Source organism: Campylobacter sp. LMG 7929 (assembly GCF_024723595.1).
Taxonomy (GTDB): domain Bacteria; phylum Campylobacterota; class Campylobacteria; order Campylobacterales; family Campylobacteraceae; genus Campylobacter_D.
Genome location: NZ_JANQCY010000011.1, coordinates 1 through 57,671, shown reverse-complemented (window position 1 = coordinate 57,671; position 57,671 = coordinate 1). Strand labels below are relative to the sequence as shown.

The following is a 57,671-nucleotide window of genomic DNA, read 5'->3' as shown; positions in this document are numbered from 1 at the left end:
TCTTGGCAAGCTTTACATTTATAATTTGTGTTAGTTGTTTGTATTTTTTGATGAATTTCATAAGGAACTTTATGAATTTTATCTGTGCAAGAACAAATGTATTCATAAAATTCTTGCAATTCACCTAGGTTTGTATTTTTGTTTTTTTTGCTAAGTTGGGCTTGGTGCCATTTTTCTATTTTCATATCTTCTCTTAAAATATGCTCTAAAAGCCATTTGGATGCAATTATATTAAGTTTTTCTTTTAAATCATTAGTACTTTTTAAATTTTGGATCAAATCTATCATGGATTGTATGATACTTTTATGAATTTTTTGATGATTAGCAAGTTCAGGATAGCCTATTTTTGCCATATATTTTTCTTCTTCGGCAAAATGTTCTTTCATGTAATTGAAAAAATCCGCAAGTAAAAATTTAATCTGTCCTTTGTGAATAGGTTTATCCGAAATCATCTCAACATTGGCAGCAAGCTCAAAAAGTTTTTGGTGCTGCTTGTCGATTTCTTCATTGTGAATACTATATTTGTCGCACCATTTTGGTAACATACTAAAACCCCTTGTTTGGTTTGTGGGAGAGTTCTTGATGTATTATAATTTACAATATTTTAAATTATGATTAATTTTTATTAAATTTCGGTTTTTTCTTTACATAAAATTAAATTAGTAGAGCATTTTTTACATTTAAATTGTACTTTAGAATATTGTATTTTTAAAAGAATTTCATAAGGAACTTTATGAATTCTACCTTCGCATTGGCATTGATATAAGAAATTTTTTATTTTTGGTTTTTCTTCTTCAAAGCTATCTGAAGAATTTTTTATTTGCGTACTTTGTTTCCAATACTATATCATCATATCATGCTAAATGATATGTTCTATAAGCCATGAATTAACCATTATGTATAATTTTTATTTTAGGTCATTGGTGCTTTTTATGTTTTGTATGAGTTTTATTATAGATTTTGTGATTTGTTTATACATGAGTTTATGTTGGTTTAAGTAAGGATAATTAATCTCAGCCATGTAGTTTTCTTCATCTTGAAAATGAATTTTAATATAGTGAAAAAAATCAGCAACTATTTTTTAAGTTCGACTTGATAAATTGGTCTATCTGAAATTTCTTCAACTCTAGCAGCAAGTTCAAAAAGTTTTTTATGTTGTTCATCAATTTTTTCATTATTAATGCTGTATTTTTGATCCCATTCAGGTAATATAAGAGCCTTAAATATAAAATACTAGATTATATAAATATCAGACTTGAATTCTGCTAAATTCACACTCAATTTACACAAAAAAAATATAATGTTTTAAGTAAAGTATAATAAAAAGGTTTAAAAATGGCTACACAAATTCTTTTGTTAGAAGATGATATTAATTTAGGAGAAATTGTTAGTGAATTTTTAGAAGAAGAAGGTTTTGTAGTTACTTTAGTGGATAATGCTCAAGATGCACAAGATAAAGCTTATGAGAAAAATTTCGATTTATGGATTTTAGATGTAAAAGTTCCACAAGGTGATGGTTTTAGTGTGCTTAAAAATTTAAGAGAAGCTGGCAAATATACTCCAGCTATTTTTATGACTTCATTAAATACTACTATGGATTTACAAAAAGGTTTTGAAAGCGGTTGTGATGATTATATTAAAAAGCCTTTTGAATTGCAGGAGTTAAAAATAAGAATTAATGCTATTTTAAAGCGTTCTTTTGCTCATAAAAATGAAGATTATGAAGACTTGGGAAATGGTTTTAAGTTTGCTTTTGTTTCGCAAACTTTATATCAAGACGATAAACCTTTAACTCTGCCTTTAAAAGAATTAAAGCTTTTATCTTTGCTTTTAAAAAATAAAGGTAAATTTATAGATACTGCTTGTATTTTTGAAGAAATTTGGGAGTATGATCAGGAGCCAAGTGAACTTAGCTTAAGAGCTTATGTAAAAAATTTACGAAAAATTTTAGGTAAAGATAGTATTGTCAACCAAAGAGGAAGAGGGTATTGTTATGTATGAAGCCAAGCGCGTTGCATGGCAAATTCTTTCTTTGTATTTAGTGAGTATAGGAAGTGTTCTTATAGTACTTTTTGGCGTATGGTATGCAAAGTTAATAGAAGAATTAATAGCCGAACATAGCATAAAATTAAGACAAGAACATCGTTTTGTAATTTTACAAATGGAAAAGTTACGTTTTGAGCCTATAGAAAAAGGTGCTAGAAAAATTGCTCAAATTTCTAATATAAAATTTGCAATATTTGATAGAACAAAAGTTTATTTTTCTAATCTTGACTTGCCTGCTCAAACAACATTTTTTAAACTTAATAACGCAAATATTTATAATAATAACACTCTAATTTATGTAGCTGATGTGAATTTAAATAATTTATTGCTTGCAAATACTCAAGGACAAGATGCTTTGGAGGTCTTAGGTGATGTTAATCGTTTGAGGGTTTTAGTACAAGGTGATGATATCTCCAAAGAACTTGGATTTATAAGATTTAAAGTAGCTTTGGCTATGGTTTTTTCTTTGATTTTTGTAAGTATAATGGCTTATTTTATACTAAAATTTGCACTCAAGCCTTTAGAAATGAGAATAAGATTTTTAAATAATTTTATAAAAGATACCACTCATGAGATTAATACTCCAATTAGTGCGATATTAATGAGTGTAGAAGGTTTAGAAAGAAAAAAGAATTTTGAAGAAGTTAAAGCTTTAAAGCGTGTAAAAATAGCTGCTTTGACTTTGAGTCATTTGTATTCAGATTTAACTTTTTTAAATTTTTCTCAAGCTTATGAAGCAAAAAAAGATTGGATATTTTTAAAAGATTTGATTAAAGAAAGAATGGAATATTTTAAGATATTTTTGGAGCAAAAAAATATCAACTTAGAACTTAGCTTGAAAGATGATGGAAAAATTTATGCCAATAAAGAGCAGTTTTTTAAAATGTTTGATAACCTTATTAATAATGCTATAAAATATAATGTAAAAAATGGACATATCAAAATAATGCTTTTGGAGCAAAGACTTATAATAGAAGATAGTGGCTGTGGTATAGCAAAGGAAAATTTGGCCAACATTTTTGAGCGTTATTCGAGATTTAATGAAAATCAAGGTGGTTTTGGTATAGGGCTTTCTTTAGTGGATAAAATTTGTAAAGATCATAACATTAACATAAAAGTAGAAAGTGAGCTAAATAAAGGAACAAAATTTATTTTAACTTGGAAAAATTAAAATTATTTATTGCTCATTTTAGCCTTTTCTTTGGCATTTATAAGTGTTGTGATAAATTCATTTAAATTTTTAGTATCGTTTTGATTTAGAGTTTGTGAGGTATGATTTAGCATTTGAGTGATTAAAACTTCGCTGCTTAAGTCATTATCACCAAATTCTCTAGCCTTTTGTAAAATTTTTAAAGTAAGCAAATTTTTTACTTCATACATTTTAATCCTTTAAATAAATCACGCTAACAATGCGCTTTGGAGTTTGGTTTTTTCTATAAGAAAAAAATCTCTTATCATCAAAGGTGCAAAGATTGATATCAAAAATATCACTAACACCTAATTCTTTTGCTTGAAATTTAACTAATGCTTTTAAATCAAGCTTATTTTCATGTAAAAAAGGTGCAAATTTTTCTTTGCTGTAGTTTAAAACCTCGCCATTAATTTCATAATTTTTAGCACAAATTCCTGCTGAAATAATGAGTTTTAAATTCTTGGTTTGAGTGTTAAAGCTTTTTTGCATTTTTAAAACAGCTTCTTTTAAGATGTTTTCAAAGCAACCTTTTCTACCCGAATGTAAAGCTGCTACGGCTTTATTTTCATCATCATATAAAAGTAAAGGTAAGCAATCAGCACTTAAAATACACAAAGCTATATTTTTTTCATTGCTAATTATTCCATCAGCATTTAAGTGAAAATCTTTATTATAATGAGTGATGATGTTAGAATGAATTTGATTTAAAAATATACACTTTTTTATTGAATTTTCCCAAGGAAAAATATTATCATAAATTTTTGCTCTAAAAATATTATAATCTTGATCAAAGGCTACAAAAGCTTTTGCAAAATCATTTTCTAATAAAGTGATGTAATCTTGTCTATTTGTTGCCATGAAATTTCTTTTTTATAATTTAATTGTCTGTGTATATATCTTGCTAAAAGATCACTTTCTATATTCACGCGTCTTCCTATGGTATGGTTTTTAAACAAGGTTTCATTAAAGGTTATAGGAATGATAGTTAAACGAATACCATCTTTTAAAACTTCATTGATAGTCAAGCTCACTCCATCTATGGCTACACTTGCTTTATTTGCCATATAAATTTGTATATCATCAGGACATTTAATATAAAAATCAACTCCGTTTTCTTTTTTAGAAATATTAGTAATTTCACCTATACCATCAATATGTCCTTGCATTAAATGTCCATCTATTCTATCGCCATAAGCTAGTGCAGGTTCAATATGTACATAATCTTTTAAATTTTCAATAGCTATGTGAGTTCTTGTTTCATAAGAAAGTTCAAGGTTAAAACCATCATCAAAAAGTTTTGTTACGCTCAAACACGCACCATTGACAGCAATACTATCGCCTAGTTTTGGTTTGTAGTTTGCTTTTAATCTTAAAGTGTTGTTTTGATATGATTTGACAAAGGCTAATTCGCGGATTAATCCATTAAACATTCAATACCTTTAATTTTTTACGAGATTTTATCTAAAACTTTTAAATTTTAAAAAGTATTTTTAGTGTTTTATTTTAAAAAATATTATATAATTTTTGCCTTTTTTATAAAAATGAGGTCAAAATATGTATGATATAATCGTAATAGGTGGTGGGCATGCTGGAGTTGAAGCTAGTGCTGCTGCTGCTAGAATAGGTAAAAAAACTTTACTTTTAACTACTTTAATCGAGCAAATTGGTGCTGCAAGTTGTAATCCTGCTATAGGTGGTTTAGCAAAAGGACATTTGGTAAAAGAGCTTGATGCTATGGGTGGACTTATGGGGCAAATTACCGATGAGGCTGGAATTCAATTTAGAATCTTAAATGAAAGCAAAGGTGTTGCAGTGCGCGGAAGTAGAGCGCAAATTGATATGGATGCTTATAGAATTTGTGCTAGAAATATGCTTTTAAAACTTGAAAATTTAGAAATCTCTCAAGAGCAAGCTTTGTCTTTGCTTATAGAAAATGATGAAGTTAAGGGCGTTAAAACTAATTTAGAAAATACATATTTTGCCAAAAAAATCATACTGACAACAGGAACTTTTTTAAATGGACTTATCCATATAGGTGAAACCAAGCTTCAAGCAGGTAGGGTAGGCGAGCTTGCATCTGTAAATTTGGGAGATTACTTAAAACAAAGTGGTTTAAAAGTAGGAAGATTAAAAACAGGAACTTGCCCAAGGGTTGATGCTAAAAGTATTGATTTTAGTGTTTTAGAAATTCAACCTGGAGATGAAAATCCTAAAGCTTTTAGCTTTAAAACAAAAAATTTCAAGCCCAATCAACTTCCATGTTATATAGCAAGAACAAATTTAAAAACACATGAGATTATAAAAAGTAATTTTTACCGTGCTCCGCTTTTTACAGGGCAAATTGAAGGTATAGGACCAAGATATTGTCCTTCTATAGAAGATAAGATTAATCGTTTTGGTGATAAAGAAAGTCATCATTTATTTATAGAACCACAAACTAAAGATGCGACTGAATATTATATCAACGGCTTTTCTACCTCGCTTCCTTATGAAGTGCAAATTGCAATGCTAAGAAGTATAAAAGGTTTTGAAAATGCTAAAATCACGCGTTTTGGCTATGCTATAGAGTATGATTATATAGACCCAACAGAACTAAAACATACTTTAGAAACCAAAAAGATTAAAAATTTATATTGTGCTGGGCAAATTAATGGAACCACTGGTTATGAGGAAGCTGCTGCGCAAGGTTTTATGGCAGGAGTGAATGCGGTTTTAGCAATTGATGAAAAAGATCCTTTTGTATTAAGGCGTGATGAGGCTTATATAGGGGTGTTGATTGATGATTTAGTGATGAAAGGCACTAAAGAGCCTTATAGAATGTTTACTTCAAGAGCTGAGTATAGACTGCTCTTAAGAGAAGAAAATGCCATTTTAAGACTTGGAGAATATGGATATAATTTTAAACTTTTAAGTCAAGAAGATTATACATATATTGATAATATAAAACAAAATGTTGATAAAGGACTTGAGTTTTTACTTCAAACTACATGGACACCAAGTAAGCAAAATAATGAATTTTTACAAAGCATTGAAGAGGAAAAGATTACTTCAATAGTGAGTTTGCAAAAAATTGTTGCAAGAGCTAGTTTTAATATAGAAAAATTAAAAGCTTTGGATGAAATGTTTAAAAATATGGATGAGTATTCTTTAAATGAAATTTTAAATGAAGCAAAATATTATCATTATATTGCAATGCAAAAAGCACAAATTGAAAAAATGAAAAATTTAAATGATTTGAAAATCCCTGAAAATTTTGACTTTAAAAGTGTGAGTGGATTGAGTAATGAAGTAGTAGAAAAACTGCAAAAATTTAATCCACCGACTATTTTTGCTGCTTCGCAAATTAGCGGTATTACTCCTGCTGCTTTGGATATTTTACATATTTATATCAAAATGAAAAAACAATAGATAATAATAAATTTATCTATTGTTATGATTTAAAACAAACATTTATTTTTGTTTTTAAATAAATATCCATATATCTTAAATTAAGCTTTTTATACCAAAGAAAAAATTTATCATTTTTTAGATAAACTGCTAAGTTTTACAAAAAAATCAAAACAAAGGAAGTAAAATGGCTACATCTGAAAGTAGACGAAGCTTTATGGGCTTTGCCTTTGGAACGGTAGCTGCTGTGGGTGGTGCTTTTTCATTAGTTGCAATGAAAAAAACATGGGATCCACTCCCAAGTGTAAAAGCAGCAGGTATTACTACTGTAGATCTTTCTGGCATGAAAGAGGGCGAGCTTAGAACAATTGAATGGCGTAAGAAGCCTATATTTATCTTAAAAAAAGATGCAGATATGGCAAAAGATAGCAATAGAGATGTTGTTGTAGGTGATGTTGCTTATACTGTAGTTATTGGTCTTTGTACGCATTTAGGCTGTATTCCAGCTTACGCTCCAAGCGAAAAATTATTTAAGTGTGCTTGCCATGGTGGTGAATTTGACACCAGTGGTAAAAATGTATTTGGTCCTCCTCCAAGACCTTTGGATATTCCTCCTTTTAGAATTGATGGAACAAAATTAGTATTAGGCGAAGAAGGTCCAGAATATAAAAAAATGATCGCGGAGGCTTAATATGGCACAGATAAAAAAAGCAAATGGTATTGTAGATTGGCTTGATCAAAGATTAGCGGTAAATAAGCTTTTTAATGTTTTAATGGCTCAATATTGGATACCAAAACAAATTAACTTCTTATGGGCAATGGGTGTTATTTTAACTACTCTTTTTGCTATTTTATTTATTTCAGGTTTATTTTTAGTAATGTATTACAAGCCAGATGTAGCTTTGGCTTTTGATAGCGTAAATAAAACTATCATGCAAGAAGTGGAGTATGGGTGGCTTTGGCGTCATATGCACGGTGTGGCTGCTTCGGTTGTATTTTTAATCATATATATCCATATGTTAACAGGAATTTATTATGGCTCTTATAAAAGAGGCCGTGAAATGATTTGGATTAGTGGTATGCTTTTATTTGTTGTATTTTCAGCAGAAGCATTTAGTGGATATATGTTGCCTTGGGGGCAAATGAGTTTTTGGGCTGCTCAAGTTATTACTCAACTTTTTGGTGGAATTCCTTTTATAGGTGATGCGTTGGTTATTTGGATAAGAGGAGATTTTGCAGTTTCAGATCCAACTTTAACTAGATTTTTTATGTTGCATGTATGTTTATTGCCTATCGTGATTTTAGCAATTATTGCATTTCACTTTTATTCTTTAAGAATTCCTCATGTAAATAATGAAATTTCAGAAGAAATTGATTTTGATTTAGAAGCTGAAAAATATTTAGCAGGTGATACAAAAGGTTCTAAAGTTATTCCTTTTTGGCCAGGATTTTTAGCTAAAGATTTTATGTATATTGCGCTATTTATGATTTTCTTCTTTTACTTGGTATGTTTTAAATTCAATTTTGCAATGGATCCAATCAACTTTGACCCAGCAAATTCTTTAAAAACACCTCCTCATATTTATCCTGAATGGTATTTCTTATGGAGTTATGAAGTTTTAAGAGGATTTTTCTTTGATGTTGGAAGCATTAAAGCTTTTGATATAGGGCTTGCAGCATTTGGTATAGCACAAATTATTTTCTTCTTATTACCTTGGCTTGATAGAAGTGATGTTGTAAAACCAGCACATGAAAGACCGATGTTTTTTGTATGGTTTTGGGTATTATTGATAGATTTAATTGTACTAACAGTTTATGGAAAACTTCCTCCAACAGGAATTAATGCTTGGATAGGATTTTACGCTTCTATGGTATTTTTACTATTATTGTTAGTAGTCTTGCCAATTATTACTATCATGGAAAGAAAAAGGGGCTAATAATGAGAGAATTAAAAATATTTTTTGTAGTTGTCTTTTTCACAGGTTTAGTTTATTGGGGGGTTGAGCCTTACGCGCATTCAGTGATGAATCCTCCTTCAACTCCAGTTAATTTTGACTTTGCAAAAGCTGATGCAGAATTTACCAAAGGTGAAGTTGCTTTAAAAGAAAAAGCAGCAGTGGATGCTAATGCTTCAGGAAGTGAAAAAGCTATAGCTAATGCTCAAAAAGCATTAGAGCTTGCAAAAAGTCAAGAAGAAGCCACTAAGCAATTATGGGAAAAAATCGCAAAAATTGATTTTAGTAAAGGTAATGCACAAAAAGGAAAAGAGCTTTTTGAAGGAAATTGTATTGCATGCCATGGTGTGAAAGCTGTCGGAATTCCTGCTACTATTACAGATTCTTCTTTGGGTGTAACGCCTCCTGATTTGAGTGATGCAGGTGCTATCTATGATGAGAAATTTTTAGCAGCATTGATTGTTGATCCAGTTAAAGCTTTACAAATTTCACATAAATTTAATGATGAAAATCCATTCTTAATGCCTGCTTATCCTTTAAGTGGCGATGAAACACAAGATAATCAAGATTTAGCAGATTTAATTGCATTCTTTAAAAATACAGCTAGTGAATATGAAAAAGAATTTGATGCAAAATTAAAAGCTGATTTAGAGGAAAAATATGCTAAAAATCAAGAGCTTTCAGAGCAAGCAAAAACAGCTTTAATTGCAAAAGAGTTTGATTTTGCTAAAAACAAACATACATTTGAAAATGCTTGTGGAAGATGCCATGATGTAAAATATGATGGCTTTGTTTCAAGCTCAAATATGAGTGATTTAAAAAATTATCTTGGTATGACACCTCCAGATTTATCTATGATGATTCGTTCTAAAGGTGCACATTATCTTGAAATCTTCATCAATGAACCTCAAAAGAAAATTCATGGAACTGCTATGCCAAGAGTTGGTTTGAATGAAAAAGCACAAACTCAAGTTATTAATTATCTTGAAAAAGTTGGTGATAGTAAAAAAGAAGAAAGAGAGCAAACAGGAATTTATATCATGATATTCTTTGCTATCTTAAGTATTTTTGCTATAGGCTGGAAAAGATCAGTTTGGTCTAAACTACACTAATTTACCCAAAGAACGCCTTGTGGCGTTCTTTTTCTTCAATAATAAGCTAAATATAAAATAAAATTTGATATAATATTCTTTCATTTCACACGCATTAATTTCCTTATTAGGTTGCTTATGGGTTAAAGAATGCGGAGGAATAAACCTAATTATTTTATTTCAAGGAGAATTTCATGGTAAGCATGAGAGATTTATTAGAGTGTGGTGTACACTTTGGACACCAAACAAGAAGATGGAATCCAAAAATGAAAAAATTTATTTTTGGAGAAAGAAAAGGTATCTATGTAATTGATTTACAAAAAACACTTAGATATTTTAGATACACATATAATATCGTTCGCGATGCTGCTGCAGAAGGTAAAACAATTTTATTTGTTGGTACTAAAAAACAAGCTGGTGGAGCGATTAAAGAATATGCTGAAAAATGCGGTATGCCTTATGTAAATCACAGATGGCTTGGTGGTATGATGACTAATTTTGGAACTATCCGCCAATCGATTAGAAAATTAGAAGTTATAGAAAAAATGGAAGAAGATGGAAGCATTAAGCTTTTAACCAAAAAAGAAGCTTTAATGCTTACTAGAAAAAAAGAAAAGTTATTAGCATATCTTGGTGGTATTAGATATATGAAAACTCAACCTGATATGATTTTTGTTATCGATACTGTTAAAGAAAAAATTGCAGTACAAGAAGCTAATAGATTAAAAATCCCTGTGGTTGCTCCACTAGATACAAACTGCGATCCTGACTTAGTAGATTTCCCAATTCCAGGAAATGATGATGCGATTCGTTCAGTTCAACTTTTCTGCCAAGAAATGGCTGAAGCAATCAATGAAGGTAAAGCTTTAAGAGAGCAAGATGGCGAAGTAAATGAAGAACAACCAATCTCTGAAGAAGAAAAAAAAGAAGTTTTAGAAGAAGCTATGAGTGAAGAAGATTTTGAAGGAGATAAAGAATAATGGCTGAAATCACTGCACAAATGGTAAAAGAACTGCGCGAAAGTACTGGCGCAGGTATGATGGATTGTAAAAATGCTTTAAAAGACACAGATGGTGATTTTGAAAAAGCAGTGCAACTTTTAAGAGAAAAAGGACTTGGAAAAGCTGATAAAAAAGCCGATCGTTTAGCTGCTGAAGGTTTGGTAAGTGTAAAAGTAAGCGATGATTTAAAATGCGCAACTGTAAGTGAAATCAATTCAGAAACTGATTTTGTTGCTAAAAATGAACAATTTATTGCTTTAACAAAAGATACAACAGCACATATTCAAGCTAAAAGCCTTCAAAATGTTGAGCAGTTGCATTCAAGTGAGATTAATGGTGTTAAATTTGAAGAATATTTAAAAAATCAAATTGCAACTATAGGTGAAAATTTAGTTGTAAGAAGATTTGCTACTGTAAAAGCTGGAGCTAGTGGAGCGGTAAATGGTTATGTTCATTCTAATGGACGCGTGGGTGTTATTATTGCTGCAGCTTGTGATAGTGAAGCTACGGCTAATAAATGTGGAGAATTTTTAAAACACCTTTGTATGCATATTGCTGCAATGAAACCAAGTTATCTATCTTATGAAGAGCTTGATATGGATTTTGTAGAAAATGAATATAAAGCTTTAGTTGCAGAGTTGGAAAAAGAAAACGAAGAAAGAAGAAGATTGAAAGATCCTAATAAGCCAGAGCTTAAAATTCCAAAATTTGCAAGTAGAAAGCAATTAACTCAAGAGATAATCCAAGAAGCTGAAGAAGCTATTAAAGCTGAACTTCAAGCACAAGGAAAACCAGAAAAAATTTGGCCTAACATCATCCCAGGTAAACTAAATAGCTTTATAGCGGATAATTCTCAGCTTGATGGTAGACTTACCCTAATGGGACAGTTTTATGCGATGGATGATAAAAAAACTGTCGAGCAAGTAATTGCAGAAAAAGAAAAAGAATTTGGTGGAACTATTAAAATAGTAGAATTTATTCGTTTTGAAGTGGGCGAAGGTTTAGAAAAGAAAACTGAAGATTTTGCTGCTGAAGTTGCTGCGCAAATTGGTTAAAAATGGAACTTTTAAAAGCGGAAAATTTAAGCCATAGTTTTGATATTCCGCTTTTTGAAAATCTAAATTTTACTTTAAATGCAAAAGATTGTATTGCAATATGTGGAAGTAGTGGGTGTGGCAAATCTACTCTTTTGCATATTTTATCTACCTTGTTAAAACCTCAATCAGGAAAAGTTTTTTATAATAATCAGGATTTGTATTCCTTAAACGATGAAGCTTTATTAGAAATTCGTAGAAAAGATTTTGGGATTATTTTTCAAATGCATTATTTATTTAAAGGTTTTTTAGCTTTTGAAAATATAGAGCTTGCAAGTATTTTGAGTAGGCAAAATATCGATTATGAGTTATTAAAAAAACTTGATATTGTTGATTTAATGAATCAAAAGATCACAAAATTAAGTGGTGGACAGCAGCAACGAGTAAGTATAGCTAGAGTTTTAAGTAAAAGACCAAAAATCATTTTTGCTGATGAGGCTACTGGTAATTTAGATTTTAAAAATGCTTTAAATGTGTTAGATATTTTGATTGGTTATGTCAAAGAAAATAATGCAGCTTTAGTTTTTGTAACTCACGATCAAGAACTTGCTAAAAAATGTGATAGGATTTATCATTTAAGTAATTATGGAATTTGTTAAATATTTAGGCGATGAAAATGTTGTAATTTTCATGCTTTTATTTGCCAGAATGAGTGGATTAATAGTATTTTTCCCTTTTTTTTCTCACAATAGTATACCTTTGGTAGTAAAAACAACTTTAGCTTTATTTTTAACAATGTTTTTATATCCTTTGGCAAAACTTGAAAATAATACACCTGATTCTTTTTTTATTTTGTATCTTTTAAGTGAAGTGCTTTTTGGGATGGTTGCAGGTTTAATTTTACAAATGATTTTTGCCATTTTACAAATGGCAGGTGAGCAAATTTCTTTTACCATGGGTTTTTCTATGGCTAGTATTTTAGATCCAGCTACAGGTGCTAATACTCCAGTAATTTCTCAAGTTTTAAATTTGCTTGCATTGTTGGTTTTTTTAGCATTTGATGGTCATCATTTGGTATTGCTTTTTATATCTAGTTCGTTAGATTATATTAGTTTGGGTGGATTTTATCCGCATGAGAATTTAATGCTTTATTTGAATAAAGCTATGGTAAATATTTTTGTGCTCGGTTTTTCTATGGCTTTTCCTATTTTAGCAATATCTTTATTATCAGATGTTATTTTTGGTATGCTTATGAAAACTATGCCACAATTTAATCTTTTAGTGGTGGGTTATCCTATCAAGATATTTTTATCTTTTGCAGTGCTTATTGCTATTTTACTCATCATGATGCAGTATTTTAAAAATTTAATGTTAAAAAGTTTTGAGCATATGGAGTTATTGTTTTTCAATATATAAGCAATAAATAATTAAAAATGTTTTAAAATAATACATTTCTTTAACTTGGGAGATGACAGATGAAGGTTGTGCTGATAAATTCTAATGTAGCTGTTTCAAAATTAATTAGCTTGGGGGTTCAAAAACTAGGTTATGAATTTGAAGAGCTTGCAAGTACCGAAGAGCTTGAAGAATTTTATGATATTATCATCATAGATCATGATATTGAAGCTAATTTAGATGAATTGAAAAGTAAATGCAATAGATTGATTTATTTATTGCCTAGAAACCAAGAGCAAGTAGAAGGCGTAGAGTGTTTATATAAGCCTTTTTTACCGACTGATTTTATAGAACTTTTGGGTAATGAAAAAACTTTAAGTGAAAGTAAGGATAGTACTTTAGAAGAAGATGAATTGAGTTTTGATGAGGATGTTTTAATTGATAAAGATATGCCTTTAGATGGAAATGAACTTTTGGCTGGTATTGATTTGTCTGAGCATGAAGAAAGTTTAAGTGAAGATGATTTAAATCTGCAAGAAGATTTTTTTGAAGAAAATTTAGATAATTCATTAGAAGCTGAAGATAAATCTAAATTATCAAATGAAGCTGATATTGACAAGGAATTAGATGATAAGTTAACATTAGTAGATGAACAACATGAAGAAAATATAGAAGAAAATATAGAAGAAAATATAGAAGAAAATATAGAAGAAAATATAGAAGAAAATATAGAAGAAAATATAGAAGAAAATATAGAAGAAAATATAGAAGAAAACCCCGCCGAATTTGATTCTCTTGATGATTTACCTATGGTTGAAGAAATGAGCGAAAAAGAGATGAGTTTTGATGATTTACCTGAAGATGCTCAATTTATTGGTGAAGCAAAAGATGATGATAGTGTTGCAGAAGAAAATGAACCTTTAGTAGAAGAGGTTTTTGAAGATGAAAGTATAGATGATTTTCAACCAGAAGAGGAGTTAAGCACTCAAGATAAAATAAAAGAAGAATTAGCTGCTATTGATGAACTAGATGAAGAATTTGGTGATATTGATGAGAATTTAATGAGTGATTTTGATATGCAGGATTTAAGTGAGGGTGAAGATTTACAAATGAAATCACAAGCCGATGTGAATGAGGAAAATATAGAGGAAGATATGAGTGAAGTTTTAGATGAAACGCAAGATGAATTTGCAAATTTAAACGAAAATGATATTATGTTAGCTTTAGGAGAAGAACTTGCTCCAGCTATTGTAGAAAAGGAAGAAATAAGCAAGGTAAACACTGAAGAAAAAGCAGAGAATTTACAAGAAGATGAAATGGTAAATGAGCTTAGTAAAAGCATAGCTCAAACTATCACTTCGAGTATTACTGATGATACTTTAAAAGCAGCCTTAAAAGGCATGAAAATGAATATAAACATTAACATAAGCTTTGATGAGGATAAACATTGAGTGGCCAAATTTTAATCATCTCAGGGCCAAGTGGAGCAGGGAAGAGTACCTTGCTTCAAAGGCTTTTTAGAGAAAAAGATAATATTTATTTTTCTATTTCAAGCACAACAAGAGTTCCTAGAGAAAATGAAAAAAATGGAGTAGATTATTTTTTTATTAGCGAAGAAGAATTTAAACAAGGTATAGAAAAAGGTGATTTTTTAGAATGGGCTTTGGTGCATAAAAATTATTATGGCACTTCGTTAATCCCTGTGAAAAAAGCATTACAAGAGGGTAAAAGTGTCATTTTTGATATCGATGTGCAAGGTTTTTGTATAGCTAAAGAAAAAATGCCTGAATATATTACTTCTGTTTTTATTACAACTAAAAATAAAAAAGAACTTGAAAAAAGATTGCTTAAGCGAAATACTGATAAAATAGAAGATATTAGCAAAAGATTGGAAAATGCTAGTGATGAAATGGCTTATTTAGATCGATATGATTTTTTAATCATAAATGATGATCTTGAAAAAAGCTATAGGGAGTTAGAAGCGGTTTTTGAAGCTTCAAAATTAAAAAGTACAAAACATGATTTAAAACAAATTCAAATTCAATGGAATAAAGGAGAATAAAATGCATATGCCAAGCGGAACTCAATGGTTGATTATATTACTTATAGTAGTGTTACTTTTTGGTGCAAAAAAAATTCCAGAGCTTGCTAAAGGCTTAGGAAAAGGTATTAAAACTTTTAAAGATGAAATGAACACAGAAGATGATAAAAAAATCGTTCAAGAAGACGCGCAAAAAATTGAAAAAATCAATGAAAAAGATGTTCTTGTAAAAGAAAATAACGAAGAAGTAAAAAAAGCTTAAGGCAATACATTGAAAACTTTAGTTTATAAAGAAATTAAAGAAAAACTAGGAAGAGATTTTATCTTAGAAAATCCCAAGAATAAAAATCTAGCTCATTTTGCCACGCCTTTGGCTTTTTCTTTGGCTAAAGAATTAAAGCAAAATCCTATGATAATTGCCAATGATATTGTTGCTAAGTTAAAAAATTGTGATTGTTTTGAAAGTGTAGAGGCTTTAAATGGTTATGTAAATTTTAAACTTTCAAAAACTTTTTTAAATTCTTTGGCTACGCAAGCTTTGGGCGATAGTGAAAATTTTGCAAAAGATGATAAAAAAGAGCAGAGTTTTTTACTTGAATATGTGAGTGCAAATCCGACAGGACCTTTACACATAGGACATGCTAGAGGGGCTATTTTTGGCGATACTTTAACTAGGGTTGCTAGGCATTTAGGGTATAAATTTGATACAGAATATTATGTCAATGATGCGGGTAATCAAATTTATCTTTTAGGTCTTTCTATATTACTTGCAGTAAAAGAGCATTGTTTAAAAGAGCAAGTTCAATATCCTGATGAGTATTATAAAGGCGAATATATCGTAGATGTAGCAAAAGAAGCTTTTGTTGATTTTGAAAAAGATTTCTTTGTAGAAGAAAACATTCCGCAATTAGCACTTTGGGCTAAGGATAAAATGCTTAAAATTATCAAGCAAAATTTGGCCGATGCTAAGATATTTATTGATACTTATGTGAGCGAAACGAGTTATTATAATGAATTAGAAAATACCTTAAAAGCTTTAAAAGAGCATGGTGGTACTTATGAACAAGATGGTAAAATCTGGCTTGCATCAAGTGCTAAAGGCGATGAAAAAGATCGTGTGATTATTAAAGATGATGGAAAAGGAACTTATCTAGCTGCTGATATAGTTTATCATAAAGATAAAATGAGCCGCGGTTATGATAAGTGTATTAATATATGGGGAGCTGATCATCATGGTTATATAGCTAGAATGAAAGCTGCTATGGAATTTTTAGGTCATGATAGTCAAAATCTTGAAATTATCTTAGCGCAAATGGTTTCATTATTAAAAAATGGTGAGCCTTATAAAATGAGCAAAAGAGCAGGAAATTTCATCTTAATGGGTGATGTTTTAGAAGAGCTTGGTAGTGATGTGTTAAGATATATTTTTATTAGTAAAAAATGTGATACACATTTAGAGTTTGATGTAGACGAGTTTAAAAAAGAAGATAGTTCTAATCCCGTGTATTATATTAATTATGCTCATGCAAGAATTCATCAAGTATTTGCTAAAGCCGGTAAGAGTGTAGATGATGTTATGCATGCTAAATTTGAGAGTTTGAATGAAGATGGCATGAATCTTTTATTTGAAAGTTTAAATTTAAAAGCAGTGCTTAATGACGCATTTGAGTCAAGAGCCTTGCAAAAAATTCCTGATTATTTAAAAAATTTAGCTTCTTTATTTCATAAATTTTATAATGAAAATAAAGTAGTTGGTTCAGATAACGAAGATGAACTTTTAAAACTTTTTGCCGTATGTGCTTTAAGTATTAAAACAGCTTTTGCGCTTATGGGGATAGAAGCAAAAAATAAAATGAATCACGATTAATTTTGATCGTGATTTTTACTTTTTTTAATACTTCTTGTCATCATAAAGCTTTGCTCAAAAAATAAAAGCAAAGTCACACTTACTCCTACTGCTAAGGCTAGTGTTACTGAAAGTGTTGTAAAAAAATGATCAAAAAATTGAATCAAGAAATTAGTCTTTTCGCTAATATCTTCTGAGCGTATAAAAGAAATTAAATACAATATGGCCTTATATGCATAAATTCCAGGTATCATAGGAATGAGAGCGGGAAAAGCTATGATTTCAGCAGGTGTTTTAAAAATCTTAGCTAAAAATAAACCAAGACAGCCTATACTAAAAGAAGCTATAAAGGTTGCAATAGCCAAGGTTTGAAAGCCAAAATATCCCATCAAGGTAAAGCGCATACCATGAGCTATAGCGGCTAATATGGCTGAGAGTATGAGTGTTTTAAAGGGTGGATTACACACATAAGCAAAACCAAAACCTGTTAAAGCTGCAAAAAACATATCCCAAAGTATAGAAGAATAATCAATCATCTTAAAATCCCAAAATCATTAATACCAAGAGTAGTGTAAATTCCAATGGCAATACAACATACTAATATCGCTACGCTTATAATACGACTAAGTCCCATAAGTATATGATCTTTTAAAATGTCTATAACGGAGTTTATAAAATAAACCCCAGGAATTAAATACAATATACTAGAACCTAAAGCAACATTAGCTTCTTGTACAAGCTTTAAATCCACCCCAAAAAATACAATAAAAGAGGATAAAAAAGAACAAATAATGTATTGAATTCTTAAATCAATTTTTATTCTAGTGAGTAAAACTCTTAAGCTAAAACCTACTAAAGTAGCTAAAAATACAAATAAGCAACCATAAAAATCTCCTCCAAATAGCTTGCAAAATGCTGAGTTTGCCACTGAAACTAAAAATAAATTCGCTAAAAAAGGATTTCTTGTGCTTTGTTTGAGTTTTATAAGAGAAAATTTAGCTTCTTCTAGGTTATATTTATGATCATGAATTTGCCAGCTTAATGCACTAAGTTCTAAAATAAGTTTAAAATTAATATGATTGTGCTTATTAGGTATGATATAGGTTCTTTGTATGGAATTATCATCTTTATCAAAAATATTTAGCGTGGTATGATGAAAGAAAAAATTCATGTTAATCTCATAACCATATGCATTAGCTATTCTTCCAACGCACTTTGCCACTCTTGCTGTGTAGGTTCCAGCACTTAGAAAAACACTGATGTATTCGATTAAAAAATCTGTTAAATTTTGAATAGATGGCTTTTGCATAACATTTTTCTTTGAAATAATTTTTATAAGATTTTATCAAAAATCAAATATAAAATCATATAAATTTAAATGTTTTTAGAAAATATATATTAAATTAAAGGAAATAATAAAATACCTAGCTAATGAAACTAGGTATTTAAAATTGAAATTTTAAGATATCTTTTTTCTTTTTTGGATATAGATATAAATAGCCACAATCATAGTAGCAAAAATAATACAAGCTACAATAACAAAATGCAAATATTCTTTGATTAAATCTTCATTTTTACCTAAAACATAGCCTAATATAAGCAAAATCAAACACCAAATTCCAGCCCCTAAACTAGTATAAAATATAAACTTTTTCAAATTCATTCTTGCTAATCCTGCGGGTAAAGAAATATACTGACGCAAACCAGGGATTAATCTACCACTAAAGGTTGATATCTCACCATGTTTGTTAAAAAAGGCTTCAAATTGAGCAAATTTTGCTTCATTAACTCCAAAATATTTGCATATTTTCAAAAGAACTTCCCGTCCTAAAAAATAACATAAATAATAATTAAGCAAAGCTCCTAAAAGAGCTCCAAAAGTCCCACAAAGCAGACATAGCCAAAAGTTAAGTTCGTTTTGATGGGCTAAATATCCAGCAGGTATCATCACTACTTCGCTGGGAAAAGGAAAAAAGGAACTTTCTACAAACATAAGAAAAATAATCCCCCAATAACCCCAATCTTTTGCAAGAGTGAGTAAAAAATCTATAATATCACCAAGCATAAATAACCTTTATTTTTTAAGCTAATGATATAAGCTTAGTTTTAATGTTTTAAAAATATAGCATGGCTTTTGCGCAAATGATTATTAAAATACATAAAATCAATGCAATCAAGTGAGATTTTAAAGGATCTTTTCTTTTTAAAACTTTTATAAAAAATAAAGAATAAAAAGTCAAAGCTAGCATTGTTATTAATAATAAAAGTTTGATAAATAAAAATATGCCAAAATTACTCGCAAAAAAATCCCAAAAAGAGTTAAATTCATAAAAGCTCAAAAGATAAAATCCACTTAGTAAAAGTAAGATAAAAATACCAGCAAAAATAAAAATACTTGATTTAGTATAAGCTTTTTTAATTTTATCACAATCTTCTTTGTTTGCGTGTTGATAAGCAAAGCGATAAACACATACATCAAAAAATACATAGGCTATAAAAAATACAGCGCAAATAAGATGAATACAAATAAAAATAAAATGCATAATTAATCTCCTTAAAAATCATAGCACAATTTTAAGGAGATGTAAAATTAAAGTTTTTCTAAAATTTGGATAGTTTTGATTTTATCTCCTGCTCTAATGCTATCTAGTACTTCCAAACTTTCTTTATCTTCAGGGTTAATTTGCCCAAAGATAGTATGCACTCCGTCTAAATGAGGCTGCGGGCTGTGACAAATGAAAAATTGCGATCCGCCTGTATCTCTGCCAGCGTGAGCCATAGATAAGCTACCTCTTAAGTGCTTGTGTTTTTGATCGTCACATTCACATTCTATCTCATAGCCAGGGCCACCTGAGCCTATACCATAAGGACAACCACCTTGTATCACAAAATTTGGAATCACGCGGTGAAAAACAAGCTCATCATAAAAACCATCATTGGCTAAGTTGGCAAAATTACACACAGTTTGTGGTGCTTCATCAGGAAATAATTCTAATTTCATATCACCTTTTTCGGTGCTAATGATAGCAAAATTGTATTTTTTTGCATTTTTTGTGTCGATTTTTTTAAGCATTTTTTGATCCTATTCTATATTAGTATAAACTGCTTGTACATCATCATCATCTTCTAATTTATCAAGCAATTTTTCAATATCAAGAAGTTGTTCTTCGCTAAAATTTACAGGATTGTTAGCAAGATATTCAAGTCCTGCTTTTTTAAGCACTAAACCTTTTTTTTCTATGGCATTGCTAAGCTCGCCAAAAGCAGTGTAATCACCTATAATTAGTAATTCCTCTTCATTTTGCTCAAGCTCTTCAAGTCCTGCATCAATGAGTTCAAGCTCAAGTTCTTCTAAATCTCCATCATATTTTTCAAGATGAAAAACAGCTTTATGTGAAAACATAAAAGTTAAAGAGCCATTTTGTAAAATTTCTCCACCATTTTTGCTAAAAATCGCTTTTACATTGGCCACTGTGCGTGTAGGATTATCACTCATACACTCAACAATGATTAAAGCTCCATGTGCTGCTTTTCCTTCATAGTGGATATTTTTAATATCAGCACTATCTTTTCCACTTGCTCTTTTAATAGCTGCATCGATATTGTCTTTTGGCATATTATTAGCTTTTGCAGTAGCTATGGCACTACGAAGCTTTGGATTCATATCAGGATCAGCTCCGCCTTCTTTTGCTGCTACTTGTATAGCCTTTGCAAGTTTTGGAAAAAGTTTGCTCATTTTATCCCATCTTGCTTCTTTAGAGGCTCTGCGATATTCAAACGCTCTTCCCATAAATTCTCTCTTTCTTATATTGTTTTAAAGTTAAAAGTATAAACTAAGAAGTCTAAATTTGATTTTAAAGGAGTAAAAGAGTGATCAGAAAAGCTAGAAAAGATGATGTTAAAAAATGCATACAATTGCTTGCTTTAGCAATGGATCATTTTATATACAAACTTAGTGGTTATAATGATCATCAAAAAGCCATAGAGGTTTTAGAAAATTTCTTCACTCAAGAAAATAATCGTTTAAGCTATGAAAATATATATGTTTATGAAGAAGATAGGGAAATTTTAGGTGCGATTTGTTGTTATGATGGGGCTTTGGCCGATGAACTAGATAAGCCTTTAAATGAGCATTTAGAATTTTTAGGAATTAATGAAAAAGTTTTAAAAGAATGTGAAAATGAGTTTTATTTAGATAGTATTTGTGTGGATGAAAAAGCAAGAGGAAAAGGCATTGCTAAGAAATTGATTGAATGTGCTTTCAATGAAGCTTTAAAAAATGGTAAAAAGCTTTCATTAATCGTAGAAGATGAAAATATAAATGCAAAAATGCTTTATGAAAAAATGGGCTTTAAATTGATAAAAAATAAAATTTTTCACTCTCATAAATATGAATACAGAGAAAAAGGAGAATAAATGATTATAAAAACTAAAAATATTAATTGTCAAAGTTGTGTAAATTTAATCAAGGCTTCATTGGAAGATAAATTTGGTACTATGCAAATAAATGTTGAAACAAAAAGCATTGAGATTGATTTAAAAGCAGAACAAGTTGAAGAGTTCAAAAAACAATTGCAAGATTTAGGTTTTGAGATAGATGAAGCATGAGTTAAAATTAAAAATAGGCAATATGACTTGTGTTAATTGCTCTAATGCTATAGAAAAAGTTTGTGCAAAAATTGATGGAGTCGAAGATGTAAGTGTTTCTTATGTCAACTCTAGTGGAGTGTTTTTGCTTAAAGATTTATCTTTGGAAGTAAAAATCAAAGAAAAAATCAAAGCTTTGGGTTTTGAGATATTACAAGAAGAGCAAAATTTATACGAGTTTAAACTCAAAGAGCTTAAAAATATGAAAACAAAGCTTATCATGAGTATAATTTTAAGCTCTATTGTGATGTATTTTGAAATGTTTGTTCAAGGAAATATTTCTGCTTTAATTCAAATGTTTTTATCTATGGTAGCGATTTTTTATTGTGGAAAAGGTTTTTTTATCCACGCTCTTAAAGGATTAAGACATAAAAATTTAGATATGAACACTTTGATATCCTTAGGTTCCTTTACTTCTTTTGTATATTCTTTTTTTGTATATTTTGAGGTATTTAGCAAAGATGGTTATTTATATTTTAGTGGCGGAGCGATGATTATAAGCTTTGTTTTATTGGGTAAATACTTAGAAGAAAAGGCTAAATTTAAATCCTTAGAATATCAAAACAAATTAAAAAACATAGATATTAAAAAAGCTAATATAATCTTAGAAGATGGAAGTATAAAAAGCATACCCAGTGCTTTTGTAAAAGAAAATGATGTGATTTTAGTAAAAGAGGGCGAAAGCGTTGTTGCTGATGGGATGATTATAGCAGGTGAAGCTGAGGTTGATGTGAGTTTTTTAACAGGAGAGTTTTTACCACTTTTAAAAAAGCAAGATGATGAGATTTTAGCAGGAACTGTGTTGATTAATGGAAGCTTAAAGATTAAGGCTAATAAAAAGGCGATTGAAAGTTCATTAGAACAAATCAAAGATCTTGTTTTTAAAGCAGGTAGTGTCAAAACACCTTTAGCAAATTTAGCTAATAAGATTTCAGCTTATTTTGTAGCTTGTATTATTGTTTTATCGCTTTTTGTGTTTGCTTTTTGGTATTTTAAAGAAGGAATTAATGCAGCATTTTTACATGCTTGTGCTACGCTTTTAATCTCTTGTCCTTGCGCTTTGGGCTTAGCAACCCCTATAGCCATAGTTGGTGCTTTAGCAAATGGAGCAAGAAATTTTATCTTAGTGAAAAATCCAGCAGTGCTAGAGAATTTAGCTAGTATAAAACTTGCTATTTTTGATAAAACAGGTACTTTAAGTCAAGATGACTTAAGTGTTTATAAGTATAATCTAACTCAAGAAGATTTTCAAAAACTCACCCAAATTGAAAATTTAAGCTCACACCCAATCGCAAAGGCTTTTACTAAAGAATTGAATGTAAATTTAAATTTGCAAGGAAAATTAAGTGTTTTAGTGGGTAGTGGTTTGCTTTATGAGGAAAATGATGATAAATATTTAATAGGCAATGAAAAATTAATGCTTGAAAATGGTGTTGATATACAAAAAAGCAAGCAATTTTTGCAAGAATTTGAAGATCAAGCACCTATATGTTTGTATTTTGCAAAAAATAATATTTGTCTTGGTGGGGTTTGCCTGAAAAATGAACTTAAAAACGAAGCTAAAGACTTGATAGCAAATTTAAAACAAAAAAGTGTAAAAAGTATTATTTTAAGTGGTGATAATAAAAAAAGTGTTACTAAAATAGCAAATGAGCTTAATATAGATGAATATTATTCTGACTTAAAACCCGAGCAAAAGCTTGATTTTATAAAAGAAAAAATTAAAAAAGAAAAAGTGCTTTTTATAGGAGATGGTATCAATGATGCCCCTGCTTTAAATTTAGCTAGTGCAAGCATAAGTTTTTCCAAAGCAAGTGAGCTTGCTAAAAAAAGTGGAGATTTGATTTTGATAAAAGATGATTTATCTTTAATAGCTTATTGTTTTGAGCTTTCTCAAAAAACTAAAAATATCATCAAACTTAATCTTTTTTGGGCTTTTATTTATAATGCTTTGTGTATTCCTATTGCAGCAGGTTTTGTGCCATTTATAAGTCTTAGTCCGCATTTGGCAGCTTTGGCAATGTGTTTTAGTTCGGTAGCAGTTGTGCTAAATTCTTTAAGATTACGTTAGGTATTTAAGTTTATTTAATATTTTCTATAATATATTAATATAAATTTAACAAAAAGGAGTACTAGAATGAATTGCAATTGCGGTTTTTCTATGATGAATATAGTAAGATATTCTAAAATGATTATTTTGCTTACAGTTGCCTCTTTAGCGGCTATTGTTGTTTTTGGTAATGTAACTGATTACAATTCAAATTTTCAATTTGTAAAACATGTTATGAGCATGGATACCAAACCTGATTATTTAGGTAATGCTATTGTTTATAGAGCTATTACAAATTCTACTATTCATCATATTGCCTATATTTTTATTATTTGTTTTGAAGCTTTTATTATGTTAACTGCTTTAAAAGGCGCTTTGGATATGTTTAACGCAAGAAATTCAGATGCAAAAACTTTCCATGAAGCTAAAAAATTTGGAATCATTGCTTTAACTTGTTGTTGTTTACTTTGGTTTTTTGGCTTTCAAGTAGTGGCTGCAGAATGGTTTGGTATGTGGATGAGTAAAACTTGGAATGGCTTACCTGATGCTACCAGATTAGTAACTTATATGCTTTTAACTTTAATTTATATTAGCATCAAAAACGATGATTGATTCATCAAACTCCTAAAAAGGAGTTTGATTTTATAGTTCATTAATAGCACGATATGCTTGATCGATTGCTGCGTGCATATAAGCATCCCAATCAGCATCTGAATTTGCTATAACGATATTACCAAAAGGTTTTCTTGCAAGTTCTATAGTTTTTTGCGCTTCTTCACTATCATCAAAAAGACTGTTTTCTGTATATGAATAACAATGCCCCCAACGATTTACAACTATAGCCTTAATGTCTCTTTCATGGTCAAATCCAGCCGAGCCTAACATGCCTTGAAGTTGATCGCGAACGATTTTTTCATGTTCTTCAAAACTCATAGTGAATAATAAATTTCTACCCACTCTAGCTCTATCTCTTGCATCCATTCCTTCAAGGTCGATTCCTTGCATAGAAGCAAATACTAAAGGCGAGCATACCATATGAACACAAATAGGCTTTTTAGGATCTCTTGGGTGATGGTATCCTCCCATATCCACAGGATAATCAAGCTTGGTTCTAGCATAAGGCATTTTTGGTGAATAAATTTCATGTACTCCAAGTTTTATAAATGGTTCCCAGTTACTTATAATAACATTTGTGTGTAAAAGTGATGTTTTTACGTTTTTACTCAAAGCATCTTTTTGATCTTGTGGCATGCTTGGTACTATGTATGGAATCATACTATTATAATTTGCCATTACAACTTTTTTAGCTTTTACTCTGTAATTTTTGCCTTTATTAACGTAAGTTACTAAAGCTCCATCTTTTGTATTTTCTACATTTATAACAGTGCTGTTTAATCTTAAACGCACTTTGTTTTTAGCAAGATCAAGTTTAGAATAATCAAAATGAGCTAGAGTAACTTCATCCATATCTTTGCCTTTTTTAGACACATCAGGAATTAATCTTCTAACCATTAATCTAGCAACAGTAGCATTACCATCAGCACAGTGGTGGATATATGGTTCTTCCATTTCAGCTAATGCTTCTCCCTCGATTGGATCAAGTCCAAGTTTATCAAAACCAGGTAAAAATGAAGCTCTAGCATCTTCACAAGAAACAGCATCAATACCTAAAGCCAAAAAGTCATCTGTCATACCTTCAAAGAATTTTACAGCTTGTGGTGAAAGCTTAACTTTTTCTTCTAAGAATTTTTTATAGCTTGTTTTAGCCACATACTCATCTCTTTGCTCTTTTGTCAAGCCTTTTAAATAGTCTTTTTCGCTTTTAAATAAAGCAATTAAATCTTTTTTATCTTTTTCATTAAGAGGAAAATCACCTATAAAAGCTTCAACGCTTCTACCATTATGTCTTCCCTCAGGAATATCATCACAAATTACTTTTCTAGGGTTGCCACTTACGACCTTATCTACTCCAAATTCAGCCTTAGAAAAATACACACCCCTGCTAAGATTTAAATCAGGATAAAAATTTACATCAAAACGTTTAGCAAGCTCATCAATATCCACACCCAAAGATGATAATAAATCTACTACTTCTTTAGAATATAACGCCTTTGGTGATTGAAATGTTTCACTACCACCATAACTTAAAATAGTACCATCTTCTAAATCTATTTCATTTCTTCTAGCGTGTCCACCAAAATCATCATGATTATCAAGGATAAGAATTTTTTTATCTTTTCCAAATTTGTTTTGATAAAAACAGGCAGCTGCTAAACCACTAATTCCAGCTCCAACTACAACCAAATCATATTCTTGTTTAGGTTTGATAGCGCTAAAGTCAAATTTTTCACCATCTCTTAGCATATGTGCAAATTCATAACTTGCATTATTGCTACCCCTTAGTCCAAGCCATTTTGGAGGATAGTATTCTTTGGTAAAATCTTCGATTTTGGCTTCTTTACCATATAATACTTGCAAAGGAGTCATTCCTGCAAGTATAGTTAAAGCCATTCCATTTAAAAAATCTCTTCTTTGCATGATTGTCCTTAAAATAAGATATATCAAGTCTTATTTTAAGAATATATTTATATATTTACTCTTAAAAGTGTTTCATTTGAATACAAATTTTTATAAAAAAGTTACTTTTTTTCTCTTTTTATAATTTTTATATAGTTTAATAAGTAGAAAAATCAAGGCTAGACTTAAAGCTAAAAAATGTGGAATTTGTGGTATTTTTGCAGATAAAAAATAATGCCAAGCTACTAGCAAAAAGCAAAAATATCCAAGTTTTCTTATTTTACTCATTTTTTTAAAAAGCTTAAATGAGCTTATAAACATAAATGTGAGTATAAAAAAGCTTACAAAACCACTAAATTCTAAATTTTTACTAAAAGTATCTTTGAAAAAAAGTATTAAATCTAAATTTTTTCCAAAAGCAAAATAATTAAAAAAGTGAATCAAAGCCCAAAAAAATGCATAAAAACCTAAAAATTTAGGGTAATCTTTTGTGTGTTTATACTTTAAAAGTGAAAAAAACAGGCTCAATCCAAAAAAGATTAAGCCAAATATACCACTATAAAAATATACAGATTTTACAATATCAAATTCTTGCATGATTTGATAAATACTAAAAATAATACTTAAAGCAAAGGCTAAAAATCCACCGATATTATAAACTTTTTTGCTCATTAAAAATTAACCTTTAAATCCATATCTTTATACAAATGTGCTACTTCTTTTTCATAGCCATTAAACATTTGTGTAGGCTTGGTGAAAAAATCTCCCAAAGGACGCTCATTTGCTTGAGACCATCTTGGATGAGAAACATTTGGATTAACATTGGCATAAAATCCATATTCTCTAGGGTTTGCTAGCTCCCATGTAGTTTTAGGTTGTTCTTTGGTAAATTCTATTTTTACAATAGATTTTATACTTTTAAAGCCATACTTCCATGGAACTACAAGACGAATCGGTGCTCCGTTTTGTCCTAATAAAGGCTTTTTGTACATACCCACAGCCATAAGCGTTAGTGGATGCATAGCCTCATCTAATCTTAAGCCCTCTACATAAGGATAATCAAGAGTTGGGAAAAATGAAGCTTGATCAGCAAATTGATTTTTATCAAAAAGAGTGGTAAATTTTATAAATTTAGCCTCACTTTTGACTTTGCATTTTTCTATTAAAGCACGCAATTCAAAACCAACCCAAGGCACTACCATAGACCAAGTTTCAACACAACGAAATCTATAAATTCTCTCTTCTAAAGGAAAGGCTAATAAATCTTGCATGGTTAAAGTCAAAGGCTCTTCAACTTCCCCGCTAACTTCTATTTTCCAGCCGTTTGTATTAAAATTTTTCGCAAGCTCAACAGCTCTTTTTTTATCAGTAGAAAATTCATAAAAATTTACATAATTAGTCGCAATTTTTTCATCGCTAAGTTTTAATTTTTCATTATTAGGATCAGGAAAGAAATTTAATGCCATCAATTCAGATTGAACTAAGGCTGAACTAACTAAAGCTCCAGCACCTAGTTTTAAAAAATGGCGTCTTTTTTTATATAATTGTTCGTTTGTGATATTCATAATTTTCCTTTATAAGTTTTGTGATATTAAAACATATAAAGGAAAATAAAAGGATAATTTTTATTATATAAAAAAATATTTTTAAAAAATTATCTCACTGTTTTCAGATAGAGCAGGGTTATTTTTTGGAAATGGAGAAGTATTGGTATAATATTCTCTTTGCTTTTCATAAATTCCTTGATAAACTCCTTTTGGAATGATAAATTTTCTGGCACTATCAGGATAAAGTTCTAAGTATTTTGTTAAAAATTCTTTAAAAACCGGAGCAGCAGTCCTTGCACCACCTTCGATTTGTTTCATAGGTTTATTATCATCATTACCATACCAAATGATAGCTTCTATTTCAGGAGTCAAGCCACAAAACCACGCATCTATGCTTTTATTTGAAGTACCAGTTTTTCCAGCTATTTCAATCCCTTCTACCCTAGCATTGCGTCCAGTACCTTTTTTAACAACATTTTGCATCATATCATTAACTAAAAAGGCTTGTTCAGGTTCACTGATTTTTCTTTCTCCAGAGTTAAACTCTACTACTATTTTGCCATTTTTATCAATTACTCTTTTAATGAGTATCAAATCTTTTTGCACGCCATAATTTCCAAATACTGTATAAAGTTTAGCATAGTCATAAATAGAAATTCCAAAGCTACCCAAAACTATAGATAAATCAACTGGTATATTCTCAAAGCCCATAAATTGAAGTTTATCATGGATCACATCAAGTCCTAGGGCAAGAGCTAAATTTATGGTAGCTAGGTTTCTTGAACCAGTTAGCGCTTCTTTTAAGCTTATAAGCCCTAGAAATTTTCCACCGTAATTTTTAGGTTTCCAGTCTTTCTCATCTTCTTTGGTACTTTCAAAAATTCTTGAAATATCAGCAACCTTGCTCATAGGAGAATAACCCATGTCAATAGCAATTTGGTATAAAAAAGGTTTAAAAGAACTTCCAGGCTGTCTTAAACTTTGAGTAGCGCGGTTGAAATTACTTTTTGTATAATTTACTCCACCTACTAAGGCTAATATATCTCCATTTTGGTGATTTGCTACTATCATAGCTCCATTAAGTGTGCTTAAATTTGCATCTTTGTCTCTTTTAACTATTTCATCATAGCCAAATTTTAAAGCTTCTCTTGCAATATTTTGCACATCAAGATCTATAGCAAGCTCTATTTTATAACCGCCACTTTTTAAGTCTTTAATTCCGCTTAGTTGTTTTAAAACTTCTTGAGTAACATAAGGAGCTGCATTTTGTGTTAAAGTATCATCATATACTTTTGGAATTTCTTTTAAGGCATTTTCATACTCTTCTTTAGAAATCCAACCAAGATTATACATTCTTTGTACTACGCTATTTGCTCTAGCTAAAGAAAGATCTAAATGTCTAGTAGGATCATAAGTACTTGGAGCCTTTGGCATACCTACTAAAATGGCAATTTCTTTCAAACTAAGCTCATCTAAATTTTTTCTAAAATACCCAAGCGCAGCAGTTTTTACTCCATAATATCCATGTCCAAAGAATATGAAATTTAAATATCTTTCTAAAATTTGCTCTTTAGTTAAAGTACTTTCTATTTTGTATGCAAGTAAAGCTTCTTTTAGTTTTCTACTTAAAGTACGCTCTGGGGTTAATTCTGTGTTTTTTATGAATTGTTGCGTAAGAGTGGAAGCTCCTTCCATGGTTTTTCCACCACTTCTTATGATTTTAATAGCTGCTCTAAAAATCGCATCTATATTAACCCCACCATGTTCAAAAAAGCTAGTATCTTCAATGGCTACCAAAGCTTCTATAAGTCTTGGAGGAAGTTCTTCATAAGGGGCATAAAAGCGGTGTTGCTCGAAAACATTTGCAACTAATTTTCCATTTTTATCAAAAATTTGTGTTGTAAGAGGTGGTTTGTAATCTTTAAAGGTGTATTGATTTAAATCAGAATCAGAAAACAAATACGCAATAAATATAAAAACTCCAACTGCACACACTACACAAAAAGAAAGAAATATTTTTAAAATTTTTATCATAAAAATGCTTTCAAAAGTTCTATATTAAGCCCTAGTGCTGTACTTTGATGGCCTATGATTTTTTTAATGTATTTTTTATGAAATCCCTCGCACATCACAGCTCCGGCTTTGCCTTGATAAAGTTTTGACTCAACGTATTCTTGCATATCTTTTAAATCAAATTTATCTAAAATCAAATCACACTTGCTAAGATTAAAAATCTTTTTATCTTCTAAAACTAAAATCATCGCGCTTAAAACGCTAATGCTTTTGCCACTTTGCAAATTGAGCATATTAAAAGCCTCATTATCGCTTTTAGCTTTAGTTAGAATGATATTTTGAGCACAAACTATACTATCAGCAAATAAAACATTTTTTAAATCAGGATATTTTGCAAAAAATTGCCTTTCTTTTTCTAAAACAATTTTTTGCACATAAGAGCTTGGATTATCTTTTTTTACCAAGCTCTCATCATAATCGATAATAATTTGTTCAAAAGCGATATTTGCTTCTTTTAATAAAGCAACGCGTGAAGGCGAACTTGAAGCTAGATAAAGCATTAAATAAGACTTTCTTCTATGATTTTTCTAGCATGATCAAGCGCTTGTTTTATTTTGCTTGTATCTTTGCCACCCGCTGTTGCAAAATCATCCCTACCGCCACCGTTTCCACCAAGTATTTGTGCAATTTCTTTTACCAAAACACCAGCTTTTAATGAAGAGTCTTTAACACCTGCAGCTATGATGATTTTGCCTTCCTTTTCTTGTAAAAGTAAAATTACAGCTTTGTTAAATTTGTTTTTAAACTCATCTATCATGGTTTTTATATCGCCACTATCTATTTTTTGCACGCAATATTGAATGCCATTTAGTTCTTTAGAGTTTAATTCTGCTTTGTTTGAATTTTTTAATTCATTTTTTAAACTAGCTATTTCATTTTTTAATTTTGCTACATAGCTTAAAATATCATGAGTTTTTAACTCTTCTTTAGCTTGGTTTAGCTCTTTTAAATTTTCATTAACATAATCAAGTGCAGCTTTGCTTACCACTGCTTCTATCCTTCTAACTCCAGCGCTAACTCCGCTTTCTTTGATGATATAAAAACTTCCTATTTCAGAGCTATTTTTCACATGAGTACCACCGCAAAGTTCTTTACTAGCTCCTAGGGTTAAAACTCTTACTTTTTCTTGATATTTTTCACTAAATAAAGCTATTGCACCACTTTTTTTAGCTTCACCTAAAGCTAAAATTTCAATTTTAGCTTCATTTGCTTGCATGATGTAAGTATTTACTAAAGCTTCTATTTGCTTTAATTTTTCTTTGTTTAGGGCTTTTGGATGAGTAAAATCAAATCTTAATTTATTATGCTCTACCAAAGAGCCTGCTTGGCTAATGTGTGAGCCAAGAATTTCTCTTAAAGCATGGTGTAATAAATGTGTCGCACTATGATGTCTTGCGATTTGTTCTCTTTTTTTAGTATCTATGCAAGCTAACACTTCATCGTTTGTTTTAAGATCTTGTTTTAATTTCACTTGACTAAGATTAATATCAAAGAATTTTTGTGTATCTAAAACCTCATTTTCATTGATAAAACCTATATCAGCACTTTGTCCTCCACTTGTTGCGTAAAATGGAGTTTTTTCAAGCATTAACCATGCTATATCTCCTACCTTAGCTTCGGCTATGATTTTAAAATTTTCATCTAAAATGGCCATGATTTTAGTTTTTTCTTCATAATTTTCATAACCACTAAAAGTATTTGTACCAAATTTTTCTAATAAAACTTTAAAGTCTCCGCTAACTGCTTTATCTCCACTTCCTTTCCAAGAAGCTTTGGCTCTATCTTTTTGTTCTTGCATAAGCTCATTAAATTTAGCCTCATCTACACTAAGATTTTTTTCTCTTAGCATATCTTGGGTTAAATCAAGCGGAAAACCATAAGTATCATAAAGTTTAAAAGCTACTTCACCACTAAAAATATCTTTAGTTTTTTTAAGTTCTTCGTTAAAAATTTCTATACCATTTTCAATGGTGCTTAAAAATCTTTCTTCTTCTAGTTTAATCTGCTCTTTGATAAATTCTTTTTTTTCATTTAAGTAAGTATAATGCTCACCCATTAACTCACATACTACATCTACAAGCTCATACATAAAAGCTCTTTTAAGACCTAGTAAATATCCATGTCTTAAGGCACGGCGCATAATTCTTCTTAAAACATAGCCCCTGCCTTCTTTATCAAAACCAACTCCTTGAGCAAGTAAAAATACACTTGATCTAATATGATCAGCGATTACTCTATAGCTAGCTCCATTTTCGTAGGTATAAGTTTTGCCACAAAGTTTTGCAATACTCTCAATAATAGGCATAAACAAAGAACTATCAAAATTGCTAAATTTTCCTTCTTTTATAGCACTAACTCTTTCAAGTCCCATGCCTGTATCAATACTAGGTTTTGGCAATGGAGTAAGTGTGCCATCAGTACTTCTTTCATACTGCATGAAAACTAGGTTCCAAATTTCTAAGAACCTATCTCCATCACCACCCATATAATCTTCACTAGAATTAAAATGCTCAGCACCTTGATCATAAAAAATTTCACTACAAGGTCCGCATGGTCCAGTATCGCCCATTTGCCAGAAATTATCTTTATCGCCAAATTTATAAATTCTTTCTTTTTCTATATGTTTTTGCCAGAGTTCATATGCTTCATCATCGCTTTCATGTACAGTTACATATAGTCTTTCTTTAGGTAGTTTTAAAACTTCAGTTACAAACTCCCAAGCATAAGCAATGGCTTGTTCTTTAAAATAATCTCCAAAACTAAAATTTCCAAGCATTTCAAAGAAAGTATGATGTCTTGCTGTGTAGCCTACATTGTCTAAGTCATTATGTTTTCCACCAGCTCTTATACAAGTTTGACAACTTGTTTTACGCGGAGGATTAGGACGTGGTACTTCTCCGGTAAATATACTTTTAAAAGGCACCATACCTGCATTAGTAAAAAGTAAAGTTGCATCATCAGGCACTAAAGGGCTTGAAGGAGTGATTTCGTGTCCTTTTGACTTAAAAAATTCTAAATATTCTTTTCTTATATCCATAGATTTTCCTAGCTAGTTTTTTGCTTAAAATAATACCAAAAATACTTTAAATTAAGTAAAACTATCTTATAATCATGATTTTAAATTTACTAAGGTAATACAATGAAAATTCCTTTTATAGACTTAAATGCTCAATATAATGCTTATAAAAATGAAATCGATGAGGCTATTAGTGAAATTTTACAAAGCACTTCTTTTATAGGTGGTGCAAAATTAGAAGAGTTTGAATATAATTTAGCTAAATATGTAGGTATTAAACACGCAATAGGTTGTTCAAGTGGCACAAGTGCATTATTTTTAGCCTTGATGGCTTTGGGCGTGGGTAGAGATGATGAGGTAATAGTGCCAAGTTTTACCTTTATAGCTACAGCTGAAATGGTTGCTCTAATCGGCGCTAAACCTGTTTTTGTAGATATTGATTTTAAAGATTATAATCTTAGTTTAGAAAAAGTTCAAAGTGCTATCACGCCTAAAACTAAAGCTGTAATTGCTGTGAGTATTTTTGGGCTTATGCCCGATATGCTTACTCTAAAAGAGCTTTGTAAAAGTCAAAATATTGCTTTGATAGAAGATAGCGCGCAAAGTTTTGGAGCTAGTCAAAAGGGTATAAAATCATGTGCTATAGCTGATATATCTTGCACAAGCTTTTTCCCGTCTAAGCCTTTAGGTGCTTATGGAGATGGTGGAGCGATCTTTACCCAAGATGATGAATTAGCACAAAAAATAAAAATTTATTTAAATCATGGACAAGTGCAAAGATATAAGCATAAATACATCGGTATTAATGGAAGGCTTGATACCATCCAAGCAGCTATTTTAAATGTGAAATTAAAATACTTAGATGAAGAGATTAAAAAAAGAGAAGCAATAGCAAAAATTTATGATGAAAATTTAAAAAATTGTATTTTACCGCCAAGAAAAGATGATTTTGTGAGTGCCCAGGCTCAATATAGCGTACGTGTGAAGAATAGAGAAAATTTCATGCAAAAATTACAAGAGCAAGGCATACCTACTGCGGTGCATTATCCTTTAGGGCTTCATTTGCAAGAAGCTTTTGATTATCTTGCTTATAAAAAGGGTGATTTGCCAAATACAGAGCTTTTGAGTAATGAAATTTTATCTTTGCCTATGAGTGCATTTTTAAAAGAAGAGCACCAAGCTAGAGTGATTGAGGCTTTTGAATGAAAATAGGGCTTATAGGCCTTGGTAAAATGGGCAAAAACCATTTAAGAGAACTTGAGCGTAATTTAAAAGTAAAAGAAATTCATCTTTATGATCCTTTTTGCAAAGATGAATTTAAACACTTTTTTCATAAAAATTTTGATGATTTTTTAGCACAAAATCTTGATGGTGTTATCATTGCCACGCCTACTCATACGCATTTAGACATAGCTTTAAAGGTTTTTCCTAAAATAAAAAATATTTTGATAGAAAAGCCTTTGGCATTAAATATTGATGAAATTTTAATTTTAGAGCAAAAAGCTAGAGAAAATAAAGTCAGAGTAGGGGTGGGTTTTTGTGAGAGATTTAATCCTGCTGTTTTAACTTTAAAAGAAAAACTTTTAGAAGATGAGATTATAAGTATTAACATACAAAGAATTTCGCCTTATCCACAAAGAATAAATGATGTAGGTGTTTTAAGTGATCTTAGTGTGCATGATATTGACTTAGTTAGATTTTTAAGTCAAGAGCAAATTTTAAAAGCAAATGTTTATAAAAGCTTTCATCATGATAAATTTGAAGATGAGGTAATGATAAGCTTAAAATTAGAAAATATTTTAGCAAGTATTCATGATAGCTGGAATGGACAATGCATTATAAGAAAAATCACGCTTTTAGGTAAAAAACATACCTATGAACTTGATCTTAAAAATTTTGAACTTTTTATCAATATGCAAAAAATTCCAAATTTATATGAAAACTCTCCTTTGTATGCTGAACATGAAGACTTTTTTGAGCTTTTGCAAAATGGAGTTTGTGAAAATTTAGCTAGTATTGAAGATGCTTTGAGAGTGCAAGAAATTTTAGAAGGTGTTAAATAGTGAAATATGTATTTTTTTTAAATATGGGCGGGATTAATAAGCTTGATGAATGTGAAGTTTTTTTAAAAAATATGTTTAATGATCCTTATATTTTAGGGATAAAAAATGTTTTTTTAAGAAAATTTGTAGCCTTTATGATAAGAAAATCAAGACTAAGAGCTATGAAGCAAAACTATGAAAAAATGGGTGGGAAGTCTCCGCTTACCCAAATCACACAAAGTTTATGTGATAGATTAAATTCTAAAACTAGTGAATATAGCTTTGATTTTATTAGTCTTTATGTGCCACCCTTTGCAAATGATGTTTTTTCAAAATATGATTTTCAAAAAAATGATGAAATCATTTTATTTCCTTTATATCCTCATCATTCTAAAACCACTGTAACTAGTTCTTTAGAAGTGGTGCAAAATGAGCTAAGAAATATCCAAAATCAAGCTAATGTAAAAATCATTGATGTTTTTTATAAAGATGAACTTTATAATGAAATGATTATAAAGCATATTTTAGAAAAAAAGAAAGAGTGTGATTATAAAACTTTGATTTTTTCTGCCCATTCTTTACCGCTTTCAGTGATTAAAAAAGGCGATTTGTATGAAAAACATGTGCAAGAGCATGTGGGTATCTTAAAAGAAAAACTAAAAAATGAATTTGATCAAATCATTTTATCCTATCAATCAAAACTAGGTCCAGTTAAATGGCTTGAACCAAATACAAGTGATATTTTAGAAAGTTTAGATCAAAAAGCTTTGATTTATCCTATATCTTTTTGTATAGATTGTTCTGAAACTATTTTTGAACTTGGAGTTGAGTATAGACACTTAGCAAAAAGTGATTATGAGCTTATTGCTTGCCCTAATGATAGCGATGAGTTTATAGAGTTTATTTTAAATCAAGTAAAATATACTTTTTATATTAATGCTTTATAGCAGTATTAAAAAACATATATTTTTTTCTCGGGATATTTTCCAAATTCCAGTTTGACAGTTTTTGATTGAAGCTTGTACATCCACTAAACATACCTTGTGTGCTTATAACACTATCAATATTCCAATTGTTTAAATCTTGATTAAATTTTGGAGTTTTTGAAAAAGGAATTTTGAAAATAGAATCGCAAAAAAATGTATATTCCATCCATAATACATTTGAAACATCCCATTTATCCAAAGCTTGATTAAAACTAAAGCAATTTGAAAACATATAACTAATATTTATAACTTTAGTTGTGTCCCAATTGTTTAGATTTTGATTGAAATTTTCGCAACCAGCAAAAGTTGCATGCATGCTGATGATTTTGCTAGTATTCCATTTATCTAGTGGTTGGTTAAATGTTTTGCAATTGTAAAACATCCCAGCAATGGACTTTAAACTTTTTGTATTCCAATTATTTAGATTTTGATTGAATTTTTTACATCCATAAAACATTTTGTTCATGTATTTTACTTTGCTTACATCCCAGTTATTGACATAGGAATTAAAATTTTTACATCCATAAAACATTTCATTCATGCTTGTTACATTTGATACATCCCATTCTTCTATACCACTAAAATCTTTTCTTTTGCTATTTTTAAATAAACAATCCATTTCTTGTATATTGCTTACATTGATATCTTTAAGGCTTGTATTTAAATCATCAACTAAGGCTTTTAGTTCGCTTTTGGTTTTTGGATTATACATATGAGCATATTCTTTTTTACCAAAAATAAAAGATTGTGTTGTATTGTTTTTGTAGTCTTTGAATAATTTTTCATATTGTTTAAAATTTGCCAAAGAAAATATGGATTTGCAACAGCCACTAAACATATTATCTTTGATAGTTATGTTTTTTATGTCCCAATTATCAAGTGAATGCGTGAAATTTTTACAATTTTCAAACATAGATTTTGAATTTGTAATTTTAAGTGTATTCCATTTATCTAGAGCTTGATTAAAGCTTATGCAATTATAAAACATTTTAGAAGTTATTCTTAGATTAGATGTATTCCAAGAATTAATATTTTGATTAAATTTTTTACATCCTTGAAACATTTTATGTGTATTAACAAGATTAGATGTATTCCATTTATCTAGAGCTTGATTAAAATTTTCACACCCTTGAAACATTTTAGCCATGTTTTTTACTTTACTTACATCCCAGTTGTTGATATAGGAATTAAAATTTTTACATCCTAAAAACATCCCTTCCATGTTATCAACATTACTTGTATCCCAAGTTTCTATACCTATAAATTTTTCTTCACTAATATTACTAAATAAATAGCTCATATCTTGAATTAAACTTGTATCTATATTTTTAAGCGGAATATCTGATAGTATTAAATATTCAAGAGTTTCTTTTGTTTTTGGTTTGTGGATTATCTTTTTTGATTGCAGTTTGAGTAAATACAATATAACCAAAAATACAAGTAAAGTTATAAATAATAAAACCCAGTACTTTAAATAAGCGAAACAAAAAATCAATATAAAAAAGATTATTATCATTGTAATTTTATTTTTTGATGTCATTGTTTTGACTTTCTATAGGCTTTAAATAACTTTCTTTTATCATAAGATTTACTGTATCTTTAAACATAGGCAAAGCACTTTGTGCAGCGTAATAACTATAAGCCTTGGTAGGATTTCTTACCAAAACCCCTATGGTATAATTGTTTTTCTCATCATTTGCAAAGCCAAAAAATGAAGCATTGTAGCGATTTGAAGTATAGCCTTTTCTTTCAGCAATCCTAGCTGTACCTGTTTTACCACCTATGATAATGCCTTGAGTTTGTGCTTTTTTGCCTGTTCCTTTTTCTATAACATTGATTAAAATTTGTTGCATTTCTTTAGCAGCTTTACTTGAAAGAATTTTTTCTTTTTTAACTTCATCATCAAGTTTTATTAAGCGTCCATCTTGATAAATTTTATTTGCAATTTGTGGTGTGATATAAATTCCATCATTGTTAAATACATTATAAGCAGCTAGAAGTTGCATAAAAGTTGTTTTTAAGCCATAGCCATAGCTTAATACAGATTTTTCTACTTCTCTTAATCTTTTCGGATTTGGTATTTCTCCTTTTTGCTCATAAGGAAGATCAATACCACTTCTTTCTCCAAAACGAAAAATTCTAAGTCCTGAGATGATTTCAAGATTGCTTAATCTTTGGGCGATTTTAATCATACCAACATTTGAAGAGTAGGTAATAACTTCTTCCATGCTCATTTTATCTTTTCTATGATCATCGCGTATAGTAAAACGACCAAGCTTATATTGACCACCTTGGGTGTTGATGATTTCATTGACTTTGATTTTATCTAGCATTAAAGCAGTGGTAAATATAAAAGGCTTTATAACAGAACCCGCTTCATAGCCATATTCTATCGCACTTGCATTAAGCACAGATAGATCTTTTCCACGATTTTGTGGATCATATCTTCTTGAGCTAGCAAGGGCTAAAATTTTTCCACTTTTACTTTCCATAATTGCAACTATAATTTCATTAGCTTTTAGATCTTCATTTCTTTTATCAATAGCCTTTTCTAAGCCTTTTTGGAGTTTTAGTGAAATATTTAAGTATAAATTACATCCATCTATTTTACGCTTTTCATAAGAGTGTAAATTTAAGATAATATTGCCACCTATATCTCTTAAACCTTGGATTTTTGCATTTTGTAAAGGACTTAAGCATTCATTGTAATATTTTTCTAAGCCTTTTATGCCGACATTTTTAAAAATTTCGCTTTTTTCGTCCATATAAGTTCTTGTGTAGCCTATGATAGGAGTAAGTGAGTCTTTTGGCATATACACGCGATCTTCTTTGTGTTCTATGATATCAAGTCCTCTTGTTTCAACTCTGCCATTGTTATTTGTAAAAGACTTAAAAAAACCTTGAGTATAAAGCTTTTTAGCTAATTCTTTTAAATAACTTGCATCTTTTGAATTAATATCTTGGAGTAAAATAAAATTATAACTTCTTCTTTTTTTTGCAAGCATTCTTTTTTTGATATCTTGCATTTGTTCATCGCTTGCACCACTATAAATTTGAAAAAGCGTTAAGAATAATTCTTTTTTATCAGGATTTAAACTTCTTAGATCAATCTCTGCTCTATAAATTTGCCTACTAGAAGTTACTGTAAAATTATCGCTTGTGATGATATTGCCTCTAAGAGCGGAAAAATATTGTTCTTTTTGGGTATTTGGTATATGGCGTTTTGAGGTTAGAAAAAAAGTAGAAAGTAAAAACAAGGCCATAAAAAACAGAGCCATACAAAAAGCAAAAGCTACCTTTGAAACTCTATTTCTAATGGTGTTTGAAAGCATATATTAAATTTGAGTTCTTGAAATTTCTTTATATGCGTTTATAGCCTTATTTCTAACTTCAAGCATAAATTTCATACTTGATTCAGCTTTGCTAATAGCAATTGCTGCTTGGTGTAAGTCTTTTACTTCGCCTGTTGCGATGTCTACCATAGCAGCTTCAGCTGTTTCTTGAGTTTTATTAAGGTTGTTAATAGAATTTTTTAATAAGCTTGAAAATTCATCACCTATGTTATTTGTGTTGCTATTGTTGTTTTTGTTGTTAACATTGTTAAATTGATTTATACCATTAATAGTGTTCATTTATTAACCTCTTAGTAAATCTATCGCACTTTGTGCTATAGTTTTAGTACTTGTAAAAGCACTTACATTTGCTTGGTAAGCTCTTGTTGCTTCTATTAAATCGGCCATTTCAATGACTGGGTTTATATTTGGAAAAGCAACATAACCTTGTTCATTCGCATCTGGATGAGATGGATCAAATTTCATACGAAAATCTTTATCATCTCTTACAACCTTATCAACCACTACGCTCATTATAGCAGGTTTTGCATCTTTTTGCGAAGCAGGGTCATTTAAAGGATTTTCATATTCTAAAAAATTATTATCTTTAGCGATTTGTTTATTTAGTAATTCATTAAAATCAGTCGCTTTAAAAATCACTTCTCTTCTTCTATACGGACCGCCTTCTGCTGTTCTAGTAGTGTTTGCATTAGCTATATTTGAGCTAATTACATTCATTCTAAAGCGTTGCGCGCTAAGTCCGTATCCGCTAATATCAAAATCACTTAAATAAGCCATTATTTTTCTCCTAGCCTAATTTAGAGCTTGTGTCTATGATGGTTGAAAAAATATTACTTTGTCTTCTTAAAACACCATCTAAAGCAGTAATCATCATAGTATTTTTACTCATTTCAGTAGTTTCTACATCAAGATCTACTGTATTTGCGTCATTTCTTGCTAAATGCCCATCTCTTAAATAAATGGTTGATTTATTAGGATCTGGAAATTTCCAAGGTTTTTGATGATTTGCATTTGTACTTGCTAATTCAAGCTCTTTGGTATCTTTCTTTTTAAAAATTTCATTTGCTCTATTAACTAAAGCAGTTTCAAATTCTATATCTCTCGCTTTATAAAAAGGAGTATCAACATTTGCAAGGTTAGAATTAATCATTTGACTTCTTAGGTTTCTTCCTGCTAAAGCATCAACAATAAGTTCTTTTGATTTAAAAGGGCTTATCATAATTTTTCCTTTAAAATAAAGCTTTTATAGACTAAAAGCAAAAATCATTCCAAAATATTTATGCAATTTTGTTTATCTATAAGTATATCTTTTTATAGTAAATTTTTGAAATTTTTAAAGCCACTTTCAAGTGAAACTTTTTTTTCTAGTGTTTTTAAAAAATCTTTTTTTGTCATTTCTTTAGCACCCATAAATTTTAAATGCTCATTAGGCACTTGACAATCTATTAAAAAATCATATGGTTTTAAAAGCTCACAAAGTCTTATTAGGGCTACTTTTGAGGCATCTTTTTTAAGACTTATCATGCTTTCACCAAAAAATATTTTGCCTATGATAAGTCCATATAAACCACCGATTAAAATATCGTTTTCATAAACTTCGACACTATGAGCTAAATTTTGCTCAAAAAGTTTTGTATAAACTTGTATAAATTCTTGACTTATCCAAGTTTTTTTTCTTTTTGCACAATGACTTATAAGCGAGTTAAAATCAAAATCAAGTCTTATTTCATAAGTTTTTAAAGCTTTTTTTATGCTTTTTTGTATACGCACTTCATCAGGTAAAAGCACCATTCTAGGAGAAGGGCACCACCAAGTAACAGGATTACTAGTCCATGGAAAAAGCCCTAGACGATAAGCATGAGGTATAAAGTCTACTTCTAGCTTTTCACTAATAAAAACAGGCGCATCATCAGGGCTTTTTAAAAGTTTAGAATACAAATTCGATTTTTTCATTTTTGGAAAGTTTGAGTTTTAATTTACCACCATTTTTTAATTTTCCAAATAAAATCTCATCGCTCAATCTCTCTCCTAATTCTTCAGCAATAATGCGTTTTAGCAATCTTACTCCAAATTCTTTATTATTGGTTTTTTTAGCAAGAAATTCTTTTACTTTTTTATCAGCTTCTATGGTGATATTATTTAAATTTTTTGCCATTAAATCTAGTTCTTTTTGAACTATTTGTTCTAAAATTTCTTGACTTAAGTCGTTAAAATGAATGATTTTATCTATACGGTTGATAAACTCAGGCGCAAAAAAATCTTTTATGGCTTTATTGCTTTTTTCTTTATCACTGCTTAAAAAACCAAGCTCATTACTTTCTTTGAGACCTAAATTTGAAGTCATAATGATAATAGTATTTTTAAAATCAGCTTTTAATCCACTATTATCCGTTAAACTTGCATTATCAAAAATTTGCAAAAAAGTATTAGTTAAATCAGGATGAGCTTTTTCTATCTCATCAAATAAAACTACGCTAAAAGGATTTTTTCTAATACTATTACTAAGCAAGCCACCATCTTCATAGCCCACATAACCTGCTGAAGTTCCTATGAGTTTGCTCACGTCATGTTTTTGTGAGTATTCACTCATGTCAAATCTTTCAAGATTAAGGTTTAAAATTTGTGCTAAATTTTTCGCAAGTTCGGTTTTACCAACCCCGCTTGAACCAGTAAATAAAAACACACCTTTTGGGGTGTTTTTACCTTTTAATCCTGCATAGCTTTGTTTTAAAATAGAACATAAAGCTTTAATAGCTTCATCTTGCCCAAAGATGTTTTGTTTTAAATCATGCTCTAAGTTCTTAAGAATTTTACCTTGATCGCTTTCATAAATTTTATGAGAATGCGTCATTCTTGCTAAAGTATTTTCTAAATCTTTTATTTTTACTATTTTTTTACTTTTTTTATCTTCTAAAGCAAAGCTTGCACCAAGCTCATCGATTAAATCAATCGCACTATCGGGTAAAAATTTATCATGTAAAAATTGTTTTGCTAGTTTTATACTTGTTTGTAAAATTTCATCACTGATTTTGATTTTGTGAAAATTTTCATATTTACTTTTTAAGCCTTGTAAGATTAAAAAACACTCTTCTTCGCTTGGTTCATCTATATCAATTTTTGCAAATCTTCTACTTAGAGCTTTGTTTTTATCAAAGGTGTTTTTATATTCTATAAAAGTAGTTGCTCCTATGCATTTAATGTTGCCATTACTTAGTGCAGGTTTTAATAAATTTGACATATCTGCATGACTTTCATTACTTGCGCCAGTTCCTACTATGGTGTGAATTTCATCTATAAATAAAATAGCATTAGGGATATTTTCTAATTCTTTAATGATATCTTTTAATCTTTTTTCAAAATCACCTCTGTATTTTGTCCCTGAAAGCAAGCTTGCCATATCAAGACTATAAATTTTTGAGTTTTTTAAATGTTTTGGTACTTTTTCTTCAGCTATAGCTAACGCTAGTCCATCTATAATGGCACTTTTACCAACACCTGGCTCACCAACTAAAATAGGATTATTTTTTTTGCGACGGCTTAGAATTTGCATCATTCTTTCAAGTTCAAATTTCCTACCTATAACAGGATCTATTTTGCTTTTTTTTGCAAGCTCAACTAGCTCTATAGTATGGGTTTTTAAATTTTCAAATTCAGCATTTTGTAATAATTCTTTTATTTTTCCTTCTTCTATTAGGTGTTTTTTTAAAATATTATAAGAATAAGCTTTTTCTTCTTTGCAAAGTGCGATGATAAAATCAATCACACTGGTTTGATTTTTTGCATTTAGCTTGTGTAATATATTTTCCAAGATTACAGAAAAAATAGGTTCTATTTCTTTTTTTAAAATTTCGTTATTTTTAGCTAAGTAGTTTTTTAACTCATTTTCAAAGCCTTGTAAATCACCATCTCCAATTTCTTCAAGTAAATTTTTAAAGTCATTACTAAGTTTAACTAAAGCAAAAAGCAAATGCTCACAAGTGATAAATTCATGATGATTGATAAAGCTTAAATGTCTTGCATTTGGTATAAATGAGTCAATTAGTTCTTTATATTTCATTGTTCTTCTATCCTTGTTTGGAGTGGAAAATCATTGTTTTTTGCTGCCATGTCAACTTGCTGTTTTTTGCTAAGTGCAATTTCTTCTGTGTATATGCCACAAACTCCACTTCCTTGATGATGGATTTCAAGCATAATTGCACTTGCTTTTTCAAAATCATGATGAAAAATATTCATTAAAATTTCAATTACAAAATCCATAGTGGTAACATCATCATTTAAAAGCAAAACCTTAAACATTTTAGGTTCTGCTAGTTTTTGTTGCTCTAAAATTTCACTTTTTAGACCCATTTAATATCCTATTAATGTCTTCTTGCATAATCTCAGTAGAAACTTTCCCAAGATAATATTTCACATAACTTTTTGAATCTTTATTCCAAAAGTCTGTTAAATCTTGATAAATACCATCTTTTAAAACTACTTTAAAAGGAAGTTGTTCCATGCTTTGATAGTTGATATCTTTTAAAGCTTGTGCGACAATTCTATCATTTTCTTTAGAATTGCTTAAGAAATAATAAGCCCCATATTTAATGGCAAAATCTTTTACGATTTGATCGCTTACATTTTCAAAATGACTAAGCCCTATGATGATAAAATTATCTGTATTTTTTTGCCATAAGCTTGTTAAATGGGTAGCTTCTTCTTGGCAAGGTGTGCAAAAGGTTCCAAAAAAATCAAACATTAAAATTTTATCCTCTTCACCTTTTACCACAAAACCATTTTGTGTTCTTACTAAGGTTTTTTCACCACCATTGACACTTTTTAAAAGAATTTCATCACCCATTTTATACTCAGCAAATGCAAATTCGTTTTCGATTTTTTCTTCGCTTGAGCAAGCGCTTATTAAAAATGCAAAAGCAAATGTAAAAAATAAATAAGCAAATTTTTTCATCAAAATCCTTTTTTAATAATGATTTTTCATAGCAGCTCTTGCCTCAAGATCTGCTTGTTTTTTCTTTAAGCTTTCTCTTTTATCGTGTAAGTTTTTTCCTTTGGCTAAGGCTATTAAGACTTTTGCTTTATTTTTTTCATTAAAATAAAGTTCTAATGGCACTATAGTAAAACCTTGGGTGCTAATTTTACCAAAAAGTCTATCGATTTGCTTTTTATGCATTAAAAGTTTTCGCGCACCTTTTTCATCATGTTTGTAAAATGAATGAGTAGTGCTAAGATGAGAAATATGAGCATTAAGTAAGAAAATTTCACCTTTGATAATACGCACAAAAGAATCTTTCAAATTTGCTCTGCTAGCTCTTAATGCCACTACTTCAGAACCCTTTAAAACAATACCTGCTTCAAATTTTTCCAAAATTTCATAATCAAAAAAAGCTTTTTTGTTTTTAACTATAGTTTTTTTCATCGTTTAGCCTTAAAAACTCCACTTCCACTTCCACTTAAAAAATAAGCCTCATTAAGAAAAGTTTGCATTTTAGGATAAATTTTTACACAAGGAGCAAATAAGTCGTTTAAATCAGTATTTTTATACTCTAAAATTTCACTTGTTTTAAGTGTTTTAAGTGTTTTGGACAAATTTAAATTTGCTGTTAAATCATATGAGTTTTTATCAAATGCTTTATATACTTTTGCACTTGAGCATTCAATAGTAGGAAAAGTAAAATCAAGTTGGGTAAAATCATCTTCAAAATATTCTACAATCTCGCCACACCCACTAACATTTGCACTATCATATCCGCTTAAAAAAAAGATTAAATCAGAACCGAGTTTTTGGCAGATTTGTTCAAGTTGTTGTTGGTTAAGTTTTAAATTTAAAGCTTCGTTGATCATAAGCAAAAATGTCACTGCATCAGTGCTACTTCCACCAAGGCCTCCACCTATGGGAATGTTTTTGATAAGCTTTAAGCTTTTGTCTTTAAAAAATTCATTTAATTCATTAGAAAATCCTAAATTTTCTAATTCTTTATAAGCTTTGTGTATGATGGTATCTTGGGTAAAATTTCCAGTGATTTCAAATCCTTCTTTTGTTTTTTCATCACTAAAGCTTAATTCATCAAAAATATCTTTTAGTAAAATAAAGCGTGATTGTAATAAATGATAAGATCTTGAATCAATTCCTATGATTTTTAAAAAAATATTAGCTTTTGCGTAAGCTTTCATTTTTTAAGCTTTTTACTCAGATCATCAAGTTTTATCGTTTCATCACTAATTGCATGTAAATTTTCACTTTTTACTTGCTCGATAAGCTCTTTGCGTAGTATCATTAAAGACTTTGGAGCTTCGATGCCTATTTTGGCATAGCCTTTGCCTGTTTGAACTACTTTGATTTCTATGTCATCTCCGATTTTTATACTTTCATTTTCTTTTCTTGATAAAATTAACATTTTAATACCTTATTTAAATAATATTGCACTTGATTATCTTGGATAGAAATGATAGAAAAAAAATCTTTTTCTTCTAAAATATAGCTACCTTCTTCTTGAATTTCCAAATCGTCCAAAAATATTTTTTGTCCATTGTGTAATTTTTGGGGGTATTTTATCGTATTTTTTCTAAGATTTAAATAAGCTAAAGGATTTAACTCTTTTTCATTTTCATAAAAAAACCTTCCTTCACTTAAACGCTCTAATGAGCTTAGCGTGGCTTTAATACCAAGTTTTCTAGCAAATAATTCACAATAAGAGCGTATATAAGAACCCTCACTAACTGCTATTTCTATGGTTAAAAAGGGGTGGTTATAGTGTAAAATTTTAGTATAAAAAATTTCCATAACGCAAGGTTTTAAATTGACTTCAAAACCTCTTTTTGCAAGCTCATAAGAGCGTACTCCATCTATTTTTTTTGCACAAAATGCGGGTGGGGTGTAGGTGATTTTACCTAAAAGTTCATTTTTAATTTGTTCTAAAACTTTCTCTTCAAAAGCATTTATAAGATTGATCTCTTTGATATTTTGATTATCAAGGCTTAGTGAATGCACACCTAGCCAAAGCGTTGCTTTATAAACTTTTGGATTTTTATCAAAAAAGCGAAAAAGTTTTGTGTATTGATCAAAGGCTATGAGTAAAACACCTTTTGCAAAAGGATCAAGTGTTCCTGAAAAACCTGCTTTTTTATTTTTATATTTTTTCTTGAGTTTGCCTAAAAAAGCATTAGAACTCATTCCACTTGGTTTGTAAGCTACAAAAAGTTTATTCATATTACTTTTTCCACAAAACTTGACATTATCATTCTTTCTATGCCTCCAAAATTAATCGTGAGTTTTTCTTCAGCTCCTATTTTACTTACTCCGGTGACTCTGCCTATGCCAAAAATTTTATGTTTGATTAAATCGCCTTTTTTATAGCAATTTTTTTGATGATCTAGTGTTAATTCTTTTTTGATTACATTACTCTCGCCAAAAAATCTACTTTTTTCTAATCTTGTGCGACTTCCTTTATAAAATCTAGAATTAGCATAACTTAAATAAAGTTTTTTCTTGGCTCTAGTGATTGCTACATAAGCAAGTCTTCTTTCTTCTTCTATATTGCTTGATTCGCTAGTGAGTGGGAAAAATCCTTCTTCTAAGCCTATGATAAAAACATAATCAAATTCAAGTCCTTTACTTGCATGAATACTCATAATACAAATACTTTCTTTATCAAGTCCATCTTGCTCATTAAGTAAAGAAATTTCATTTAAAATATCATCTAAGCCATTATAATTTCCATGAGTGATTTTATCTTTTAAGTTAGCATAAAGTTCATCTATGTTTAAAAGTTTATCTTCGCCCTCTGGATTATCTTTATAAAATTCTTTGATTTTAAATTCTTCTTCTAAGGCTAAAATCATTGCAAGCAAATCATCTTTTTCTTTGATTTTGTGTATGCTTAGTATGAATTTTTCTAATTCTTTGTCTGTTTTTTTGCTAAAAAATCCACTTCCTTGCAAAGCACATAGGCTTTCAAATAAAGACAAATGATTTTCTTTAGCATAATTTTCTAGCTTTTCTAAACTTGCATTACCAAAATTTCTTTTAGGACGGTTGATAATGCGTTTAAAAGAATAATCATCATTTAAATTTGAAAGTAATCTTAAATAAGAAATAATATCTTTAATTTCAGCTCTTTCATAAAAACGAATTCCACTTAGCAATTTAAAAGGAATTTTTTCTTTACTAAAAGCTTCTTCAAGAGCGCGAGATAGGGCATTTACTCTATAAAGTATGGCTATTTCACTAGGATTAATCCCTGAGTTTAAAAGTTTTGAAACCTCTCTTGCAACCTTAAAGCTTTCAATTTTCTCATCATCATTTTGTAAAATTGTAATTTCTTCGCCTTCATCTTTGGTGCAAATTAAAGTTTTTCCTAGTCTTTTTCTATTATGCTCTATAAGTTCATTTGCAGCTTGTAAAATAGCGCTAGTTGAACGGTAGTTTTGCTCTAGTTTGACTAATTTTACATTATTAAATTGCTCTTTGAAATTTAAGATATTTTCTATTTTAGCCCCACGCCAACCATAAATACTTTGATCATCATCACCCACCACGCAAATATTTTCATGAGACGTGCAAAGTTTTTTTAGAATTTGATATTGTAAGGCATTGGTATCTTGATATTCATCTACTGTTATATAAGTATATTTTTGACTTTGCTCTTTTGCAAATTGTTCATCTTCTAAAATTTTATTAGTTAGCATGAGTAAATCATCAAAATCCATAAAATTATTTTGGATTAAAAAATGCTCATATTGCTCATATAAATGAATGATTTCTTCGTAATTTTTATTTTTTTCATCTTTTAAAAATTCTAATTCTTTGCGTATTTCTTGAGCGCTTTTGCTTTGATTTTTAAAATTTGAAATATAAGCACCTATGCTTGCTAAAGAGCTTTGTAAATTTTCGCTAGCTAAATCTTTTAGTATTTTCTTTTTATCATCTGTATCAATAATGACAAAATTATTTGCTCTATTAATTCTTTCGCTATAAAGTCTCAAAAACAACAAGCCAAATTTATGAAAAGTGCATAAAAGGGGATTGTGTAAATTTTGATCTTGCAAAAGTGCTAAGGCTCTTGTTTTCATTACATTAGCAGCCTTATTTGTAAAGGTTAGTGTGAGGGTATTTTGCGCAGGAATACCTACATGATCGATTAAATAGGCAAGCCTAGTGGTAATGGTTTTAGTCTTTCCGCTACCTGCGCCTGCTAGTATTAGCATAGCTCCATCAATATGCATGATAGCTTCTTTTTGGCTATCATTTAAACCTTCAAAAAAACTCATTTTTTAAATAAATCTTTATTGTTAGGATTATTTAAAAAAGCATTCATAGATTTTTCTTTTAATTTTTGATCATTTTGCTTTTTGAAATAGTTTGAAAAATTGACAAAAATGATATTATCTTCAACTTGAATTTGAGTAATTGCTCCCAAATCTACTTTCACAAAGGTTGCAAAATCATCAGGCCCAAAACCTGCGTGAAATTCTATATGTTCATTTGTTAAAACTATAGATTTAAAAGTATAGCCACCAAGTGCAAAAAGACAATAAGGATTTTTACTCACTACATCTAATTCTGGTGGCAAAGGAGGTTCGAGTGTAACAAATTTAGTATTTACAATGATATTAAACTCAATATCTTCTTGGATTAAAATTTGCAAACATTCATAAATGCTTTTTTGCATTAAACTTATAAAATTTTTATTATTTAAAATTTTATCAATCATTGCTTAGCCTTAAAAATTCATCTACTAGTATTCTAACTTGCTCTAAGCCTATATTCCAAAATTCATCACTTTCTATATCAAAGCCAAACATAGCTACAAGTTCTTTTGGACTTTTACTTCCCCCACTACTTAAAAACTCAATATAAATTGAGGTAAAATTAGGACATTTGCCACTTTTATATAGACCATAGAGTGCTAAAACTAAAAGTTGTGCATAAGCATAAGCATAGCAGTAAAATGGAGAGTGTATAAAATGTGGTATATAAGAATACCAAAGGCCATAATTTTTGGTTAAAACTACGCTATCTTGAAACATTTTTCTTGATTCTTCAAGCCAAATTTCACTTAGTTCTTGAGCGCTTAGCTCTTCTTTTTTAGCATGAAATCTGCGTTCAAAAGTAGTAAAATTAATCTGTCTATAAAGAGTAGCAAAAATATCTTCAATCTTTGCCGCATATAAGGACAAAAGCTCTTCTTTGTCTAAATTTTCTTTAATGTAATCAAAAATCAACATTTCTGCAAACACTGAAGCAGTTTCTGCTGTAGTTAGAGGTGTATCTTGATTTAAAAAACTTACTTTATAAGAAAGTTTTTGATGTATAGTGTGACCTAGCTCATGTGCTAGGGTGAAAAGATCACGTCTTTGGTTGGTATAGTTTAAAAGTATGAAAGGATGGCTTAGTGGCGTGCTTGAGTGAGAAAATGCTCCACTTTGTTTAAATTTTTTAGGGTAAACATCGATCCAATTATTCTCAAAAGCTTCTTTTGCTATCATATAAAAATCTTTAGAAAATTTTTCAAAGGCTTTTAAAACTATATCTTTTCCTTGATCAAAATCAACTTGCATTTCCTTTCCAATAGGCGCATAACGGTCATAATCTTTTAGCTTTTTATATCCTAGAATTTTTTTCTTTGCATTATAAAATTTAGAAACAATATCAAAGCTATTTTCACTAGCACTAATAAGCGCATCAACACTTTTTTTAGAAATTTGATTTCTTATATGTCTTGGAGTTTCAGGACTTTCATAGGATCTTAACTCGCAAATACTAGCAAGTTCACTTTTAATCATATTGAAAATATATACTAAAAGTTTGTTTTGCTTTTTTAAGGTTTTACTAAAGCATTTTGAAGCTTTTTTTCTAATGCTTCTATCTTTATCATAAAGCTTGCTTAGAATTTCTTCCTCGCTTAATTTTTGCCCTTCAAAATTAAATTTTAAAGCACTAAAGGTTTCATCAAATAATCTTGCAAATGCATCTGAACCTGTACTTGATAGAGCTAGGATAACTCTTTCTTCTTTTTTAGAAAGATTGTGTTTTTTATGTTTGATAAGATTATTTAAATAAAACTCATAATCTTTGCAAAATGTGATGAAAGTTTTGCTTTTTTCTTCTTTTAATTCGCAAAATTCGAGTTCAAAAAATAAAAGATTTTCTTCTATTTTTTTACTTAAATTTTCATATTTTGCATAAAAAGCACCTTTGGTAGTATCTTGAGCAAAATTTAAATATACATAGGTTAGTATGTGGGAAAGTTTTAAGATTAATTCTTCATATTTTTTTAAAGCTTGCAAGAATTGCTCATTGCTTAAACTATGAAGATTATTTTCATATTGTTTTTTAAATTCACAAGCATCATCTTGGGTTTTTTGCAAAAAAAGATTTAATTCTTGCTCATCTTTAAATAATGTACTTAAGTTCCAATTTTGCATGATTTTAGCTTTCTAAAATGAGTTTTTTTAATACAGCCATTCTAATGGCAACACCATTTTTAACTTGAGTTAAAACCTTACATCTTTTATCAGCCATTGCTTCATCGCTAATATCGATATTTCTATGCACAGGACCAGGATGTAGGATAATGAGATTTTTATCTTTTATTAAATCTTTATTAATGCAAAAATCATTTGCATAATCTTTAAGCGATGCATAGGTTGGAATATTGTGTCTTTCAGTTTGTGTTCTAAGACTCATGATAATATCAACATCATCAATGATTTCTTTTAGTTTATTTGTTTTTTTAATGGGATAATTTGGCATAAAATGAGGTGGGGCTACTAGGGTAATGTCTATACCAAAACGAGGTAATAATTCTAAATTTGAAGCAGCGACGCGCGAGTTTTTAATATCTCCTACTATTGCTATTTTTTTACCTTTTACATTATAATCAAAATGCTCCATTATAGTAAAAAGATCAAGTAAGGCTTGGGTAGGATGAGCATGTTTACCATCGCCTCCATTAACTATAGGACAATGAGTATAATTTGCTAAAGTATGAGGCACACCTGAGTTTTTGTGTCTAACTACAATAGCGCTTGGTGCCATTGCATCTAAATTCGCAGCAGTATCAAAAAGTGTTTCACCTTTACTTGAGCTACTTCTTGAAACATCTAATTTTAAAACTTTAGCACCCAGTCTTCTTGCAGCTGTTTCAAAGCTTGATTGAGTGCGTGTTGAATTTTCAAAAAAAATTGTTGTAACACTTTTTCCTTCTAAAAATGTATGTGGGTTTTCATCTAAGAATTCTTTTGCTTCTTTAAATAAAGCCAAGATCTCATCATTGTTAAAATCTTTTGTTGTGATTAAATGTCTCATAAGCCCTCCTTAAATTTTTAAATTAAGCTCATTATCTGAACAAATAGCACTAAATAAAACGTCTGTTGAGCTATTTAAAGCTGTTTCAACGCTATCTTGAATAACCCCTATGATAAATCCAACCGCAACTACTTGCATGGCTATGTCATAATCAATATTAAACAAAGAACAAGCAAGCGGTATAAGTAAAAGTGAGCCTCCGGCAACCCCGCTAGCTCCACAAGCTGCAAATGCAGCTAAAACACTCAAAAGCATTGCTTGTAAAAAATTTATCTCAATACCTACTGTGTGAGCTGCTGCAAGACTTAATATAGCTATGGTTACAGCTGCTCCTGCCATATTAATCGTAGCGCCTAGCGGAATAGAAATGCTATATAAATTATTATTGATATTTAATTTAGAGCAAAGTGCCATATTTACAGGGATGTTTGCTGCAGAACTTCTTGTAAAAAATGCAAAAACAGCACTATGTTTTAAGCAAATAAAAATCAAAGGATAAGGATTTTTCTTCGTATAAACAAAAACAATTAAAGCATTAATCACAAAGGCTACAAAAAACATGGTTAAAACTAAAATGATTAATAATTTAACATAACTTAAAAGTCCTGCTGCTCCTGTTTGAGCAACTGAATTTGCTACAAGTCCAAAAATTCCAAAAGGAGCAAGCTTGACTATAAATTTAACGATTTTTAACACGCCTTCGTTGATATCAGTAAAAAGTTGCTTTGCATCATTTGAGCAATGTCTTAGAGCAAAACCCCCACCTATGGCCCAAGCTAATATACTTAAATAATTTCCTGAAGATAAAGCGTGGATAGGATTATCTACGATTTGAAAAAGTAAGGTTTTAAATACTTCGCCTATATGTGCAGGACCTGTGGTGGAAGCTTTTTCAATATCACTTAATACTAATTCTACAGGAAAAACAAAACTTATACTAACCGCGCTTAAAGAAGCTAAAAAAGTTCCAAATATATATAAGAAAATGATATGTTTTATTTTTTCGCTTCCATGGTTAAATTCTTTTGTGCAAATAGTTGTTAAGATTAAGATAAAAACTAAAATTGGCGCTATAGCTTTTAAAGCTCCTGTAAATAAAGCACCAAAAATATTTGCAAAAATAGCTAAATCTTTAGAAAAAACACCTACTAAAATTCCTAAAATAATACCTATGCAAATTTGTAAAATAAGATTTCCATCTTTATAGCGTTTGATTGCACAAGAAAATAAACTCATTTTTTACCTTTTTTGTAGTGATAAATTTTTAATTTATTCTAACAAAGTAAAGCTTAAATAAGCTTTTTTATTTTTAAGCTAGCTTGTGTTAGAATAAAGCTAGAATTTTTATGATAAGGAATATTAAAAATATGTATTTATTTACTTCTGAAGTTGTTAGTGCGGGACATCCTGATAAATGTGCTGATATTATAGCTGATTCTATAGTGGATGCTTTTTTAACTCATGATAAAGATTCAAGGGTTGCTAGTGAAGTTTTTGTAGCAGGAAATAAAGTAGTAATTGGTGGTGAAATTAAATCAAAACATAAACTAGAAAAACAAGATTATGAAAATATTGTAAAAAAAGCTCTAGCAGATATTGGTTATGATGGGCATCCACATTTTAGCAAAAAACAATGTTTACATCCTGATGATTTAGATGTAATGGTATTTTTAAATGAGCAAAGTCCTGATATTAATCAAGGTGTTGATCAAGAAGATGGAGAGATTGGAGCAGGTGATCAAGGGATAATGTTTGGTTTTGCAAGCAATGAAGCAAAAGAATATATGCCAGCAGCTATTTCTTATGCTAGAATGCTTTGTGATAAAGTATATGAGTTTGCAAAAAACAATCCTGATAAACTTGGAGTGGATATTAAAACTCAAGTGACAATTGATTATGTAAATAAAGAAAATTTTGAAAATTGTAAACCTCAAAGCATCCATACTATTGTAGTTTCAGCTCCTTGTGTTGAAAGTATGAAAATAGAAGATTTAAGAGCTTTGGTGATGGAATTGATTTTAGATTCAAATTTACCAAAAGAACTTTTTTGTCCAGAAAAAACAAGAATTTTAATCAACCCAACGGGAAAATATGTAAATCACAGCTCGTTGCATGATAGTGGTTTAACAGGAAGAAAACTTATAGTAGATAGCTTTGGTGGTTATGCTCCAATAGGTGGAGGAGCGCAATCTTCTAAAGATTATACTAAGGTTGATAGAAGTGGGCTTTATGCAGCAAGATGGCTTGCTAAAAATATCGTAGCCGCAGGTCTTGCTAAAAAATGCATAGTGCAGCTTTCTTATGCTATAGGTGTAGCTAAACCAACTTCTGTTAGTGTGGATTGTATGGGAACAAACACAAGATTAAATGATGATATTTTAAGTGATTTTGTAATGAAAACTTTCCCATTAACTCCAAATTGGATTAAAAATAAATTCAATCTTGATAAACCAAGCAAAGATACTTTCATGTATGCTGATGTAGCTGCTCGTGGTCAAGTAGGTCAAGCTGATTATCCTTGGGAAAAATTAGACGCTCTTGATGAATTTAAAGTATTATAAAATGAAGCTTTTAAGCTTCATTTTGCTTTAAAAGTTTTTCTTTTATCTTTAAAATCAATGTCTCTTTTGGCTTAATTACAGCATTTTCTTTTCCATTAACTGCATGATATATACTTACATTATAATTATTTGCATAAAAACGCATTAGAAAATTTTGTAATTTATACTCACTTGAAAAATTAAACCAAGCATTGTTTGAAATGGCTATGATGATCTTTGAGTGTTTGTAAAGTTTTTCTTTTGTGGCTTCAAAGCAGATAGCATTAGTGATGAGTTGATTATTTAGAGTGTATTGATTTAATTTCTTTCCTTTTGAAAATTCATCAATATTTAAAAGATATTTTTTAAAAAAGTTTTTAAATATAGGAATTTCTTCCCCAAAAGGCACAAGATAGTGTTTGTTAAAAACTTGTATGTTGCCATTGTCAAATACATAAGTGCTATTGTATAGATGATTAGGTGTGGTACTTATAGCACCTGTGATGATGATGATTTGTTTTGATAAATCTTTTAAAGCTTGTAAATAACTTGGAGCTTTATTTAAAGCAAAGGCAAAAGCTGTTTCAGGAAAAACAATTACTTCTTTACCTTCTTTTATGGCCTGATTGATTTGATAAAATATATCTTTAGAATGAGTGTGTAAATTTTCTTGTATGAATTTTTGATCTTGGGAGATATTAGTTTGAATTAATTTATAGTCTAAATTTAATGTTTGCGATTGTTTTTGATTATATTGGGCTCCAATTAGAATAAGGATTAAAATGATTGCTATTTTATAATATCTTGAAATGTATTTTTCATAATAAAAATAAGCAATCAAAAACATAGCTATAATGCCTTGATAACTTGCATCAAAGATTCCATATACACTTAAAACACCCCAATTTAGCCAATCAAATCCAAAAGGATGAACAAAACTAAGTAAAAAAATCCCACAAAGCCTTAAAAAATCATATTTAAGAAAAAAACATACCAAAAATAATAATCCATAAATTAATCCGATTAAGATAATTTCTAAAGGAATTAAATAAGCTAAATCAAAATAAATTGATGATAAAGCTATCCACCAAAACCATAAAATTCCTACAAAAAATCCGGTATAAAAATATCCTATTTTACTTTTATTTCTTAGCAATAAAATCAAACCATATATACTTAAAAATGGTGAAATAAATTCAAAAAGTAAATTTTCAAAAAAAGAAAAATAAATAAAATTTGACAATAAAAGTGCAGAAAAAAAGGCTTTTATTATTTTAAAAGTGGTAGAATTAGAATTTATGAATTTTAAAAAAAGGGGAAGAAATGGCAGAAAACGGAAATATTTGGACTTCATTGTTGCCTCTCATTGTGCTTTTTGCGATTTTTTATTTTTTGGTTATCAGACCACAACAAAAACAAGCAAAAGACCACAAATTAATGGTTTTATCTTTAGAAAAAGGAGATAAAATCATCACAAATGGTGGGATAATTTGCGAGGTGGTAAAACCAGAAGAGGATTTTATCAAAGTTAAGCTTAATGATGAAAATGTAGTTGTAAAAATTTCTAGAGATTTCATAGCAAAGAAAATTGATGCGTAGTGGAAAAATTACTTATAGAAGTATCATTTTCTTTGTAGTTTTTCTTATAGGATTAATTTTTTCCATACCTTCTTTTATGCAAACCCAAAGTGGTGCTAAGATCAACCTGGGACTTGATTTGCAAGGTGGTTTGCATATGTTATTAGGTGTAGAAGTAGAAGAGGCGGTTAAATCAAAGGTTAAATCCATAGCCTCTTCTCTTAGTTATTCTATCAATAAAGAAGATATTATTGTTGATAAAATCAAAGTAAATGATACTAGTATTAAATTTAGTTTATTAGATGAAAATGATGTAGCTAAGGTTGATTTGTTATTAAAAGACATTAAAGGCTTGGCTATTACACACGAAAATTTACACTACACACTTTTTTTAACCCAAGAAGAAATCAAACTAACTCATGAACAAGCTATTTTACAAGCTGTAGAAACCATTAGAAACAGACTTGATCAATTTGGCCTTGCAGAGCCAAATGTAGCAAGATCAGGTGAGGATAAAATTTTAGTCGAACTTCCAGGTATTAAAACTGCTGCAGATGAGGCTAGAGCTAGAGAGCTTATCGCAAAAGCTGCACATTTGCAATTAATGGAAGTAGATGATGTTAGAATGGATCAGGTAAATAATCTTACTCCAGCTCAAGCTGCTGAATATGGAGATTTGATTTTTGAAGATGCAAAAAATCCTCAAATTAAATATCTAGTAAAATCTATACCTATTCTTGATGGTTCTATGCTAACAGATGCAAAAGTAGGTTTTGCACAAAGCAATAATCTTCCTGTGATTAATTTTACCTTAAATTCAGAAGGTGCGAAAAAATTTGGAGATTATACTGGGAATAATGTAGGCAAACGCTTAGCTATAGTTTTGGATAATAAAGTATATTCAGCTCCAAGAATTAATGAAAGAATAGGTGGAGGTAGTGGCCAAATTAGTGGTAGCTTTACTGTAGAAGAAGCTCATGATGTGGCTATTGCTTTAAGAAGTGGGGCGCTTTTAGCACCGGTTAAAATGCTTGAAAAAAGAAGTGTTGGACCATCTTTGGGTGCTGATAGTATTAAAATGAGTATGATAGCCTTAGCAGGTGCTTCTATATTAGTTATTGCATTTATGGTGATGTATTATGGTATAGCAGGAATTTTTGCTAATATTGCTTTAGTGGCAAATATTTTAGTGATTATTGCTGTAATGGCTATGTTTGGAGCAACTTTGACTTTACCTGGTATGGCAGGACTTGTACTGACTGTGGGTATGGCAGTAGATTCTAATGTTATTATTAATGAAAGAATTAGAGAATTATTGCGAGAAGGTGCTAGTATAAGGCAAAGTGTTGAAAATGGTTATAAGCATGCAATGAGCGCGATTTTAGATTCTAATATTACTTCGCTTATTACTTCAGTGGTACTTTATGCTTATGGAACAGGTGCGGTAAAAGGTTTTGCGGTGACTTTGAGTATTGGGATTTTAGTTTCGATGATTACTTCTATTGTTGGAACTCATGGTATGTTTGAAATGTTTATGAACCGTATGGAAAAAAGCAATAACACAAGATTATGGTTTGGATATAGGAGACCTTAATGCAATTTTTTAGTCAAAAACATGTTTATGATTTTATGAGAATGAGATTTGCAGCCATCTCTTTGTCTTTTATTTTATTTTTTGGTTCTATTTTTATCCTTTTTACTAAGGGTTTAAATTTTGGTATTGATTTTACCGGTGGAACTTTGGTGCAACTTCAATATGAGCAAAAAGCTCCTTTGGCCGAAATTCGTAAAGCTTTATCTATAAATGAAAATTTAAAAGGAGCTAGTGTTACTGAATTTGGTAGTGCTAATGAAGTTATTATTCGTTTTTCAGGAAGTAGCGATAGCTTGGGAAGTGATATTGGAGTAAGTATTGCAAATTTGTTAAAAGATACAGGTAAATTTGAAGTGCGCCGCGTGGATGTAGTAGGTCCAAAAGTAGGAGACGAACTGCGTAATAAAGGTCTTATGGCGGTTGGAATTTCTTT

At 29.8% G+C, this 57,671-nt stretch carries 59 protein-coding genes and 2 pseudogenes (1 of these 61 running past the window's edge); 25 read left to right on the top strand and 36 right to left on the bottom strand.

Annotated features, from left to right (window positions below; genetic code table 11):
• On the bottom strand, positions 1–545 hold the 5' portion of the coding sequence (locus CAMP5118_RS06465; protein WP_337216895.1) for a bacteriohemerythrin. The gene continues 19 nt to the left of window position 1, outside the view; the window shows 545 of its 564 coding nt (coding positions 1–545); the start codon lies at positions 543–545; its stop codon lies off the left edge, out of view.
• A gap of 80 nt (positions 546–625) precedes the next feature.
• Positions 626–1,212 (bottom strand): annotated as a pseudogene (locus tag CAMP5118_RS08100) (bacteriohemerythrin).
• Positions 1,213–1,335: 123 nt separating this feature from the next.
• On the opposite strand from CAMP5118_RS08100, the gene dccR reads away from it, so the two are divergent.
• Positions 1,336–2,001 carry a two-component system response regulator DccR gene (dccR, locus tag CAMP5118_RS06460; RefSeq protein ID WP_047208461.1) on the top strand — a complete coding sequence of 222 codons (666 nt, stop codon included), beginning with the start codon at positions 1,336–1,338 and terminating at the stop codon, positions 1,999–2,001.
• Positions 1,964–3,217, top strand: a complete 1,254-nt coding sequence (locus tag CAMP5118_RS06455; RefSeq protein ID WP_263679732.1) for a sensor histidine kinase — start codon at positions 1,964–1,966, stop codon at positions 3,215–3,217. The genes dccR and CAMP5118_RS06455 overlap by 38 nt, the downstream gene beginning before the upstream one ends.
• A gap of 2 nt (positions 3,218–3,219) precedes the next feature.
• Here CAMP5118_RS06455 and CAMP5118_RS06450 read toward each other — a convergent pair whose 3' ends face one another.
• Genes CAMP5118_RS06450 through ribE form a run of 3 tightly spaced genes read right to left on the bottom strand, consistent with a single transcriptional unit; the run spans position 3,220 to position 4,668 of the window.
• Positions 3,220–3,426, bottom strand: coding sequence for a hypothetical protein (locus CAMP5118_RS06450; RefSeq protein ID WP_337216894.1), 207 nt, complete (start codon positions 3,424–3,426; stop codon positions 3,220–3,222).
• 1 nt (position 3,427) lies between these two features.
• A complete protein-coding gene (pgeF, locus tag CAMP5118_RS06445) occupies positions 3,428–4,096 on the bottom strand; it encodes a peptidoglycan editing factor PgeF (protein WP_263679730.1) in 669 nt (222 codons plus the stop codon).
• Complete coding sequence (gene ribE, locus CAMP5118_RS06440; RefSeq protein WP_337216893.1) at positions 4,060–4,668, bottom strand: riboflavin synthase; 609 nt, start codon at positions 4,666–4,668, stop codon at positions 4,060–4,062. Before ribE ends, pgeF begins: the two co-directional genes overlap by 37 nt.
• A 124-nt stretch (positions 4,669–4,792) precedes the next feature.
• On the opposite strand from ribE, the gene mnmG reads away from it, so the two are divergent.
• From mnmG to argS, 12 genes are all read left to right on the top strand, one after another.
• A complete protein-coding gene (gene mnmG / locus CAMP5118_RS06435) occupies positions 4,793–6,646 on the top strand; it encodes a tRNA uridine-5-carboxymethylaminomethyl(34) synthesis enzyme MnmG (RefSeq protein WP_337216892.1) in 1,854 nt (617 codons plus the stop codon).
• A gap of 166 nt (positions 6,647–6,812) precedes the next feature.
• Complete coding sequence (locus CAMP5118_RS06430; protein WP_039618773.1) at positions 6,813–7,316, top strand: ubiquinol cytochrome c oxidoreductase, 2Fe-2S subunit; 504 nt, start codon at positions 6,813–6,815, stop codon at positions 7,314–7,316.
• 1 nt (position 7,317) lies between these two features.
• Positions 7,318–8,562, top strand: a complete 1,245-nt coding sequence (locus tag CAMP5118_RS06425) for a ubiquinol cytochrome c oxidoreductase, cytochrome b subunit (RefSeq protein WP_039668616.1) — start codon at positions 7,318–7,320, stop codon at positions 8,560–8,562.
• A 2-nt stretch (positions 8,563–8,564) separates the two neighbouring features.
• Complete coding sequence (locus CAMP5118_RS06420) at positions 8,565–9,692, top strand: c-type cytochrome (RefSeq protein WP_263679727.1); 1,128 nt, start codon at positions 8,565–8,567, stop codon at positions 9,690–9,692.
• 173 nt (positions 9,693–9,865) lie between these two features.
• Positions 9,866–10,651 carry a 30S ribosomal protein S2 gene (rpsB, locus tag CAMP5118_RS06415; protein ID WP_039626640.1) on the top strand — a complete coding sequence of 262 codons (786 nt, stop codon included), beginning with the start codon at positions 9,866–9,868 and terminating at the stop codon, positions 10,649–10,651.
• A complete protein-coding gene (gene tsf, locus CAMP5118_RS06410; RefSeq protein WP_263664303.1) occupies positions 10,651–11,727 on the top strand; it encodes a translation elongation factor Ts in 1,077 nt (358 codons plus the stop codon). Before rpsB ends, tsf begins: the two co-directional genes overlap by 1 nt.
• A 2-nt stretch (positions 11,728–11,729) precedes the next feature.
• A complete protein-coding gene (locus tag CAMP5118_RS06405) occupies positions 11,730–12,365 on the top strand; it encodes an ABC transporter ATP-binding protein (RefSeq protein WP_263679723.1) in 636 nt (211 codons plus the stop codon).
• Positions 12,352–13,122 carry a flagellar biosynthetic protein FliR gene (gene fliR, locus CAMP5118_RS06400; RefSeq protein WP_263664301.1) on the top strand — a complete coding sequence of 257 codons (771 nt, stop codon included), beginning with the start codon at positions 12,352–12,354 and terminating at the stop codon, positions 13,120–13,122. The genes CAMP5118_RS06405 and fliR overlap by 14 nt, the downstream gene beginning before the upstream one ends.
• A 59-nt stretch (positions 13,123–13,181) precedes the next feature.
• Positions 13,182–14,552, top strand: coding sequence for a hypothetical protein (locus CAMP5118_RS06395; RefSeq protein WP_337216891.1), 1,371 nt, complete (start codon positions 13,182–13,184; stop codon positions 14,550–14,552).
• On the top strand, positions 14,549–15,163 hold the full coding sequence (gene gmk / locus CAMP5118_RS06390; protein ID WP_337216890.1) for a guanylate kinase: 615 nt from the start codon (positions 14,549–14,551) through the stop codon (positions 15,161–15,163). Before CAMP5118_RS06395 ends, gmk begins: the two co-directional genes overlap by 4 nt.
• Before the next feature lies 1 nt (position 15,164).
• On the top strand, positions 15,165–15,404 hold the full coding sequence (locus CAMP5118_RS06385) for a twin-arginine translocase TatA/TatE family subunit (protein ID WP_039618758.1): 240 nt from the start codon (positions 15,165–15,167) through the stop codon (positions 15,402–15,404).
• 9 nt (positions 15,405–15,413) lie between these two features.
• On the top strand, positions 15,414–17,009 hold the full coding sequence (gene argS / locus CAMP5118_RS06380) for an arginine--tRNA ligase (RefSeq protein ID WP_337216889.1): 1,596 nt from the start codon (positions 15,414–15,416) through the stop codon (positions 17,007–17,009).
• Here argS and CAMP5118_RS06375 read toward each other — a convergent pair.
• From CAMP5118_RS06375 to CAMP5118_RS06350, 6 genes are all read right to left on the bottom strand, one after another.
• Complete coding sequence (locus CAMP5118_RS06375) at positions 17,006–17,524, bottom strand: threonine/serine exporter family protein (RefSeq protein WP_039618755.1); 519 nt, start codon at positions 17,522–17,524, stop codon at positions 17,006–17,008. The genes argS and CAMP5118_RS06375 overlap by 4 nt on opposite strands.
• Complete coding sequence (locus CAMP5118_RS06370; RefSeq protein WP_263678815.1) at positions 17,521–18,297, bottom strand: threonine/serine exporter family protein; 777 nt, start codon at positions 18,295–18,297, stop codon at positions 17,521–17,523. The genes CAMP5118_RS06375 and CAMP5118_RS06370 overlap by 4 nt, the downstream gene beginning before the upstream one ends.
• Positions 18,298–18,447: 150 nt before the next feature.
• Complete coding sequence (locus CAMP5118_RS06365; protein WP_263678813.1) at positions 18,448–19,053, bottom strand: DedA family protein; 606 nt, start codon at positions 19,051–19,053, stop codon at positions 18,448–18,450.
• Positions 19,054–19,102: 49 nt separating this feature from the next.
• Positions 19,103–19,531, bottom strand: a complete 429-nt coding sequence (locus CAMP5118_RS06360) for a trehalose-6-phosphate synthase (protein ID WP_263678811.1) — start codon at positions 19,529–19,531, stop codon at positions 19,103–19,105.
• Between the two features lie 47 nt (positions 19,532–19,578).
• Entirely contained in the window at positions 19,579–20,061 is a 483-nt protein-coding gene (locus CAMP5118_RS06355; RefSeq protein ID WP_263663075.1) for a peptidylprolyl isomerase, read from the bottom strand.
• A gap of 9 nt (positions 20,062–20,070) precedes the next feature.
• Positions 20,071–20,778, bottom strand: coding sequence for a YebC/PmpR family DNA-binding transcriptional regulator (locus CAMP5118_RS06350; protein WP_214098152.1), 708 nt, complete (start codon positions 20,776–20,778; stop codon positions 20,071–20,073).
• A gap of 80 nt (positions 20,779–20,858) precedes the next feature.
• Between CAMP5118_RS06350 and CAMP5118_RS06345 the strand changes: the two genes are divergently transcribed.
• The 4 genes from CAMP5118_RS06345 (at position 20,859) to CAMP5118_RS06330 (ending at position 24,297) form a co-directional block, all read left to right on the top strand.
• Entirely contained in the window at positions 20,859–21,404 is a 546-nt protein-coding gene (locus tag CAMP5118_RS06345) for a GNAT family N-acetyltransferase (protein WP_337216888.1), read from the top strand.
• Entirely contained in the window at positions 21,405–21,596 is a 192-nt protein-coding gene (locus CAMP5118_RS06340; protein ID WP_263677771.1) for a heavy-metal-associated domain-containing protein, read from the top strand. It begins immediately after the preceding gene.
• Positions 21,586–23,706: a heavy metal translocating P-type ATPase gene (locus CAMP5118_RS06335; protein ID WP_337216887.1), complete on the top strand. Its 2,121-nt coding sequence runs from the start codon at positions 21,586–21,588 to the stop codon at positions 23,704–23,706. The genes CAMP5118_RS06340 and CAMP5118_RS06335 overlap by 11 nt, the downstream gene beginning before the upstream one ends.
• A 66-nt stretch (positions 23,707–23,772) precedes the next feature.
• Positions 23,773–24,297 (top strand): DUF2165 family protein, encoded by a 525-nt coding sequence (locus tag CAMP5118_RS06330; RefSeq protein WP_337216886.1) that lies wholly within the window; start codon positions 23,773–23,775, stop codon positions 24,295–24,297.
• 30 nt (positions 24,298–24,327) lie between these two features.
• On the opposite strand, the gene CAMP5118_RS06325 is transcribed toward CAMP5118_RS06330, so the two are convergent.
• The 6 genes from CAMP5118_RS06325 to alaS all read right to left on the bottom strand — a co-directional run bounded on the left by CAMP5118_RS06325 (position 24,328) and on the right by alaS (position 32,859).
• The gene (locus CAMP5118_RS06325; protein WP_337216885.1) at positions 24,328–26,223 is read right to left on the bottom strand and encodes an NAD(P)/FAD-dependent oxidoreductase; all 1,896 of its coding nucleotides are present in this window, start codon (positions 26,221–26,223) and stop codon (positions 24,328–24,330) included.
• Positions 26,224–26,313: 90 nt separating this feature from the next.
• Positions 26,314–26,874 (bottom strand): sulfite oxidase heme-binding subunit YedZ, encoded by a 561-nt coding sequence (locus CAMP5118_RS06320; RefSeq protein ID WP_263723584.1) that lies wholly within the window; start codon positions 26,872–26,874, stop codon positions 26,314–26,316.
• Positions 26,874–27,767, bottom strand: coding sequence for a protein-methionine-sulfoxide reductase catalytic subunit MsrP (gene msrP, locus CAMP5118_RS06315; protein ID WP_257396805.1), 894 nt, complete (start codon positions 27,765–27,767; stop codon positions 26,874–26,876). Before msrP ends, CAMP5118_RS06320 begins: the two co-directional genes overlap by 1 nt.
• An 81-nt stretch (positions 27,768–27,848) precedes the next feature.
• Complete coding sequence (locus CAMP5118_RS06310; protein WP_337216898.1) at positions 27,849–29,780, bottom strand: penicillin-binding protein 1A; 1,932 nt, start codon at positions 29,778–29,780, stop codon at positions 27,849–27,851.
• On the bottom strand, positions 29,780–30,322 hold the full coding sequence (gene maf, locus CAMP5118_RS06305) for a septum formation inhibitor Maf (RefSeq protein ID WP_263663083.1): 543 nt from the start codon (positions 30,320–30,322) through the stop codon (positions 29,780–29,782). Before maf ends, CAMP5118_RS06310 begins: the two co-directional genes overlap by 1 nt.
• On the bottom strand, positions 30,322–32,859 hold the full coding sequence (gene alaS, locus CAMP5118_RS06300; RefSeq protein WP_337216884.1) for an alanine--tRNA ligase: 2,538 nt from the start codon (positions 32,857–32,859) through the stop codon (positions 30,322–30,324). The genes maf and alaS overlap by 1 nt, the downstream gene beginning before the upstream one ends.
• Positions 32,860–32,967: 108 nt before the next feature.
• Between alaS and CAMP5118_RS06295 the strand changes: the two genes are divergently transcribed.
• Genes CAMP5118_RS06295 through hemH form a run of 3 tightly spaced genes read left to right on the top strand, consistent with a single transcriptional unit; the run spans position 32,968 to position 35,827 of the window.
• The gene (locus tag CAMP5118_RS06295; RefSeq protein WP_337216897.1) at positions 32,968–34,044 is read left to right on the top strand and encodes a DegT/DnrJ/EryC1/StrS family aminotransferase; all 1,077 of its coding nucleotides are present in this window, start codon (positions 32,968–32,970) and stop codon (positions 34,042–34,044) included.
• Positions 34,041–34,901: a Gfo/Idh/MocA family protein gene (locus tag CAMP5118_RS06290; RefSeq protein ID WP_337216883.1), complete on the top strand. Its 861-nt coding sequence runs from the start codon at positions 34,041–34,043 to the stop codon at positions 34,899–34,901. Before CAMP5118_RS06295 ends, CAMP5118_RS06290 begins: the two co-directional genes overlap by 4 nt.
• Complete coding sequence (hemH, locus tag CAMP5118_RS06285; protein WP_337216882.1) at positions 34,901–35,827, top strand: ferrochelatase; 927 nt, start codon at positions 34,901–34,903, stop codon at positions 35,825–35,827. Before CAMP5118_RS06290 ends, hemH begins: the two co-directional genes overlap by 1 nt.
• Here the strand turns inward: hemH and CAMP5118_RS06280 are convergent.
• The 18 genes from CAMP5118_RS06280 to sstT form a co-directional block, all read right to left on the bottom strand.
• Complete coding sequence (locus tag CAMP5118_RS06280; RefSeq protein WP_337216881.1) at positions 35,814–37,289, bottom strand: BspA family leucine-rich repeat surface protein; 1,476 nt, start codon at positions 37,287–37,289, stop codon at positions 35,814–35,816. The genes hemH and CAMP5118_RS06280 overlap by 14 nt on opposite strands.
• A 100-nt stretch (positions 37,290–37,389) precedes the next feature.
• Positions 37,390–39,198, bottom strand: coding sequence for a peptidoglycan D,D-transpeptidase FtsI family protein (locus tag CAMP5118_RS06275; protein WP_337205625.1), 1,809 nt, complete (start codon positions 39,196–39,198; stop codon positions 37,390–37,392).
• Positions 39,199–39,201: 3 nt separating this feature from the next.
• Positions 39,202–39,498 (bottom strand): flagellar hook-basal body complex protein FliE, encoded by a 297-nt coding sequence (gene fliE / locus CAMP5118_RS06270; protein ID WP_337205624.1) that lies wholly within the window; start codon positions 39,496–39,498, stop codon positions 39,202–39,204.
• A gap of 3 nt (positions 39,499–39,501) precedes the next feature.
• Positions 39,502–39,996, bottom strand: a complete 495-nt coding sequence (flgC, locus tag CAMP5118_RS06265; RefSeq protein ID WP_039618718.1) for a flagellar basal body rod protein FlgC — start codon at positions 39,994–39,996, stop codon at positions 39,502–39,504.
• A gap of 10 nt (positions 39,997–40,006) precedes the next feature.
• Complete coding sequence (gene flgB / locus CAMP5118_RS06260; protein WP_039618716.1) at positions 40,007–40,438, bottom strand: flagellar basal body rod protein FlgB; 432 nt, start codon at positions 40,436–40,438, stop codon at positions 40,007–40,009.
• Positions 40,439–40,530: 92 nt separating this feature from the next.
• Complete coding sequence (aat, locus tag CAMP5118_RS06255) at positions 40,531–41,172, bottom strand: leucyl/phenylalanyl-tRNA--protein transferase (protein ID WP_337205622.1); 642 nt, start codon at positions 41,170–41,172, stop codon at positions 40,531–40,533.
• Positions 41,147–43,276 (bottom strand): AAA family ATPase, encoded by a 2,130-nt coding sequence (locus CAMP5118_RS06250; RefSeq protein WP_337216880.1) that lies wholly within the window; start codon positions 43,274–43,276, stop codon positions 41,147–41,149. Before CAMP5118_RS06250 ends, aat begins: the two co-directional genes overlap by 26 nt.
• A complete protein-coding gene (locus CAMP5118_RS06245; protein ID WP_263663090.1) occupies positions 43,273–43,566 on the bottom strand; it encodes an ATP-dependent Clp protease adaptor ClpS in 294 nt (97 codons plus the stop codon). The genes CAMP5118_RS06250 and CAMP5118_RS06245 overlap by 4 nt, the downstream gene beginning before the upstream one ends.
• Positions 43,550–44,167 carry a TlpA family protein disulfide reductase gene (locus tag CAMP5118_RS06240; protein ID WP_337216879.1) on the bottom strand — a complete coding sequence of 206 codons (618 nt, stop codon included), beginning with the start codon at positions 44,165–44,167 and terminating at the stop codon, positions 43,550–43,552. Before CAMP5118_RS06240 ends, CAMP5118_RS06245 begins: the two co-directional genes overlap by 17 nt.
• A 12-nt stretch (positions 44,168–44,179) precedes the next feature.
• Positions 44,180–44,635 carry an SsrA-binding protein SmpB gene (smpB, locus tag CAMP5118_RS06235; protein WP_039668585.1) on the bottom strand — a complete coding sequence of 152 codons (456 nt, stop codon included), beginning with the start codon at positions 44,633–44,635 and terminating at the stop codon, positions 44,180–44,182.
• Complete coding sequence (locus CAMP5118_RS06230; protein WP_337216878.1) at positions 44,632–45,390, bottom strand: 4-(cytidine 5'-diphospho)-2-C-methyl-D-erythritol kinase; 759 nt, start codon at positions 45,388–45,390, stop codon at positions 44,632–44,634. Before CAMP5118_RS06230 ends, smpB begins: the two co-directional genes overlap by 4 nt.
• Positions 45,387–45,614, bottom strand: a complete 228-nt coding sequence (gene csrA / locus CAMP5118_RS06225; RefSeq protein ID WP_012661763.1) for a carbon storage regulator CsrA — start codon at positions 45,612–45,614, stop codon at positions 45,387–45,389. Before csrA ends, CAMP5118_RS06230 begins: the two co-directional genes overlap by 4 nt.
• Positions 45,608–46,426, bottom strand: coding sequence for a tRNA pseudouridine(55) synthase TruB (gene truB / locus CAMP5118_RS06220; RefSeq protein WP_263702147.1), 819 nt, complete (start codon positions 46,424–46,426; stop codon positions 45,608–45,610). Before truB ends, csrA begins: the two co-directional genes overlap by 7 nt.
• Positions 46,423–48,486 carry a UvrD/REP family helicase gene (locus CAMP5118_RS06215; RefSeq protein ID WP_039618696.1) on the bottom strand — a complete coding sequence of 688 codons (2,064 nt, stop codon included), beginning with the start codon at positions 48,484–48,486 and terminating at the stop codon, positions 46,423–46,425. The genes truB and CAMP5118_RS06215 overlap by 4 nt, the downstream gene beginning before the upstream one ends.
• Complete coding sequence (locus CAMP5118_RS06210; RefSeq protein ID WP_074691700.1) at positions 48,483–48,929, bottom strand: hypothetical protein; 447 nt, start codon at positions 48,927–48,929, stop codon at positions 48,483–48,485. The genes CAMP5118_RS06215 and CAMP5118_RS06210 overlap by 4 nt, the downstream gene beginning before the upstream one ends.
• Positions 48,922–50,643, bottom strand: coding sequence for a M3 family oligoendopeptidase (locus CAMP5118_RS06205; protein WP_337216877.1), 1,722 nt, complete (start codon positions 50,641–50,643; stop codon positions 48,922–48,924). The genes CAMP5118_RS06210 and CAMP5118_RS06205 overlap by 8 nt, the downstream gene beginning before the upstream one ends.
• 4 nt (positions 50,644–50,647) lie before the next feature.
• Positions 50,648–51,526, bottom strand: coding sequence for an aspartate carbamoyltransferase catalytic subunit (locus CAMP5118_RS06200; RefSeq protein ID WP_337216876.1), 879 nt, complete (start codon positions 51,524–51,526; stop codon positions 50,648–50,650).
• 9 nt (positions 51,527–51,535) lie between these two features.
• Positions 51,536–52,762: a serine/threonine transporter SstT gene (gene sstT / locus CAMP5118_RS06195; protein ID WP_337216875.1), complete on the bottom strand. Its 1,227-nt coding sequence runs from the start codon at positions 52,760–52,762 to the stop codon at positions 51,536–51,538.
• Positions 52,763–52,893: 131 nt separating this feature from the next.
• Between sstT and metK the strand changes: the two genes are divergently transcribed.
• Positions 52,894–54,087 (top strand): methionine adenosyltransferase, encoded by a 1,194-nt coding sequence (gene metK, locus CAMP5118_RS06190; RefSeq protein ID WP_337216874.1) that lies wholly within the window; start codon positions 52,894–52,896, stop codon positions 54,085–54,087.
• A gap of 10 nt (positions 54,088–54,097) precedes the next feature.
• Here metK and CAMP5118_RS06185 read toward each other — a convergent pair whose 3' ends face one another.
• On the bottom strand, positions 54,098–55,420 hold the full coding sequence (locus CAMP5118_RS06185) for an apolipoprotein N-acyltransferase (RefSeq protein WP_337216873.1): 1,323 nt from the start codon (positions 55,418–55,420) through the stop codon (positions 54,098–54,100).
• Here CAMP5118_RS06185 and yajC point away from each other — a divergent pair.
• From yajC to secF, 3 genes and pseudogenes are all read left to right on the top strand, one after another.
• Positions 55,390–55,665, top strand: a complete 276-nt coding sequence (gene yajC / locus CAMP5118_RS06180; protein WP_012661754.1) for a preprotein translocase subunit YajC — start codon at positions 55,390–55,392, stop codon at positions 55,663–55,665. The two genes, CAMP5118_RS06185 and yajC, sit on opposite strands and share 31 nt — an antisense overlap.
• Positions 55,658–57,238, top strand: coding sequence for a protein translocase subunit SecD (gene secD / locus CAMP5118_RS06175; protein ID WP_263682083.1), 1,581 nt, complete (start codon positions 55,658–55,660; stop codon positions 57,236–57,238). Before yajC ends, secD begins: the two co-directional genes overlap by 8 nt.
• Positions 57,238–57,671 (top strand): annotated as a pseudogene (gene secF / locus CAMP5118_RS06170) (protein translocase subunit SecF); the annotation flags it as partial. The gene secD and the pseudogene secF, both read left to right, overlap by 1 nt.

Coding starts and splice junctions, on each gene's coding strand:
- CAMP5118_RS06185 (WP_337216873.1), bottom strand. CDS start 55,420: ATGAAGTCCAAATATTTCCGTTTTCTGCCATTTCTTCCCCTTTTTTTA.
- yajC (WP_012661754.1), top strand. CDS start 55,390: ATGGCAGAAAACGGAAATATTTGGACTTCATTGTTGCCTCTCATTGTG.
- CAMP5118_RS06200 (WP_337216876.1), bottom strand. CDS start 51,526: ATGAGACATTTAATCACAACAAAAGATTTTAACAATGATGAGATCTTG.
- CAMP5118_RS06215 (WP_039618696.1), bottom strand. CDS start 48,486: ATGAGTTTTTTTGAAGGTTTAAATGATAGCCAAAAAGAAGCTATCATG.
- pgeF (WP_263679730.1), bottom strand. CDS start 4,096: ATGGCAACAAATAGACAAGATTACATCACTTTATTAGAAAATGATTTT.
- msrP (WP_257396805.1), bottom strand. CDS start 27,767: ATGAATATCACAAACGAACAATTATATAAAAAAAGACGCCATTTTTTA.
- metK (WP_337216874.1), top strand. CDS start 52,894: ATGTATTTATTTACTTCTGAAGTTGTTAGTGCGGGACATCCTGATAAA.
- dccR (WP_047208461.1), top strand. CDS start 1,336: ATGGCTACACAAATTCTTTTGTTAGAAGATGATATTAATTTAGGAGAA.
- csrA (WP_012661763.1), bottom strand. CDS start 45,614: ATGTTAATTTTATCAAGAAAAGAAAATGAAAGTATAAAAATCGGAGAT.
- CAMP5118_RS06205 (WP_337216877.1), bottom strand. CDS start 50,643: ATGCAAAATTGGAACTTAAGTACATTATTTAAAGATGAGCAAGAATTA.
- CAMP5118_RS06210 (WP_074691700.1), bottom strand. CDS start 48,929: ATGATTGATAAAATTTTAAATAATAAAAATTTTATAAGTTTAATGCAA.
- truB (WP_263702147.1), bottom strand. CDS start 46,426: ATGAATAAACTTTTTGTAGCTTACAAACCAAGTGGAATGAGTTCTAAT.
- CAMP5118_RS06405 (WP_263679723.1), top strand. CDS start 11,730: ATGGAACTTTTAAAAGCGGAAAATTTAAGCCATAGTTTTGATATTCCG.
- ribE (WP_337216893.1), bottom strand. CDS start 4,668: ATGTTTAATGGATTAATCCGCGAATTAGCCTTTGTCAAATCATATCAA.
- CAMP5118_RS06420 (WP_263679727.1), top strand. CDS start 8,565: ATGAGAGAATTAAAAATATTTTTTGTAGTTGTCTTTTTCACAGGTTTA.
- CAMP5118_RS06335 (WP_337216887.1), top strand. CDS start 21,586: ATGAAGCATGAGTTAAAATTAAAAATAGGCAATATGACTTGTGTTAAT.
- CAMP5118_RS06245 (WP_263663090.1), bottom strand. CDS start 43,566: ATGGGTCTAAAAAGTGAAATTTTAGAGCAACAAAAACTAGCAGAACCT.
- flgC (WP_039618718.1), bottom strand. CDS start 39,996: ATGGCTTATTTAAGTGATTTTGATATTAGCGGATACGGACTTAGCGCG.
- CAMP5118_RS06385 (WP_039618758.1), top strand. CDS start 15,165: ATGCATATGCCAAGCGGAACTCAATGGTTGATTATATTACTTATAGTA.
- fliR (WP_263664301.1), top strand. CDS start 12,352: ATGGAATTTGTTAAATATTTAGGCGATGAAAATGTTGTAATTTTCATG.
- CAMP5118_RS06430 (WP_039618773.1), top strand. CDS start 6,813: ATGGCTACATCTGAAAGTAGACGAAGCTTTATGGGCTTTGCCTTTGGA.
- CAMP5118_RS06290 (WP_337216883.1), top strand. CDS start 34,041: ATGAAAATAGGGCTTATAGGCCTTGGTAAAATGGGCAAAAACCATTTA.
- tsf (WP_263664303.1), top strand. CDS start 10,651: ATGGCTGAAATCACTGCACAAATGGTAAAAGAACTGCGCGAAAGTACT.
- alaS (WP_337216884.1), bottom strand. CDS start 32,859: ATGGATATAAGAAAAGAATATTTAGAATTTTTTAAGTCAAAAGGACAC.
- CAMP5118_RS06360 (WP_263678811.1), bottom strand. CDS start 19,531: ATGCATTTTATTTTTATTTGTATTCATCTTATTTGCGCTGTATTTTTT.
- flgB (WP_039618716.1), bottom strand. CDS start 40,438: ATGATAAGCCCTTTTAAATCAAAAGAACTTATTGTTGATGCTTTAGCA.
- CAMP5118_RS06250 (WP_337216880.1), bottom strand. CDS start 43,276: ATGAAATATAAAGAACTAATTGACTCATTTATACCAAATGCAAGACAT.
- CAMP5118_RS06395 (WP_337216891.1), top strand. CDS start 13,182: ATGAAGGTTGTGCTGATAAATTCTAATGTAGCTGTTTCAAAATTAATT.
- CAMP5118_RS06450 (WP_337216894.1), bottom strand. CDS start 3,426: ATGTATGAAGTAAAAAATTTGCTTACTTTAAAAATTTTACAAAAGGCT.
- CAMP5118_RS06355 (WP_263663075.1), bottom strand. CDS start 20,061: ATGCTTAAAAAAATCGACACAAAAAATGCAAAAAAATACAATTTTGCT.
- rpsB (WP_039626640.1), top strand. CDS start 9,866: ATGGTAAGCATGAGAGATTTATTAGAGTGTGGTGTACACTTTGGACAC.
- smpB (WP_039668585.1), bottom strand. CDS start 44,635: ATGAAAAAAACTATAGTTAAAAACAAAAAAGCTTTTTTTGATTATGAA.
- mnmG (WP_337216892.1), top strand. CDS start 4,793: ATGTATGATATAATCGTAATAGGTGGTGGGCATGCTGGAGTTGAAGCT.
- CAMP5118_RS06330 (WP_337216886.1), top strand. CDS start 23,773: ATGAATTGCAATTGCGGTTTTTCTATGATGAATATAGTAAGATATTCT.
- CAMP5118_RS06230 (WP_337216878.1), bottom strand. CDS start 45,390: ATGAAAGCTTACGCAAAAGCTAATATTTTTTTAAAAATCATAGGAATT.
- aat (WP_337205622.1), bottom strand. CDS start 41,172: ATGAAAAAATCGAATTTGTATTCTAAACTTTTAAAAAGCCCTGATGAT.
- CAMP5118_RS06240 (WP_337216879.1), bottom strand. CDS start 44,167: ATGAAAAAATTTGCTTATTTATTTTTTACATTTGCTTTTGCATTTTTA.
- CAMP5118_RS06425 (WP_039668616.1), top strand. CDS start 7,318: ATGGCACAGATAAAAAAAGCAAATGGTATTGTAGATTGGCTTGATCAA.
- CAMP5118_RS06365 (WP_263678813.1), bottom strand. CDS start 19,053: ATGCTTGGTGATATTATAGATTTTTTACTCACTCTTGCAAAAGATTGG.
- CAMP5118_RS06340 (WP_263677771.1), top strand. CDS start 21,405: ATGATTATAAAAACTAAAAATATTAATTGTCAAAGTTGTGTAAATTTA.
- CAMP5118_RS06325 (WP_337216885.1), bottom strand. CDS start 26,223: ATGCAAAGAAGAGATTTTTTAAATGGAATGGCTTTAACTATACTTGCA.
- secD (WP_263682083.1), top strand. CDS start 55,658: ATGCGTAGTGGAAAAATTACTTATAGAAGTATCATTTTCTTTGTAGTT.
- CAMP5118_RS06320 (WP_263723584.1), bottom strand. CDS start 26,874: ATGAGCAAAAAAGTTTATAATATCGGTGGATTTTTAGCCTTTGCTTTA.
- sstT (WP_337216875.1), bottom strand. CDS start 52,762: ATGAGTTTATTTTCTTGTGCAATCAAACGCTATAAAGATGGAAATCTT.
- fliE (WP_337205624.1), bottom strand. CDS start 39,498: ATGAACACTATTAATGGTATAAATCAATTTAACAATGTTAACAACAAA.
- maf (WP_263663083.1), bottom strand. CDS start 30,322: ATGCTTTATCTAGCTTCAAGTTCGCCTTCACGCGTTGCTTTATTAAAA.
- CAMP5118_RS06275 (WP_337205625.1), bottom strand. CDS start 39,198: ATGCTTTCAAACACCATTAGAAATAGAGTTTCAAAGGTAGCTTTTGCT.
- CAMP5118_RS06370 (WP_263678815.1), bottom strand. CDS start 18,297: ATGCAAAAGCCATCTATTCAAAATTTAACAGATTTTTTAATCGAATAC.
- CAMP5118_RS06350 (WP_214098152.1), bottom strand. CDS start 20,778: ATGGGAAGAGCGTTTGAATATCGCAGAGCCTCTAAAGAAGCAAGATGG.
- CAMP5118_RS06375 (WP_039618755.1), bottom strand. CDS start 17,524: ATGATTGATTATTCTTCTATACTTTGGGATATGTTTTTTGCAGCTTTA.